We start from the raw sequence: 57,166 nt of genomic DNA on the forward strand, positions 1-57,166 counted from the left end.
GACAACATCGACAACATCAACAGCCTCGCCATGGTGTTCGGAGCGATTGAGAGCGCCAAGACGCGCCAGCGCGTCGCCATTGCAGCCTGAGGATACTGAATTGACCGACCCCGCAAAGGCCATCCGCATCGGCACCATGATCTCCGCTTCGGCGGGCCACGCCGCCAATCGCATCGCCGAGATCGCCGACCTCGGCTTCGAGAGTTTTGAGCCGTTCTTCTGGCAGACCACCAATGGCCAGGACCTGGCCGAACTGGGCAAGCGCAGCCTCGATGCCATCGGCAATCGCGACATCACCATCTCGACCCTCGGCATGTTCGGCAACCCGCTCGAAGACCAGGAGATGGATCGCCAGACGCTGCAGGGCTGGAAAGACTGCATCGACAACGCCCACCATTTCGGCGCCACCTGCGTTGCCGGCTTCACCGGCCGGGTGCGCGGCAAGCCGCTGACCGACAGCCTGCCGCGCTACAAGGAAGTTTGGTCGGACCTCGCCAAGCGTGCCGCCGACAAGGGCGTGAAGATCGCCTTCGAGAACTGCGCCATGGATGGCAACTGGCAGACCGGCGACTGGAACATCGCCCACACTCCCGATGCCTGGGAGCTGATGTTCAACGAGACCCCGGACGACAATATCGGGCTCGAGTGGGAGCCCTGCCACCAGCTGGTCTACCTGATCGACCCGCTGCCGCAGGTCCGCAAGTGGGCGAACAAGATCTTCCACGTGCACGGCAAGGACGCCACCGTCCGCTGGGAGGTGATCAAGGAGCACGGCATCTTCGGCAAGGAGAAGTTCGTGTTCATGCGGACGCCGGGGTTCGGCGACAGCAACTGGACCGACATCATCTCCGAGCTGCGGCTCGCCGGCTGGACCGGCTCGATCGACATCGAAGGCTGGCATGACCCGGTCTATCGCGACGCGCTCGAAATGACCGGACAGGTCAGGGCGCTCAACTATCTCAAGCATAGCCGCGGCGGCGATTTCGTCGACGTCACCGCCCAATACGAGGGCGGAGATCCCTCGCTCCGCGGAAACGATCCGCATCATGGGAGGATACTATGACGACTCGCAGACTAGCCCTTATCGGCGCGCTGGCCATGGCCGGTGTCTCCACCTTCGCCTTGCCGGCCATGGCCGAGACCGTGACGCTGAAGATCTGGGGCATCGATGGTGCCAACGGCCCCGGCATCGCTGATACCTTCAGCAAGGAATTCGACGAGGCCAACGACGACATCACCGTCGAATACCGCACGGTGCCGTTCGACGATCTGGTGAACGAGTCGCTGCGTGCCTTTGCCACCGGCCAGGCCCCCGACATCATCGCGGTCGACAATCCCGACTTCGCGCTGTTCTCCTCGCGTGGGGCGTTCCTCGACATCACCGATCGCGTCAAGGCATCGACGGTAATCAAGGACGAGAACTACTTCGCCGGTCCGCTCGCTTCGACCATGTGGGACGGCAAACAGTACGGCGTGCCCAAGGCCACCAACACGATTGCGCTGTTCTACAACCGCGACCTGTTCAAGAAGGCCGGCATTGCCGAGGCCCCCAAGACCTGGGACGAACTGCTCGAAGATGCGCGCAAGCTCAACGATCCCGCCAACAACGTCTACGGCATCAGCTGGTCCGCTCGTGCGGGCGAAGAGGGCACGTTCCAGTTCCTGCCGTGGATCCAGATGGCCGGCGGCAGCTTCACGCAGGTCAACGTCCCCGGCGCCGTGAAGGCACTCGAAATCTGGAAGACACTGCTCGACGAGAAGCTCGCGTCGCAGGACGTGCTGAGCCAGGGCCAGTGGGACTCCACGGGTACCTTCAACTCGGGCAACGCGGCCATGGCCATCTCTGGTCCGTGGGAAATCAACCGCATGTCGACCGACGCCAAGTTCGACTGGGGTGTGGCTCTACTGCCGACCGAGACCGATGGCGGCGCCCGCTCGTCAGCCATGGGCGATTTCAACTGGGCGATCTTCTCGACCACCAAGCACCCCGATGAAGCCTTCCGCGCCATCGAGTACTTCACCACACAGGAAGCGCGGCTCTTCCCCGAGTTCGCCAACATCCCGGCCCGCAGCGACATCCCGCTGCCGCCGACCGGCGACGCCAAGAAGGACGAGGCACTGGCCGTGTTCCTCGACCAGCTGAAATACGCGCAGCCGCGCGGTCCGCACCCCGAGTGGCAGAAGATCTCCAAGGCCATCTATGACGCGTTCCAGGCAGCAATGACTGGCCAGATGTCGGCCAAGGACGCGCTCGATCAGGCCCAGGCGACGATCACCGGCATCGTCGGCGGCTAAATCCCTCCTCCCAACTGGACTGCCCGGCTTTCGCGCTGGGCAGTCATTTTCCCGGGAGTCGAGCAAGATGAGGATTGGGCGATGAGTAGCGAGACGATCGCTGATGCGGGAGGCGCGCGGCGCCGGCAAGGGTGGGGCATCCTGAGCGGACTTCGCGACGGCGTGGGGTTCGATATTCTCCTCGTCGGCGCGGCAATGCTGTTTCTGCTTGTGCTCGCCGGCTTGCCGCTCGTCTACAACGTGCTGATGAGCTTCCAGCAGGTGGATATGTTCACCCTGGGGGCGCTGATCCGGCCCTTCGCCGGCTTCGACAACTACATCGCCGTGGTCTCGCAGCCCGAGTTCTGGCTGGTGACCCGCAACACACTGGTATTCGTCGTCGGCTCGATCACCGGACAGTTCCTGTTCGGCTTCGCCCTCGCCATCTTCTTCGCGCAGAAATTCCCTGGCGCCGCGACCATCCGCGGGCTGTTCCTTGTGTCCTGGGTGATGCCTGGCCTCGTCGTCGGTGCCATCTGGAGCTGGATTCTCGCCGGCGATTTCGGCGTGCTCAACGCCATCCTGAAGTCCATCGGCATCATCGATACGAACATCTTCTGGAAGTCGTCGCCCGACTGGTCGCTCTGGGCGGTGATCATCGCCAATATCTGGCTTGGCCTCGCCTTCAACATGCTGCTGCTCTCAGTGGGTCTCGCCGGCATTCCGCGCGACCTCTACGAAGCCGCCGAACTTGATGGCGCCAACGCCTTTCAGCGCTTCTGGACCATCACGCTGCCGATGATGCGCCCGACCATCGGCGCCGTGCTGTCGCTCGGCCTCATCGGCACCCTGCAGCAGTTCGACCTGTTCCCGGCCATCACCGAGGGGGGGCCGTCCAATTCTTCCACGGTGGCGCAATACTGGGCCTGGCAGATGAGCTTCAAGCTTTACGATTTCGCGCGTGGCGCAACGATCTCGGTGATGATGTTCCTGCTCGTGCTGGTCGCATCCATCGTCTACGTGCGCTCCACCCGTCATGAGGTGCGCGGATGACCAACGGTTGGACCAAATGGCTGCTGCTCGCACTCGCCCTTGCGATGGCCGCGATCTACCTGTTCCCCCTCTACTGGATGTATGTGACGAGCCTCAAGACCGGCTCCGAGATCTTCGCCAACCCACCGACGTTCTGGCCGACTGCCGCGGATTTCAGCGTCTACCCGGCGGTGTGGCAGCGTCGCACCATGGCGACGTTCCTGTGGAACTCGACGGTGATCGCGGCCGGCGTCACGGCTATCACGGTGATCCTTGGTACCGGCTGTGCCTATGTGCTGGCGCGCTACCGCAATATCTGGATCGACATCGGGCTGTTCTCCATCCTGATGCTGCAGGTGCTGCCCGCCTCGGTGATGATCACGCCGCTGTTCGTCGGCTTCAACCAGCTGGGGCTGCTGTCGCTGCCCCGCACCGCGGTGGTGCTCGCCTCCGCGGCCAAGGCGATGCCGTTCTTCGTCGTCCTCGTGCGTGCCACCTTCATGTCGGTGCCCCGTGAGCTCGAGGAGGCGGCGCTGGTCGATGGCAACTCGCGCTTCGGGGCATTCTTCACCATCGTCCTGCCGCTGGCGCGCAACGGCATCCTGGTCTGCGCCATCCTCACTTTCATGTCGGCGTTCGGCGAGTACATCTATTCGAAGTCGATCATCCAGGACACGGCCCTGCAGCCAGCTAGTGTCGGCCTCTCCGGCTTCGTCGGACCGAACGCCCGCGACTGGAATTCGATCATGGCCTTTGCCGCGATCTACGTGACGCCGATCCTCGCCGTGTTCGTTCTCCTCCAGCGGCGCATCGTCGCCGGCCTTACCTCGGGAGCCCTCAAATGACCGCCCAGATCGAGATGCAGGGCATCGACAAGCACTACGGTGCCTTCCACGCCCTTAGGGGTATCGACCTGACCATCGACAAGGGCGCGTTCGTCGCTCTGGTCGGACCCTCCGGCTGCGGCAAGTCGACCCTGTTGCGCTCGATCGCGGGGCTGGAAAGCATCAGCGGCGGCACGCTGAAGATCGCCGGCGAGACCATGAACGGCGTCCCGCCGCGCAAGCGCGACGTGGCGATGGTGTTCCAGTCCTACGCGCTCTACCCGCACATGAACGTCGAGGAAAACCTCACCTATTCGCTGCGCCTGCGCGGCGCCAGCAAGGCGGAGGGGCAGGCGAAGGCGGCCGAGGTGGCCACCACCACGGGGCTTTCGGCTCTGCTGGGACGTTTCCCGCGGCAGCTGTCGGGGGGGCAGCGTCAGCGCGTCGCGATGGGCCGCGCCATCATCCGGCACCCCAAGGCCTTCCTGTTCGACGAGCCGCTGAGCAATCTCGACGCGGCGCTGCGCGTCCAGATGCGCAAGGAAATCCGGGCGCTCCACGACCGGCTCGGCGCCACCTCGGTCTACGTCACGCACGACCAGATCGAGGCCATGACCATGGCCGACCATGTCGTGGTGATGCGCGACGGGGTGATCGAGCAGCAGGGCGCGCCGCTCGAGCTCTACGATCGCCCGGCCAACCGGTTCGTCGCTGGCTTCATCGGCTCGCCGGCGATGAACTTCGTCGATGCCGTGGTCGGGGCGGATGGCCGCTCCATCGAGCTCGTCAGCCTGGGGGGACAGCGTGTCGCCATCGCCTCGGCGATGGAACCCGGGCGCCAGGTCACTGCCGGGATGCGCCCCGAGCACCTGCACGCCTCCGCGAACCCCGCCGGCATCAAGATGACCGTCGGCACCATCGAGTCTACGGGGTCCATGACGTTCATTTCCTCGCCCAATGACGAACTGACGCTCGTCCAGACCAGCCGGGTGACGGAAAAGCCCGGCGACACCCTCACGCTCGAGATTTCGCCCGAGAACATCCACCTGTTCGATGCGGCGAGCGGTCGGCGCCTCTGACCCGCTGAGCGGCTGACGTCCGTACGGTTACCCCAACGCCGCCGGTGTGCGGCTGCCGGCGCCTATGGCGCCAGCGGCCGCTGGCGCGTCATAGGGTCAGGGCTGATCCACATCCTTACTGTATCTGTATCACCGATATACAACCGGACACGCGGACTGCGCGCGATCAGGATATCGTCATGCGTGATGAAACGCGGTATTAGAGAGGCAGCCTCTGCAGAACGAAGGGGTGAAGGCGCCCATTCGGCGTTTTTCCTCGGCGTTGTTTGCCTGCGACTGCATTTCCACAGGATGGAGCCGGCAGGCGGGCCGCGAAAGGAGGTGCGTACCGCACCTTTCTGGAAGCTCGTGCCGAGCATATCGCAAGTTCTGATCTACATCAGAAAAATGCGTTGACAACGTAGGTCTCCCGAATACGATGCCCCGCGAAAGTGCTGGAGGGCATTTTCGAACGGAGCGCGGGAGGCGTTTCCGACAAGGGAGGTATTCATGGATAGACGTAGTTTCATGCTGGGCACTGCAGCGGGTACGCTGATGGTGGCCGCTAACGGCCTTGCCCTTGGGCAGGAAGCCGCCGAAGGCACCGCACCCGATCTGGCGCAGTTTCCGCGCAACGAGACGGTGATCGTGCACAACCCGGAAGGCGTGATCCGCAATCCGAGCTGGTTCAATATCTGGGTGAATGGCGGCGGCGGCTGGTCCAACGGTCTGCATCAGCTGACGATGGATACGCTGTGGTTCATCGACCCCGATGCGGGCATCCCGGAAAAGAGCGAAAACGCCATCTACTATTCGCTCGCCGATGGTCCGTGGCAGTACAACGCCGACTTCTCGGAAATGACCGTCAAGCTCCGCCAGGGCATGATGTGGAGCGACGGCGTCGAGTTCACCGCTGACGACGTGGTGTTCACCGTTGAGAAGCAGGCCAGCACGCCTGGCCTCACCTGGAGCGGCGCATTCTCGACGCAGGTCGCCGAGGTCACCGCCCCCGACAAGTACACCGTCCATTTCAAGCTCAAGGCGCCGAACTCGCGCTTCCACGCCGTGTTCTCGGTCCGCTGGAACGCTGCCTGGATCATGCCCAAGCACGTGTTCGAGAAGGTCGATGACATCCTCACCTTCGACAACAATCCGCCGGTGAGCCTCGGGCCCTATACGCTGCACTCGTTCGATCCGAACGGCACCTGGTACATCTGGGAAAAGCGGGCGGACTGGGACAAGACCACTATCGCACTGGTCGGCGAGCCCAAGCCGAAGTTCATCATCTACCGGAACAACATTTCGACGGACAATCGCCTGATCGAGATGCGTAACGGCAATCTCGACATGATCCACGACCTGTCGCCGGAAGGCACGTTCTCGATCATCAAGGAAGACACGCAGACTCAGGGCTGGTTCCCGGGCTTCCCGTATGCCCATCCCGATCCGACCCTGCCGATGATGATCTTCAACCTGCAGAATCCGAAGTTCCAGGACAAGCGCGTGCGCTGGGCCCTGGCATTGATGCTCGATGCACGGGCGATGTCGATGGCGTCCTATCGTGGCGCGGCGACACTCTCGGCGATCTCGATCCCACCGACCGGCACGCACCCGCGCGACTATCACGGGCCGCTGCAGGACTACCTGATCAACTACGAGCTCGACACCGGCACGCGGAAGATCAAGCCGTACGACCCCACCATCGGCAAGCAGATCGCCGACATGGTCCGGCCGCAGTTCGGCGAGCAGGTGCCGACCGACGAGGAAGCGATCAAGAAGTCGTTCGGTTATGGCTGGTGGAAGCAGGATATTGCGGCGGCGGGCGAACTGCTCACCGCGGCCGGCTTCACCAAGAACGGCAACCAGTGGATTCAGCCGGACGGCCAGCCGTTCGCCTTCTCCGTGATGGTGCCGCAGGAAGGCGTGATCGGGCGTCTCGGCGTCATCGTCGCGCAGACCTGGGCGCAGAACGGGGTTCAGGCTTCGGCCGAAATCGCGACCGACAGCTGGGATCGCCAGGCTGCGGGCAACTACGAGTGCAATATCGCCTGGGCGGTGGAAACCTGGGGCGGTCACCCCGACCTCAGCTTCTTCCTCGACAGCTACCACTCGTCGTTCGTTGCCGAGCCGGGCAAACTGCAGCCGGCCCGCAACTGGATGCGTTGGAAGGATGAGCGGCTCGATGCGATCATCGAGAAGATCCGCGGCATCGACTTCAACGACGCCAAGGGCATCGAGTACGGCCATGAGTTCGTGAAGCTGCATCTCGACGAGATGCCGAACATTCCGATCATGTCCTACAACGTGTTCTCGATCCAATCGAACCGCTTCTGGACCGGTTGGCCGAACGCCGAGAAGCCGTATGCGAACCCGGTGACCAACTGGTCGAACGGCAAGTACATCTTCACGCAGATCTCGCCGGTGGCCGGCTGATCCCCTCCCGGGTGGCCCGGCGCAAGCCGGGTCGCTCCGAGGGGCGTACCAGTCTCGCGCCCCTCACGCTTCTCCGCCGGCCACCGGCCGGTGGGAGACGCCGCGCATGATTTCGGCGCACATCGTAGTTCGGCAGACCGGTTGAGGAGGCCGTATGCAAGGGTATCTCTGGTTTGTCGGCAAACGCGCGTTGCAACTGCTGGCAGTAGTATTCTTCGGCGTTTCCGCCACGTTCCTGGTGACGCACCTGTCACCGATCAGTCCGGTAGAAGCCGCCCTCGGCCGCATGACGGCCAGATCCAATTTCGCTCCTGACGCCATCGAAGCCATGCGCGCGGCGCTGACCGAGCTCTACGGCGTCAACGAGCCGATCATCACCCAGTACGTCAATTTCTGGCTGCGGCTGTTCCGGGGCGACCTCGGGCCGTCGCTGCTCGCCTTTCCGACGCCGGCGATGGAGCTGGTAATGCGGGCAATGCCGTGGACCGTCGGTCTGCTGGTGGTCGCGATATTGATCACCTTCGCGGTCGGCAACCTGTTGGGCGGGCTCGCCGGCTACATGCAGAACAACAAGTTCTTCAAGGCCTTCGGCATCATCGCCATGGGCTTCCAGCCGATCCCGTACTACATCGTCGCCTTCATCCTCCTCATCATCTTCGGCTTCATCTGGCCGGTGCTGCCGATCTCCGGCGGCTTCGCCATGGACGTGACGCCGGGCTGGAACTGGCGCTTCGTCGGCTCGGTCTTCCAGCATGCGATCCTGCCGGCCCTGTCGCTCGTGCTGGTCGGCTTCGGCGGTTGGTTCCTCGGGATGCGGGCGCTCGTCTCCAATGTCGTCACGGAGGACTACGTGACCTATGCCGAACTGGCCGGTGTCGATCGCCGGACCATCGTCGGCGGCTATGTCATCCGCAACGCGCTGGTGCCGCAGTTGACCGCCCTGGCGATGACGCTTGGTGGCGTGTTCTCGGGTACGGTGATCACCGAGCAGGTGTTCAACTACCCGGGGCTCGGCTCACTGCTGATCGATGCGGTGAATGCCGGTGACTACTCGCTGGTGCTGGCGGTTTCGACGGTGTCGGTCACTGCCGTGGCGCTCGCGATCTTCGTTGTCGATCTGCTTTATCCGCTGCTCGACCCACGCGTACGGGCGGAGTAATCAGCCATGTTTGCCGTTCTCCGCGATCTCATCCGCTACAATATCGAGTTCACTATCGGCATCATCCTCGTGGGGGTGGTGGTGATCTATGCGGCGTTGAGCTTCTTCTCGCCTGTCGATCCTTCGCTGATCTACATGACCATCCCGGACCAGCCGCCCTCGGCTCAGTTCTGGTTCGGCACGAATTCGCGTGGCCAGGACATGTTCTGGCAACTGAGCGCGGCGCTGAGGAACAGCCTCATCTTCGGCATCACCGTGGCGGTGCTGAGCCGCTTCATCTCGATCGCGGTCGGGCTGCTCGCGGGCTATGTCGGGGGTTGGGTCGATCGGGTGCTGATGTTCGTCAACGACATCTTCGTCGCCGTGCCGATCTTTCCGGTCCTCGTGCTGTTCTATTTCGTGCTGCGCAACAACCTCGACAGCTTCACGCTGGCGCTGATCATGGCCTGCTTCGGCTGGCCGTTCGACGCCCGCCTGATCCGCTCGGTGGCGCTGGGGCTGAAGCATCGCGAGTTCACCCGCCACGCGGTATTCGCGGGGATGAGCACGCCGAAGATCCTGCTCGAAGAGCATCTGCCCTATGTGATGCCGATCGTCTTTTCGACCTTCATGAACAACATGCTGTGGTCGATCGGCCTCGAGGTGACGCTCGCCGTGCTCGGCTTTACCAACATCAACAACCCCACCATCGGCACGGTGCTCTACTGGGCCAACAGCCACTCGGCGATGGTGGTGGGTGTCTGGTGGTGGATCGTCATCCCGGTCGTCCTGATCGTCATGACCTTCCTCGGCCTGTTCCTGCTGGCCGTCTCGATGAACGAATACATAGACCCGCGCAGCCGCCTGCGCCGCATGGGAGCCTAAGGCCATGGCAGAGGATATTCTCAAGGTCGACGGCCTCAAGGCCTACTACCAAATGAACTATTTCGGCGTGCAGCGCGAAGTGCGGGCCGTCGACGACATCACCATGACGGTCAAGAAGAACGAGGTCTACGGCATCGCCGGCGAGAGCTCGTCGGGCAAGACCAGCTTCATCAAGGTGCTCGCGGCGGCGATCCGGCCGCCGATGCGGATCGTCTCCGGCTCGGTCAAATACGACTTCAAGGGCAAGCCGGTGGACATCGCGACCGCCACCGATGCCGACATCGAGGCGATACGGTGGAGCCACCTGAGCTACATCATGCAGGGCTCGATGAGCGTGCTGAACCCGGTGCGCCGCATCGGCAAGACCTTCCACGATTTCGCCAGCCGGCCGCTGGGGCTGACCGGCGAGCCGTTCCGCCAGCGCGTCATCGGTCATCTCGAACGGCTGAAGCTGCCGGCTGACGTGCTCAATGCCTATCCGCACGAGCTATCGGGCGGCATGCGGCAGCGCGTCACCATCGGGCTTGCGACGGTGTGCCATCCCGAGTTCATCATCGCCGACGAGCCGACCACGGCGCTCGACGTGGTGGTGCAAAAGGAGGTGCTGAGCCTCATCCGCGACATCCAGAAGGAGATGGGCTCCTCGGTGGTGTTCGTCACCCACGACATGAGCGTCCACGCCAACATGGCCGACCGCGTCGGCATCATCTATGCCGGCCGCCTCGTCGAGGAAGGCCCGACGCGGCAGATGTTCTTTGCCCCCAAGCACCCCTATACGGCGCACCTGGTGGCGAGCCTGCCGCGCATCGGCGACACCACGCAGCGCCCGGCGCTGGAGGGGCGGCCGCCCAACCTCGCCGACCCGCCGAAGGGCTGCCGTTTCCACCCGCGCTGCCCGCTGGCCATCGACATCTGCAAGACCGAGGTGCCGCCGCTCGAGACGGTGGGGCCCGATCACCGGACGGCCTGCTGGCGCTCGGCCGACGTGGAGCCGCTGGTCAAACCGCACGTCGCGCACGAGGTGATGGCATGAGCACGCTGCTCGAAGTCAGCAATGTCAGCAAGCAGTTCACCATGGGTGGGCTGCTGTCGCGCAAGGTCGTCCGCGCCGTCGAGGATGCGAGCCTGTCGCTGAGCGCCGAAAAGCCGGAGATCTTCACCATCATCGGCGAGAGCGGCTCCGGCAAGACGACGCTCGCGCGCATGATCCTCGGGCTGGAACTGCCGTCAACCGGCGAGATCAGCTTTCGGGGCAAGACGGTGAGCCACCGGGTTGGCAGGCGCGAGCGGCTGGAATTCATGGCCAATGTGCAGCCGGTGTTCCAGAACCCGTTCGAGGCGTTCAATCCGCTGAAGCGGATCGACCGCTACCTCGAGTCGACCGCGCGGCGCTTCCTGAAACTCAGTGACCGCGCTGGGCTCGACCGGGCCATGGACGAGGCCTTGCAGAAGGTGGGGCTCAGCCTTGCCGAGGTGAAAGGCCGCTTCCCGCACGAGATGAGCGGGGGCCAGTTGCAGCGCGCCGCTATCGCCCGGGCGCTGATCCCAAATCCGCCGCTGCTGGTGGCGGACGAGCCGGTGTCGATGGTGGACGCCAGCCTTCGCATGAGCATCGTCAACCTGCTCAAGGCGCTGCGCGACGATTTCGGCGTCTCGGTCATCTACATCACCCACGACCTCGCAACCGCCTACTACATCTCCAACCGGCTGATCATCATGCAGCGGGGACGGATCGTGGAAATGGGCGATGCGCGGACTGTGCTGGACAATCCGGAGCATCCGTATTCGCGGCTGCTCAAGGCATCGGTGCTCTCGACCGAGGATGCCGGCGCCGGCAAGCTCGCGACCGATCCGGGCATGGTGAAGCTCGCCAACACGCTGGTGAGCAAGCCTGGGCACCTCCAGAGCCGGCCTGACGGGCGGCTGGTGCGGGTCTACGATGGGGCGTAGCGCGCCGCCACTACCAGCAGGGATTTGACTGTGTCAGGCAGGACCTGGACCGCCGACAACGGCGACGGCACGTTCACCAACCCGCTGTTCTACGAGGAGTTCTCGGATCCGGACATCATCCGGGTCGGCGAGGATTTCTACATGACCGGCACCACCATGCACGCCATGCCGGGACTGCCGATCCTCAAATCGGCGGACCTCGTCAACTGGGAGCTGGTGACTTACGTCTTCGACACGCTCGAGCTTGGGCCTGAATTCCGGCTCGAGGGTGGGGAGATCTACGGTCAGGGCATCTGGGCGCCGTGCTTTCGTTATCACGACGGCACGTTCTACATCTTCTCGAACGTCAACAAGCGCCGCACCCAGATATTCACCGCCACCGATCCGGCTGGCCCGTGGACGCGGCGGGAGATGCAGCAGTCGCTGCACGATCTCTCGGTGCTGTTCGACGGCCATGGACGAGCCTATGTCGTCTGGGGCTACCGCAACCTGCGGCTGGCGCAACTGACGCCGGACCTGACCGACCTGGTCCCCGGCACCGAGACCGAGATCACCGGCGCCGACTCCGACATGGGCGAGGGGGTGCATTTCTACAAAATCGACGGCAGGTACTTCCTCACCAGCGCCTGGTTCAGCGGCAGCATGCGGATGCCTGGAGCCCGCGCCGACCATGTCTTCGGGCCGTGGGAGATCAACCCATCGCTCAGCGAGCACGAGGATTTCGGGCTTGTCGAAGGCTATCGGCTGCGCGGTGGCGGCCTGCCGTTCACCGCCACACCGCCATTCGAGCTGATCCCGCCCAACCCCGCGTCGGAAGGGCGTATGTCGCTGCATCAGGGCGGCATTGTCGACACCGCTGCGGGCGAGTGGTGGGGTTGGTCGATGATGGACTACAACTCGCTGGGCCGCCTGACCTGCCTGTCGCCGGTGACCTGGCGCGACGGCTGGCCGTATTTCGGGCTGCCCGGCAATCTCGGCCGGACGCCGCGCACCTCGGTAAAGCCGAAGACCCGCCGCCCGCAGCAACCGAAAGCGCTGTTCGAGCGCAGCGACGATTTCGATGGTCCGGCGTTGCAGCCGATCTGGCAGTGGAACCATGTTCCGGTGGCGGAGAAATGGTCGCTGGCCGAGAGGCCCGGTCACCTGCGGCTCCACACGCTGGCGGCCAGTTCGCTCTGGGACGCGCGCAATTCGCTGACGCAGCGGGCTGTCGGACCGATTTCCGTAGCGACCACCAAGCTCGATGGCAGCGGTCTGGAGCAGGGGGACGTGGCGGGGTTGGCGCTGCTCGGCCTGCCGTATCGCTGGGTCGGGCTCAGGCGCAGTGACGAAGGCTGGCGGATCGGGATGTTCGATCAACAGACGGGCGGGACGATCGTAGCGGCGACCGACGGGCCGATAGTCTGGCTACGCGCCGAGTGCGATTTCCTGACTGAGACGGCGCGGCTCAGCTGGTCGCGGGATGGGGTGCGGTTCGAGGCGCTGGGCGAGCCGGTAGTGATGGTGTTCCAGCTCAAGACCTTCCAGGGCATCCGCTACGCGCTCTTTGCCTACAACGCCGAGCGGCCCGGCGGTTATGCCGATTTCGACAGCATCGAAATCGACGAACCGCACCCGAGAGGATTGATGCGGCCAATCCCGTTCGGCGAGACGATCATCGTTACGGGCCACGGCTCCGACCGGGGGATCGCAATCGAGGCCGGTGCGGTTCGTATGGGCGCTCCAAGCCCGCTGGTCGTGGTCGACCTGGGCCTCGGTCGTGCCGCGCTGGGCCACGGCGGCGGCCACCTGAGCGTCGATGCCGAGGGCAGCGTCCGTCTCGCTGACGGTCGGGCGGGACTTGCCGAGACTTTCCAATGGATGGAGACGCCGACAGGCGAACTCATCCTGATGTCGCTGGTGACCAATCGCTTCCTGCGCCTCACCGAGAGTGGAGAGGTCAGAGCCGACAGTCCCGGGCCGCGATCGGACGGAGGGGATCGTGTCAGGTTCACGTGGGTCGTCGCCTGACCATCCACGGGCTGCGACATCGCCGACACCAGGGACGCGAACTGAGCGCATTTCACCTTGTGCAAGCAGCCGATCACGTCGATCATACGTGGCACGATCGCAGGCAGGTGCCCCGCTATGTTGCGCACGTTTCGGTTGATCCCGAGGAGCCCATCGCCGGTCCTGCGATCCAGCGCTATCCGGGTGTGCCTGCGACCATGATGATCATCAAGCGCTGACCGCGATGACGGGCGACCCGGCCAATGGCGAGGCACCCTTAGCGGCATCGATGCCCCAGAGTATTCGCGCTCACCTTTCACGCCTGGGCCGTCGCATTTCGCTGTCCCAGCGTTTCTTTCTCATCGCGCTGTGCGTCGTGGTGGCCGCGATGCTGATCCTGGGGAATTGGACCAGCAACTATGTCAGCGAGAGCATCACCAAGGGAATCGGCGGCACGGCTGCCGCGAGCATCGAAGCGCTGATTTCTCGCAGTCTTGACGGAGTTACCCAGGCGCCAGACCGCCGTACTGCACTCGAGGCCGCGTTTGCCGTGGGCAACAGCGCCGATGCTACGCGGCTGATACAGATCCGGGTGCGCAACCCGGCAGGGGAGATCCTTTTCGAGTCATTGGGCGACCTTGATGACGTCCCCTCGACACAGGATTTGGCAGCGGCCGCGCTTGGGGTGCTGACTGTGCGGGTGATTGACGTGCCGCTGCAGTCGCTGGGTGCGCTCCCCCGTTCGACCCTGCCGGTGCTGAAGATCTATACCCCGTTGCGGCGGGACGAGACGGCTGAGGTGTTCGGCGTCGCCGAGCTCTACTTCAGCGCGCGAGCCGTTCGAGAACTGCAGGCGCAGGCGCGGTCGGACGTCTGGATCATTGTCGCGTCGATTGGTTTCGTTGCGGTGGGAACACTAGCGCTCCTCGTGCAGGTCACCGGCGACATCATCACCCAGCAACGCCAGCGGCTGGCGGCCAACCTCAGGCAGACACGGAGCCTGCTGGACGAGAACATGGTCCTGCAGGCCGCCTCCGAGAGGCTTCGCGTGGAGGCGAGCCTCGCCAACGAACATGTGCTTGCGCAGGTCGGGTCCGATATCCACGACGGACCGGTGCAGCTTCTGACGCTGCTGATCCTGCGGCTGACACGAGCTGATCCGAGTGCTCTTACGGGGGCCGCTGCCGAGTTGGCGCGGGAGGCGCTGGAGGAACTCCGCGGTATATCGGCGGGGCTGGTGTTGCCCGAGTTGGCGAAGCTGGGCGTGGCGGAAACCATTGCCCTCGCCGCGAAGCGTCACGAAGACCTGACCGGCACTGCGGTTGTCACTAGCGTCGATGTTCCCGATATCACGGCGTCGATCACAGCCAAGGTATGCGCCTATCGCGTCATACAGCAGGCGCTCAACAACGCGTACCGCCATGGTGGCGGTGTGGACCAGCAGGTTCGCGTCAGTTCGTCCAATGGCTGGTTGCGCATCGAGGTGACCAATCGATCCTCGGGGAAGGATCCTGCTGCCTCTTCGGTCGACCAACTGGGGCTTCGGGCGATGCGGTTTCGCGTCGAGTCCCAGGGCGGGAGTCTCGCGGCGGATTTCGAAGGGGAGCACGCCCGGATCGACGCCAGGATACCGATCGACGCGGGCAAGCCTCAGGCGTCGTCGTTCTGGAGCGGCATTTCCAGTTCATAGGGCGCCCGCAGTCGCTGCACGGCCAGGACGACTTCGAGGCGGCTCTTCACCTTCAGCTTGTACATCAGGTTGGTCATATAGTGTTTGACCGTCTTCTCGGTCAGGTTGAGCGTCCGGGCGATTTCCTTGTTGCTCTTGGCCTCCAGCAGGCACTGCACCAGTTGCTGCTCCCGCGGGCTGAGCTTGGCAGCGGAGCGCTCGTCCTCGCGCCGGGTGCGATTGCGAAATCCAGCAATCAGCTTGGGCGAGAAGTCGGGCGATACGAACAATCCCCCCTTGGTCACTGTTTCAATAGCCGCGAACAGATCCTCCGACGGACGGCCCTTGAGCACAAATGCATGAGCCCCGGCGTCGAGCGCCTGAAGCGCCAGATCGACGTCCGCGTAGGCGGTGAAGATGATCATCTTGGTCGCTGGTGACAGTTCGCCGATCGTGCGGATCGCCGCATAGACGTCGCCCGGCATGCTCAGATCGAGGGTCATGAGATCAGGCTGCATCAGCCGCGCGACCTCGACGGCACCGTCGGCAGACGACTCCGTACCCACAACGGAGAAGCCGCCATCTGCCGAAAACAGGGCCGCGATGCCCGTGAGCAGAGTGGGGTGATCGTCAACGAAGGCGATCCGCATCGGAGACGAGGTCGGTGCCTGAGGGGCGTCAACCGTCATTTGTTCTTGCCGTTTCCGTTTTCGTTTTCGTTGCCACCGCCATTGTCTCCCCCGTTGCCACCGCCGTTACCACCACCATTGCCGCCGCCATTGCTGTTTCCGCCACCGGCATTTCCGCCTCCGTTCGCGTTGCCACCGGCATTTCCACCTCCGTTGCCGCCGGCGTGGCTGTTTGCGCTGTTGCCCGCCGGCTTACCGACGACCTCGGTGAGCGTTACCTCATCGCCCGCCGCCACGGTCTGCCTGGCGCCGGTGGCGTTGTCCGAGACGATCGCAACGCCGATGGTGACCACAACTTCTCCCTCATCTCCGAAGACCGTCAGGCGCGACTGTCCCGGTCCCATTTCTATCGTCATGCTGGCGGTTTGCAGCAGCATCGTCTCACCAGGCCCGAGCCGGGCATCGACAGCAACCGTGCCGGCGAACTGAGTGACCCTCGTCAGGTGGCCTGTGGACTGCTCGATCTGTACGGCGGTGTCTGGCCCGAGGCTGAGCGTGACCTCCTCGCTGGTCAGTTCGACCCGTCCGCTCTGCAAGGTGCGTACTGGCGTATCGGCCAGGACATCGGAGCCAACCGGCAGCTCTGCCCATTGCCCCTGCTGGAACAGGATCACCGTGCCGGTGACCTTGGCAGTGATCCAGGCGGCCGCTGCGAAGGTGGGGCTGGCCAGCAACGACAAGGCAAGGGCGAGCCCAAGGCCGGCCGCTGCGCGGCGAACGCGCCCGGCAAAAAAGTCCTGACGATCCAATGAATTCAGCACGGCTTGTCAGATCCTGGCTAAGACCTCGGTCGACGATAACAGCCGCGCTTGTCTGAATAGCATAGCAGGCCCGATCCGGTCGTGTCACGACATGGCGCTGTGCTTTCTCTCGATTTGCCCGATGCGGATGGCTTCGCCGTCTCTCACCGGCCGGTGAGACCGGTCGCGAGCCGGGGACCTGCGTCAACACTGCAGCAATTGAGCGTTAGGGTGCGGCCGGATCGGACAAGGCGTGGTGCTGGCGCAACGAGGTGATCGTCGCCGACACCGATGCTTCGTCGGTCACCGTGAGCGTGAACTCGCGATCGGTGGCCGAGCGTCCCATGCTGACGCCCGGATTGCGGAAGCGCATGGAGCTGTCGACCACCCGTGGAGCCGCGAAGTGCAACTCATCGGCGCGGGTCCGCTGGTGAACCTCGGCGATGTTGGTGCGGTTCAGCCCGCCGCAGGCCATCACGAGGATGCGGCCACGTGCTGCCTTCACTGTGCGGGCCAGGGTTACGATGCCGTCGAGCGCGGACTTGTGCTGGCCGCTGGTGAGAACCCTGTCGACCCCGCAACGCACTAGGGCTTCGATCGCTTCCTCGCAATCGCGCGTCATGTCGAAAGCACGGTGGTGGGTGACCTGCATCGGTCGCGCCAGTTCGACCGCCTTACGGGTGCGGACCTCGTCGATGGTGCCCTCGGCGGTGAGGAAGCCGATGACGACGCCGGCGACGCCCATTTGCTTCAGTTCGGCTATGTCGGCGAGGATCGCCTCGAACTCGATCTCCGAATAGAGAAAGTCCCCGCCGCGCGGCCGGACCATCACGAAAAACGGGATCGTCGCCACCTGCTGGGCGGCCCGAACCATGCCCATGCTGGGCGTTAGCCCGCCTTCGATGAGGCTGGCACAGAGTTCAACCCGGTCGGCGCCGCCGTTCTGCGCCGCAACCAGCCCATCGGCCCCTTCGACCGCGATCTCGACCAGCACAGCCATCAAACGCTTCCTTTTCTTGCCGATGGAACCGCCAGCGGCGACCAGTCGAAATTGGTATCGAATGGGTAGGTCTTGCGGGCCTTGCGCAGCCGCGGCAGGCGCTCGACGAACTGGTCGACGACACCCGGCGACAGGGCCATCAGGCTTGGATTGGCGATGGGCGCCAGTTCCGGCGAGAGATAGCCCGACTTGACCACGACGATCTTCGCCGCGCGGGGATCGAGCCCGAGACGGGTGAAGTCGGCGATGTTGTGGAACGGACGGCGCCGAGCGGTGACTACCAGATCGACGCCGTCGATGCGGAGTACGGCCTCGCGCAAGCGCGGCTCGCGCGCGTCGAGCAGGAAGATCACGTCGGCTTGCAGCTGTACCGGGTGGCTGGCGGGGTCGAGGCTGCCTCCAATGCTGAGCGACAGGTGGGAGCCGACGCCCGCCGCATAGGCGAGTTCGGTAGCCATCCGGTCGGCGATGCCGGCGAAGATGGCGCCTTGGGCGCCCTGGTGCAGCAATTCGGCGAGCACGTCGGCCCGATCGCCGACGCCACCGCCGGTCGGGTTGTCGCCCGATTCTGCGATCATCGCCGGACTGGTCTCCGACGCGATGGCGAGGGTGACGCATTCCTGGATGGTGCCGGTGCGGGTTCCGAAGACGAACTTTTCGCGCGCGTTCCAGTACTCGCCCGCGAGCGCCTCGGCGGCCCGGCGAAGCGCCGGCAGGTCGGTGCCGGTCATGATCGCAGCTGCGGTGGCGCGCGGTTCGTCGGCCCAGACGTAGCCGACCATCAGCGAAGCGTCCCAGATGCCGGCCTCGGCTTCGATGGCGGGGAGCCCGGCGTAGAGGCTTCTCGCGGGCTCGTCCTCGGTGCTGGTCCGCTCGCCCGGGAGGACGACGGGCACGGGGGCCCAGACGATGAAGGGTCTTTCGCCGGTGGTGAGGCTGCGCACCAGCATGGCAACTGCACGGCGCATTGTCTCCTCGACGTCGATGTGCGGCGCCGTGCGGTAGGTGGAGAAGATGTCGAGTGCGTCGATGATGCGCTGGCTGACGTTGCCGTGGAGATCGTAGCTCGCGGCGATCGGGACATCGGGGCCAACCAGCGCGCGAACGGCGGTGATGAAGTCGCCCTCGGCGTCCTCCATGCCCTCGACGAACATCGCGCCATGCATGGCGAGATAGACGCCGTCGAGGGCGCCGGCCGCGGCGATGCCGGCGAGGATTTCCGCCTTGAACGCTTCGTAGGTCTGTCGCTCGACCGGGCCGCCGGCGATGGCCCGGGCGTGGAGCGTTGGGACAAAGTCGGCGTCATAGTCCTTGAGGAAGGCGAAGTATGCATCGTCGGTGAGGGCCTGTCCTCGGAGGATGCGGAACTCCGCCTCATGGACGAGCACCGGGTTGTAGGTGCTGCACTCGGTGTGGATCCCTCCAACGACGATGCGCATCAGGCCTCTCCCTGTGCGATGGCCGTGGGCGCGGTGGTGGTGCGGCTGAGGCGTCCGGAGAGCACGAGGCTCACTGCGAGGATCGGCAACAGCGCGGCGATGCCGACGCGCAGGTCGACATGCTGGCCGATGAAGCCGATCAGCGGCGGACCGACAAGGAAGCCGAGCAGCGCGATGAAGGAGAGCGTCGCCACGTTGGTGGATGAGCGGGCGGGGTCGAGGTCCGCGGCGGCGGTCACCGCCAAGGGGAACGCTACGGAGGCGCCGAGGCCGACGACGGCGAAGCCGAGAAGGGCGACCGGCAGGCCGGGCGCGAGGGTGAGGATGACGATCCCGAGCAAGGCGAGAACCACGCTGCCGCGGGCCAGGGTTGCGGCGCCAAGCCTCGACTTCGCCCAGTCGCCACCGAACCGGCCGGTCGCGACGAAGAGGGCGAAGACCGAGTAGCCGATACCGGCCTCGCCGCCGACACCCAGCACTTCGCGCAAGAACACGGCGGACCAGTCGGCCATGGCGCCCTCGGTCATGGTCACGCCGAAGACGAAGAAACACACGCCGAGCAAGGCCCAGCCCGGCAGGCGGGACCCGGTGAGCCGTCGCGTGCCGGGGGCTGATGGGGTGGCGGTCGCATCGGGGCCGAAATCTGGCACGAGCCGGCCGGCCAGCGGACCGACCACGAACGTTGCGACGGCGACCGACAGGATGGCCCAGCGCGCCTCGATACCCGCGGCGGCAAGCGCGGAGCCGATGACGCTGCCGGTCATGATGCCGAGCGACCAGAAGCCGTGCGCCTTGCTCATGATCAGGCGGCCCGTCGCCTTCTCGACCTTATCGGCTTCGACATTGAGCCCGAGTTCGACGAACGAGATGGTCGAGCCGCAGAGCATCAGCGTGACAAACAGCAGCACGGGGTTCGGCGCAAATCCGGGCAGGCTCACGGCAATGGCGTAGAGCGCAAAGCCGAACATGATCGCAGCCCTGGCCCCGATGCGGCCGACCAGCGGGCCGGCAAACGGCAGGGTCAGCAGAGTGCCGGCCGGCAGCCCAAGCAGCACCATTGCAAGGCCGGCGGGGCCGAGGCCCAGCGCCTGCTGCACATCGGGTATGCGCGGCAGCCAACTGCCGAAGGCAATCGGCTGCAGGAAGAACACGAGCATGGTCAGGCGCTGTGGGGTTAGGCGTGCCATTGGGCTCAGACGCTCCCGGAGGTCATCCGGGTGATCTGCCGGATGTCATTGATTTTCATCGGCGACTTGCTTGACGTCTGTCAATAGGCAAGTCCAACTGGATACCAATTCCCCAGGACCGGGTACGTACCGCAGGTAGCATGGAACAAACGTTCTGCCCAATTCCAAGGCAAAATAGGCCGAAATCGAGCAAATTGCAGCGAATCATGGAATATGTGCGCGGTCTAGATTGGTATTGAAATCGCTACGTCACCGTGTTGACATGTGGCCGCTGATCTGGTCACGATGTAAATAGTTTACAGCCGTTCAACGTTGAGCGGCCAACCTGGGGGCAGGGGCGGGTAATGAGGGTTGGAATTGTTGGCCTGGGCTATCGGCTGGCATACCTGGCGCGGGTGTTCTCCGCGCAGCATCCCGATTTTTCCGTGGTCGGCTATGTCGACCCCCAGCCGGCAGGGCTGCCCTACACCGAGGAGCACGGCGTTCCGGTCGGCAAGTCGTACGCCTCGCTCGAAGAGATGCTGGAGGGCGAGACGCTCGACCTGCTGATGGTCGGATCGCCCAACCACATGCATCTCGACCATATCCGCATCGGGCTCGAGCGCGGGCTGAAGATCTTCACCGAGAAGCCGGTCGTGGCGACTGTCGACGATACCCTGGCGCTGGCGCGCCTGATTGCCGCCCATGACAAGGACCAGGTGATGGTCGGGCTGGTGCTGCGCTATGCGCCACTCTATGTCGATCTGCGCAAGGCGCAGGCCGATGGGCTTCTGGGCGATATCGTCTCGATCGAGGCGTCGGAGCACATTCCGCCCTATCACGGCGCCTTCTTCATGCGCGACTGGCGCCGCTACGAGCACTATTCGGGTAGCTTCATGCTCGAGAAATGCTGCCACGACCTCGATCTCTACAATGGCGTGATGGGCTGCCGTCCGCGCTATGTCTCGAGCTTCGGCGGGCGCAAGACGTTCATCCCGAAGAACGCACCGCAGGCAACGGGGATCAACGACCTCGAGGTCTACTATCGCAAGCCGAGCGGCTGGATGGGCACCGACAAGGTGTTCGACAGCGACGGCGATATCATCGATTTCCAGACCGCCATCGTAGAATACGAGAACGGCTCGTCGCTCGCCTTCCACACAAATCTCAGCGTTCCCGACGACTTCCGCCGCTTTGCGGTGATGGGCGCCAAGGGCATGGCCGAGGGCGATTTCGTGCGCAACTTCTTCAAGGTCCACGACTCGCGGACGTCCAGCAAGCTGGTCGACAAGACGTACACCGGGACTGACCTGTCGGTGCATTACGGCGCCGACGAGCAGATGGCGACCGACATCACGACGCACATACTCGAGGGCACCCCGCTGCCGGTCTCGGTGGTCGACGCGCTGGAGGCGGGGCTGCTGGCGCTCACGATGGATGAGGCACGCCGAACCCGATCGGTGATCGACATGAACCCGATCTGGCAGCGTTTCGATGCCGCGCTCGCGGGCCGAGTGAGCTAGGAGGCAAGGGCGATGACCGCAAACCGAACTGCCGTCCTCTTCGCCCTCGCCCTTCTGGCACCCGCAGTCGCCTATATCCTCTTTATCGTCGCCTATCCGCTGGTCGACACGATCATCCTGTCGTTCACCAATGCGGCGCTGCGGCCGAAGCTGGATTGGGTCGGGTGGGCGAACTACCAGAAGATCTTCGCCAACTCGAAGTTCACCGAGATCATCATCCGGACGATCTTCTGGACGCTCTGCTCGGTGGGGCTGAAGATGATCATCGGCACCTGCGGCGCGGTGTTGCTCAACGCCGCGATCCCCGGCCAAACTATCTTCCGCATCCTGACCATGCCGCCATGGGTCGTGCCGATGGCCATCGGCATCTACATGTGGGGCTGGATGTACAATGGCCAGTTCGGGATGATCTCGGGCCTGTTGCAGAACTTCGGCATCCTCGACGGCCCCTTCGCCTTCCTCGGCTATCCGACGCCCGCCTTCTGGTCGACCATCGTCACCGACGTCTGGATCGGGGTGCCGATCGTCACGATCTACCTGCTCGCCGCCATTCAGTCGGTGCCCAAGGACCTCTACGAGGCCGCGTGGGCCGATGGGGCAGGGCGCTTCTACCGGTTCCGCCGCATTACGCTGCCGCTGATCCTGCCGGCGATGCTCACCATGTCGCTGCTGTCGCTGATCGCGACCTTCAACTCGTTCGACATCATCTGGATTTTGACCCAGGGCGGCCCGTCGGGGTCGACCACCACCATGATCATCGACACGTTCCAGACCGGTATCCGCTCATCCAAGTACGGCGAGGGCGCGGCGCGGGCGGTGATGATCTGCATCTTCGTGTCGATCTTCTGCCTCGTCTATTTCCGCGCTGTGCGGCGCCTGTCCCAGGGAGCGCTGAAATGAGCCATCTCGCCCGCACTGCCGCGTCGACCGGAGTCATCGCAGCTCCTGCTGCGCCCGCCGCCAGGACCCGCCGCGCCCGTGTCGTGACCGGCAAGCCGATGATCGACCGCTATCGCTGGTATGAAATGGTGGCGCTCTATGCCGGCATCGCGGTGTTCCTCGCGTTTGTCCTGGCGCCGTTCGTCGAGGGCTTCCTCGTCTCGCTGAAGCCGCTCGCCCAGCTGTTCTCGACGCCCTACAGCTTCATCCCCAAGAACGGTTCGTTCGACGCCTACATCAACATGTGGACGAGCGTGCCGAGCCTGGGCCGCTACATCTTCAATTCGCTGCTGATCTCGACCATCGAGACGGCGATCGTGGTGACAGTCGCGGTGCCGGCGGCCTATGCCTTTGCCCGCTTCAACTTCCCGGCCAGCGGCGTGCTGCTCGCGGCGTTCCTGGCGGTCAACATGTTCTCGGGCGCGGTGCTGCTGATCCCGCTGTTTCGCCTGATGCGCACGGTGGGCCTGCTCAACACCTACTGGGCCCAGATCATCCCCGGCGCGGCCTTCCTCATTCCATCGTCCATCTGGCTGCTCCGCACCTACCTGATGCGCATCCCGCGCGAGCTGGACGAGGCGGCCTGGGTGGACGGGGCCTCGCGGCTCTACACCATGCGCCGCGTCATCCTGCCGCTTGCCATGCCGGGCGTCGTGGTCGTCGCCATCATGACGTTCATCGGTGCCTATGCGCAGCAGTTCATCTTCGCGCTGACCTTCAACTCCAAGACCGAATACATGCCCCTGCCGATCGGCCTCTTCGCCTTTTTCGGCAAGCAGGAAGTGGTTTGGAACGAGCTGATGGCAGCCAGTTTCGTCGGAATCCTGCCGGTCATGATCATCATCGTGTTCCTGCAGCGCTACCTCGTCGCCGGCCTCACCGCCGGGGCGATCAAGCAGTAAGGCCGGGGTGTCGATCCCGGCCGGGGGTAAGCACGCGTTCCTGGGGGACGCGCTAGCAACAAGGGAGACTAACGTGAGTAGAACGACATCACTGCTGGCCGTGTCACTTCTGGCGCTCGCCGGTGCCGCTCCTGCCATCGCGCAGGACGTCAAGGAAATCACCTTCATCAACTGCGGCGACGAACTGACGGCCGGCTACGCGGATTACTTCGCCGCGTGGGAAGCCGACAATCCGGGCTTCAAGGTCGTCCCCGAGGTCGTGGGCTGGGGCCAGTGCCAGGACAAAGTGACGACGCTCGCCGCCGCCGGCACCCCGGTCGGGCTTGCCTATGTCGGCTCGCGTACGCTCAAGCAGTTCGCGCAGAACGACCTGATCGTCCCCATCCCGATGACGGACGAGGAGAAGGCCTCCTACTACAACTTCGTGCCCGAGACCGTGACCTTCGAAGGCACCCAGTGGGGCGTTCCGGTCGCTTTCTCGACCAAGGCGCTGTTCTGGAACAAGGACCTGTTCAAGGCCGCCGGGCTTGACCCCGAGGTTCCGCCCAAGACCTGGGCCGAAGAGATCGCCTTCGCCAAGCAGATCGCCGACAAGACCGACGCGGCAGGCTTCGGTGTCGTCGCCAAGACCTTCGACAACACCATGCACCAGTTCCTGCACTGGGTTTACACCAACAACGGTTCGGTGATCGACGCCGACGGCAACATCACCCTCGACAGCCCGCAGAACCTCGCCGCACTGACCGCGCTCAAGGACATCGTTCCTTACGCGGAAGAGGGCCCGACCGCCTATGAGCAGAACGAAGTTCGCTCGATCTGGCTCGACGGCAAGCTGGGCATGATCCAGGGTGGCGTCGGCGCGGCGCTGCGCGCTGACGAAGCCAAGATGAACTGGGGCGTCGCTCCGCTGCCGGTTGGCCCCGATGCCAAGGGCCCGGGTACGCTGCTGATCACGGACTCGCTGGCGGTGTTCAAGGGCACCGGCGTCGAGGATCAGGCGATCAGCCTCGCTAAGTACATCACCACCGGTGAGCGCCAGTGGGCCGCCGAGATGGCGCAGGGCCTGACCCCGCTCCGTCCGCTCGAGCCGCAGACCAGCGAACTCGTGGCCAAGACGCCGTACTGGAAGCCGTTCCTCGACGGCATCGCGTTCGGTGGTCCCGAGCCGCTGTTCACCGACTATATCGGCCTGCAGAACACTATGATCGAGATGGTGCAGTCCGTCGTGACCGGTGCAGCCGAGCCGCAGGCGGCGCTGACCAAGGCCGCCGCCGACCTCGAGCAATACAAGTAACGTTGCCTCCGCCGGTCGCCGCCTTGCGCGGCGGCCGGCCCATCCGTCCCGCCTAGCGGGCCCGTTGGAGACCTGCATGAGCCAGCTGACGCTCTCGCGCCTCAAGAAATCCTTCGCCGAAATCGAGATCATCAAGGGCATCGACCTCGAGGTGACCGAAGGCGAGTTCGTCGTCTTTGTCGGCCCGTCCGGCTGCGGCAAGTCCACCCTGTTGCGGATGATCGCCGGGCTCGAGGACGTCACCGAGGGTGAGATCGTCATCGGTGGCAAGCCGGTGAAGGACCTGCCGCCGGTCAAGCGCGGCATTGCCATGGTGTTCCAATCCTACGCGCTCTACCCGCACATGTCGGTGTTCGAGAACATCGCTTTTCCGCTGCGCGTCGAGAAACTGCCCAACAGCGAGGTTACGACCCGCGTCGAGAAGGCCGCCAAGGTGCTGCAGCTCGAAAGTCGGCTGCAGCAGCGGCCCGGAACGCTGTCCGGCGGCCAGCGCCAGCGCGTCGCCATCGGCCGCGCTATCGTGCGCGAACCCAAGATATTTCTGTTCGACGAGCCGCTCAGCAACCTCGATGCCGCGCTCCGCTCCGAGATGCGCATCGAGTTGATGGAACTGCACAAGCGGCTCGGCTCGACCATGATCTACGTCACCCACGACCAGGTCGAGGCCATGACCATGGCCGACAAGATCGTGGTGCTCAGTGCCGGCGAGATCGAGCAGGTGGGCTCGCCGCTGGAGCTCTATCACAAGCCCGACAACATGTTCGTCGCCGGCTTCATCGGTAGCCCGAAGATGAACTTCATCGCCGGCCGCTGTACCGCCGCCGACGGCAGCCAGGTCACCGTGGATCTGGGCGCTCTGGGTACGCTGGTGCTGCCGCGCCAGGCGACGCACCTGGTTGGCGAGGCGGTGACGATCGGCGTGCGCCCCGAGCACTTCTCGCTGGGCAAGAAGGATTTCACCCTCAACCTCGTGCCGCGGATCATCGAGCACCTGGGCATCCACACCGTGCTGTATGCCACGCTACCTGCCGGCGAGAGTTTCATTGCGCTGTTCGAAGGTGACCCGCGGGTTGCCGAGGGCGTGGCGGTGGAGGCCAGCTTCTCGCTCGATGCCGCGCATCTGTTCGACGCGGCGGGCAATGCCGTCTATTAGCACCACGACGCGCCCCCGAGCTGGGCGCCGGGGAGGGGCAATGGTCGATCTTGTTGGCCTGTTGCAGACAGAGAAGCACACCTTCACGCCGTCGGAGCGCGCGCTCACGGAAATCGTGCTGGCCGACGTCGATGCGGCGCTGACCCTATCCATCGTCGACCTGGCGGCGCAGGCCAAGGTCTCGCCGCCCACGGTGACGCGCTTCTGCCGGCGCCTTGGTTGCGCCAGCTACGGTGAGTTCCGGGTCCGCCTCGCCCAGAGCCGGTTCGTCGGGCAGCGCTACTTTACCACCGACGCAGGACCCAAGCACGTCCGAGAGATCGCGCAGGGAGTGGTCAACGGCATCCAGTCGACCATCTATCAGACCTTCGACCGGCTTGATTTCGACGCCATCGAGCGGGCGTCGGTGGCGATCGCGAAGGCGAACTATGTGCTCGCCTTCGGTTCGGGCGGCGCTTCGTCGATGGTTGCAGCCGAAACGGAAACCCGCCTGTTCCGGCTTGGGCTGGCGGTCTCATCGTCGCTCGACCATCAGGCGCAGATGATGCGCGCCGCGGGCGCGCCTGCCGGCACGGTAGTCATTGCGTTCTCGCTGAGCGGCAACAACCTGCCGCTGGTGAAGGCGCTCTCGGCGGCGGGCGACAACCAGCTGACGCGCATCGTCGTCACCCGCTCGGCCTCGCCTGTAGCGGGGCAGGCCGACATCCTGTTGCCGATCGACCGGGAGGAGAACACCGATATCCTGCGGCCCACTCCCGGCCGCTATGCCTTTCTCGCCACCGTCGACATTCTGGCACAGACGGTCGCCACCCGCCTCGGTGTTTCGGCCATCGACAGCATGCGTCGGATCAAACACCAACTCGTCGTCAACCGCGACGGGGACGACGCCCAGCCGCTTGGAGACTAGCGGCCGCCTTTCCTTCCATTGCCTCACCGCACCGGCCGGTGCGTCGCTTTCCAAGATTGGATCTTTGCCATGCCCATCAGTTTTTCGCTCGTCACCACCTGGACGCCGGCCAAGGACGGCGAGCCGCTCGGCTATGGCATCGAGCTCACCAATACGGGTGACACGCCCGTCAGCAATTTCCAGCTCGGTTTTTCCGGTCCCGCCCGTATCGACCCGCAGGCGACGCTGGAGAACGGCAAGCTCCTCAAGCGCCTCTCCAACCACACGCTGATTGCGCCGCCCGATGGCTATGTGCTCGCGCCCGGCGCCACCTGGGTCGCCACCGCTCGCGGCCTTTCATACGGCCTTCGCCACTGGAGCGATGGCGCCAATACCGGCTATGTCGTGCTTGCCGACGGTACGCTGGTGGCGTTGCCGACGCTGCCCACCAAGGGCAAGGGCAACAACGCTCCGCTGCTGAAGGGCGCGGCGCGCTTCCCGGTGCCGGCCAAGGCGGCGGTCGACGTCTCCATCATCCCGTGGCCGCAGTCGGTCGCCACGACCGGCGCGCGCATCGCTCCGGTCGGCTTCGATCTCAAGCCCGAGGGTGAAGCTGCCAACCGCGCTGCCACGGCGTTCGCCGACCTCGTGGACGATCTCTTCCCGGTCGAAGCGATCGTCCGTCCCGCTTCGGAAGCCGGCATGCCAGTGCACGTGGTCGAGACGGCCGGCATGGGCCCCGAGGCCTATGAGGTGCGCTTTGCCGAAAACAGCGCCACGGTTTCGGCGACCACGCGGCAGGGCATGTTCTATGGCCTCGTGACTCTCGGCCATATCCTCCGCGGCGCCCGCCAGCATCCGACGACGTTCGTCTTCCCGACCGGCGGTGCCATTACCGACGCTCCGGGCTTCGTCTATCGCGGCTGCCACCTCGACGTGGCGCGTCAGTTCTATACCGGCGCCGAGGTCAGCCGGCTGCTGAAACTCATGGCCTGGAACAAGATGAACAGGTTCCACTGGCACCTGTCGGAGGACGAAGCATGGCGCGTCCAGATCGATGCCTATCCGGCCCTCACCGAGGTCGGCGCCTGGCGCGGCCACGGCAAGGCCCTGCCGCCGCTGCTTGGCTCAGGTCCGCAGCCGACGGGTGGCTACTACACCAAGGCAACGATCCGGCAGATCGTGGCCTTGGCCGATAGCCTCGCCATCACGGTCATCCCCGAGATCGACATGCCGGGCCATTTCTATGCCGCGCTGCAATCGGTGCCTGAGCTGCGCGATCCGGCGGAGCAGGGCGAGTACCAGTCGGTGCAGGGGTTCCCCAACAACAGCCTCAACCCGGCGCATGAGCCCGTCTACCGCTTCGTCGAAACCGTGGTCGAGGAAGTACTCGACCTCTTCCCCGCCGGCATCTTTCATATTGGGGCCGATGAAGTGCCGCTGGCCGCATGGTCGGGTTCGCCACTGGCGCTCGACCTGCTCGAAAAGCTGGCAGGGCCCGAGATGCGCAAGAAGCATGAGAGCCAGTTCAACCAACTCGGCAACCATCATGGCGCCGACGAGATCGAAGGCTCTCCGACAGCGATCCTCCAGGCCCATTTCATCCGCCGGGTGCATGAGATCATCAAGCGGAAGGGCGCGATTACCGGCGGCTGGGAAGAGGCGGCGCATGGCGATGCGGTCGACCGGGACAAGGCCTACGTCATTGGCTGGCGCAACGTCGAGATCAACGCCGCGCTCGCCGAGCGCGGCTACGACATCGTCGTTTCGCCCGGCCAGCGCTACTATCTGGACATGGCCAATGGCGTGTCGTGGGCCGAACCCGGCGCCGGCTGGGCCGGCTGGTCCGGGCCGCAGGAAACCTACGAGTTCGATGCCCGCGCCGGCTTTTCCGAACAGGGGCTGGAACACCTGCTCGGTATCCAGTCCTGCATCTGGTCGGAGTCGATGACCGACCGGGCCATCTTCGATCGCCTGGTGTTCCCGCGCCTCTCGGCGGTCGCCGAGTCCGGCTGGACCATGCCGGAGCGCAAGTCCTGGAACCGCTTCAGCACCCTCGTCGGGCTGATGCCGATCATGTATGGCAACTGGGCCGAGTAAGGACGTCGCAGCAGTCGCAAATGAGGCCGCGCTCGTCTGCGCGGCCGCTGGATCCTAGGCGTTGTCGAGAGCCGGAGCGTTGGCGGCTAGCCAGACCTTGTAGCGTTCGACAGTCTCGGCATTGGGCGGATAGACGCCGAAGGTGGACTTGCCGGACTCGATTTCGGATTTCAGGAACTCTTCCTGCAGGTCCATCGCCAGCGCCTCGTCGGCGATTTCATCTGCCCATTTGCGCGGGATGACGATGACGGCCTCGCTGTCTCCGAACATGATGTCGTCGGGATAGACGGCGACGCCGCCGCAGGCGATCGGCTGGTTCATGTCGGAGGCGTGATGGGCAACGAGGTTTGCCGGCGCCGCAGGGCCCAGGCAGAAGGTCGGGAGCCCCAAGGCGGCGATATCGGCAGTGTCCCGCACCCCGCCATCCAGCACGATGCCGGCGCACTGCCGATAGATTAGGCGACGCGCGAGAACGGCGCCGATGCCGGCGATCTCGGGCATGTTGCGGCAATCGAGCACCAGCACGTGGCCCTCGGCGATGGTGTCGATGGCCTTGCGCTGGAAGTTGTCCGGGCTCGAGCTGTACTCCGAGCCGTCGATGTCCTCGCGCGCCGGAATGTAGCGCACCGTAAGCGCCGGGCCGACCATGGGATCCGACGCACTGCCAAGCGGCCGCACGCCGCGGATGGCGGTGTTCCTCAGGCCGCGTTTCAGCAGCAGCGAGCTGAGCGTCGCCGAGTTCGTCCGCTTCAGCTTGGCCTGGGTTTCGGCGCTCAATAGTGTCATGCAATCCTCCTTGGCTACATGGCACTTAGCAGACAGCGGTTCGAAAGTTCAATATAGAACCAGAAGTTTCTTATTTGACTTCAGGCGACGTGCCGCCGAGAAGGCGGGTCAAGGCATCGGCGACCTCGATGACTTCCTTGCGGATCGCACGCTTTCGCTCGGGGGTCGCATCGCCGATGAACGGCACGCTGACGGCGGCGACAAGTCGGCTCGAGGCATCGAAGATCGGGGCCGCGAGGGCGCGGATGCCGAGCCCCGATTCGAGATTGTCTTCGGCGAATCCATCTTCGCGGATGCGCCGCAGTTCCTCTTCCAGCGCCTCCGGGTCGGTGATGGTGTAGGGCGTGCGGGCCACCAGGCCGCGACCGCAATAGGCGGTGACGTCCGCGCTGCTCGCATAGGCGAGCGCGAGTTTGCCAGCGGCGCCGACATGCTTGGGCGAACGGCTGCCGACCCGCACGGAAAGGGCATATTCCGCAGGGCTTGCCGCCGCCAGGATGGTCAGCATCTCATCGCCCTCGGGGGCGGAGAGCTTCAGCGATTCGTGGATGCGGTCCGCCGCCGACTGCATGATCGGGCGTGCCGCCTCGACCAGCGTGACCCGGTCGGCGTTCGGCGAAATCCGGCGGGCGAGCTCGATGAAGCGCGGGCCAAGCTGATAGTTGGCTCCGCCGTTCACCCGCGCCACCAGCCCATGCGCGGCCAGCGAGTTGAGGATCCGGTAGACCGTCGAGCGGGCTGCTCCCAGCTTTTCTACCAGCTCGTTCAAGGAGATGCCGTCGCCAGCTTCGGCGACCGCGCCCAGCAGGTGCGCCGTCTTCTCGACGACTGGAGAGCCATGCTTGAGTTCATCCATGAAACATAAATGCCCTATTTGGAACCAAAGTTGACACATCGCTTCAGATGTGGTGTCACATAGCCACATCGATGTCCCATTTGGAACCTAGTCCATCGGGGCGCGTCGGTACAGGGAGGAATGACATGCTTCACAAGTCGACGCTCAACCTGAGCGCCACGCTGCTCGCCGCGCTCTTGATGGGCTCGGTTTTCGCCGGTCCCAGCTTCGCGCAATCGGACGCGCTGACGGTGGTCGTCACCGACGAGCCCAAGTCGCTCGATCCGTGCGACACGGACCTTTCGAACAATTCCCGCGTCTTGCGGAACAATATCACCGAGGCGCTGGTCAATCTCGACCCGGCCAACGGCAACGTGCTGCCGAGCCTCGCCGAGAGCTGGTCGCGGATCGACGACAAGACCTGGGAGTTCAAGCTGCGCTCGGGCGTGAGTTTCCACGATGGCACCCCATTCGATGCCAGTGCGGTCGCTGCGGCCCTGACCCGGGCGCAGAATGCCGATCTCGGCTGCGAGGTGGCCAATGCCGATCTCAAGGATGTCGTGTTCACGCCCGAAGTGGTGGACCCGCTGACGCTGCGCGTCACGACAGACGTCGTCGAGCCGATCCTGCCCAACAAGCTGGCGGCGCTCGATATCGGCTCGCCGGCAGCGACACCGAACGATGCCAAGACTCGCGCTCCGGTGGGCACCGGCCCGTACCAGCTCACGGCCTGGAACGAGGGGCAGTCGGTGGTGCTTTCGGCCTACCAGGGGTACTGGGGCGACAAGCCGGCCATCCCGAACGTGACGATCCTCTGGCGGTCGGAATCGGCGGTGCGCGCTGCGATGGTCGATACGGGGGAGGCGCAGATCGCCTTCGAGATTGCGCCGCAGGACGCGACGACCGAGAACGACGTGGCCTATCCCAACGCCGAAACGTCGCTGCTGCGTATCGACCAGGCCATTCCGCCGCTCGACGACAAGCGGGTGCGCGAGGCACTGAACCTTGCCATCGATCGCGACGGGCTGATCGGCACGGTGTTTCATCCGGATGCACAGAAGGCCATGCAGGTCGTGCTGCCGAGCGTGATCGGCTACAACCCGGATATCCCGGTCTGGCCCTACGATCCGGCAAAGGCCAAGGCCCTGCTCGATGAGGCCCGCGCCGCCGGCGTGCCGGTCGATACCGAGATCGTGCTCTATGGCCGCATCGGCATCTATCCGAATTCGTCCGAAAGTCTCGAGGCGATCCAGGCAATGCTGATCGACGCCGGCTTCAACATCCGGCTCGAGATGATGGAGACCAATCCCTGGATCGAGAAGCTGATCAAGCCGTTCGAGGACGGCCGGGTGCCGAGCATGATCCAGACGCAGATCGACAATACGCAGGGCGACGCCGTGTTCACGCTGCCCAACCGCTTCACGTCGGACGGCAACACCTCGACCATCGCCTCACCCGAGCTCGACAAGCTGATCGCCGATGCGTCGCAGGCGACCGGGGAGGAGCGCCAGAAGCTGTTCCAGCAGGCGTTCGCCTATATCGCGGTAGACGACATCAACATCGTGCCGCTGTTCCACATGGTCACCAGTGCCCGCATCGCGCCGAACGTCGACTACGTCCCAGACGTGCAGGCCGGTAACGAGATCAAGCTCAAGACCATCCGCTATCGCTAACGCGGTCGCATATGGCTCACCCGGTTGCGGCCGGGTGAGCCGCAACAGGATCCCACAATGTCGCCAGCCTATTTCCTGAGACGCGCCGGCTATGCCGTGCTGGCCCTTGCCGGTCTCATGGTGGCGGTGTTCTTCCTCGTCCGGCTGACCGGCGATCCGGTGAACCTTTACCTGCCGGTCGACGCCTCCGCCGCGGCACGCGATGCGATGCGCGTGCGCCTGGGGCTCGACCAGCCGGTCTGGTCCCAGTTCCTCGATTGGGGCGCGCAGATGCTGCGCTTCGATTTTGGCACCTCGCTCTGGCGCAACCGGCCGGCGCTCGAAGTCGTGCTGGAAGCGTTGCCGAATACGCTGGCGCTCGGTGCTATTGCGCTCGCCATCGCTTTTGTCCTCGCGGTGATCGCAGGTTCCCTCGCCGCGCTCCGTCCCGGCGCGGCGCTCGACCGAGTAGTCAATCTTGTCTCGCAGGCCGCGGCCAGCGTGCCGGACTTCTGGCTGGGCTTGATGGGCATCCTGGTGTTCGCCGTGACGCTCAGGCTGCTTCCCACGTCGGGCTTTGGCGGGCCGATCTATTGGGTGCTTCCGGTTGCCTGTCTCTTCGCGCGGCCCTTCGGCACGCTGGTGCAGATCGTGCGCGGTTCGATGATCGAGGCGCTGAATGCAAGCTTCGTGCGGACCGCGCGCGCCAAGGGCGCCCGTGAGGGACGCGTCACATTCGTCCATGCGCTCCGCACCGCGCTCCTCCCGGCCATCACCGTCACCGGCGATCTTGCTGCGCAGTTCGCTGGGGGCGGTGGCGTGGTCGAGGTGGTGTTCGGGTTTCCCGGCATCGGCAAGCTCCTGATCGACGGCATCCTGAAGCGCGACTTCGCGCTGGTGCAGGCGAGCATCTTCTGCGTCGCGATCGTCATCTTCCTCATCAACATCCTCGTCGACCTGCTCTATGCAGCCATCGACCCGCGCGTCAGGCTCGATCAATGACCGAGCTTGCCACTGCCGAAGGCCTGGCGCCGAAGACCTCAACCGCGAGCCGTGTCAAATGGATGGGTCGTGCCCTCACTGGCGACCCGATGGCGCTGGCGGCCGTGGCCTGGCTGGCCATCGTACTTTTCCTCGTCATCGCCGACGCAAGCGGGATGTTTACTGCCGCGGGGAAGGTCAATCTCAAGGCGCGGAACCTGCCGCCTTTTGACTTCAGCCGCGACTGGACGCTGTGGCTGGGCGGCGATGCACTCGGCCGCTCGCTGCTGGCGCGGCTCGCCGATGCAGCCGCCGCCTCGATCGGCATTGCCTTGTCCGCTGTGCTCAGCAGCCTCGTCGTCGGCACCGCGCTGGGGCTGGTAGCGGGATATTTCGGCGGACTCGTCAGCACGCTGATCATGCGCGTTTCCGACATCATCATGGGCTTTCCGACACTGCTTGTGGCGCTGGTCGCGCTCTACCTGTTCGGGCCTAGCGTCACCAACCTCGTCATCGTCCTCGCGGTAACGCGGCTGCCCGCCTATATCCGCGTCGCCCGCGCCGACGTGCTGGAAGTGCGTGAGCGGCTCTTCGTCGATGCGTCGCGCACCTTCGGGGCAGGGCCGGTTTGGATCATCTCGCAGCACATCCTGCCTGTCGTCGCACCCACCATGCTGACGCTCGCGTCGGTGAACATCGCGATGGTGATGCTGTTCGAGTCCGGCCTCAGCTATCTTGGTCTCGGCATCCAGCCGCCCGGCGTCAGCTGGGGGCTGATGGTGGCGCAGGGGCAGGGCTATCTCGGCACGGCTTGGTGGCTGGCCTGCTTCCCCGGCCTCGCCGTCATGCTGACCACCATGTCGTTCAACCTGCTCGCCAACTGGTTCCGGATCGTCAACGACCCGTCGCAACGCTGGCGCCTGACAACGCAGAGGCGCGGCAAATGAGCCTGCTCGAAGTGCGCGATCTGGCCGTTACCTTCGATACCGCAGCCGGCCGTATCCTCGCGCTTAATGGGGTGTCGTTTTCGCTCGAGCGCGGCGAGGTGCTGGCGCTGCTTGGAGAGAGCGGTTCGGGCAAGAGCGTCACGGCGTCGGCCATCATGGACCTGGTCCCGACACCGCCGGGCGCGATCGCCGGCGGCACCATCAAATTCGATGGGACGAACCTGCTTCAGCTGCCGCATGCGGAGCGCCGCAGTATCTGTGGCGATCGGATCGCGCTGATCTTCCAGGATGCGCTGGCAGCGCTGAACCCGGTCTATACAGTCGGCTGGCAGATCGCGGAGATGTTCCGCATCCACGGCAAGAAGCGCGGCGCTGACATCGACGCGGCGGTGATCGATCTCCTCGCGGCCGTCGGCATCCCCGATCCCGCGCAGCGCGCGAAGCAATACCCGCATCAGTTCTCGGGTGGCATGCGCCAGCGCATCATGATCGCCATGGCGGTGGCGCTCGAGCCGGACATCATCATCGCCGACGAGCCGACCACGGCGCTCGATGTCACCATCCAGGCGCAGATCGTCGATCTGCTCGATACGGTGCGGAAGCGCAGCGGGGCGGGGATGATCTTCATCACCCACGATCTCGGGGTCGTTGCCGAGATCGCCGACCGCGTGGCCGTGATGTATGCGGGGCGCATCGTCGAGACGGCGAGCGTGTTCGAGCTCTTCGCGACGGCGCAACATCCCTACAGCCAGGGCTTGCTTGCCTCGCAGCCGCGCATTGATGTGTCCGGTGACGAGCTGGTGCCTATTCCGGGTTCGGCGCCCAATCCTGCCGCGCTTCCGTCGGGCTGTGCCTTCCGGACGCGTTGCCCGAGGGCGCAAGCGGTTTGCGCTGCCGTGGTTCCGGTGCTCGAAGCGGCGGGCCCTGGCCGCGAGGTTGCCTGTCACTTCCCAGGGGATGCCCGATGACGGCGCCGTTGCTCGATGTTTCCTCACTGGCCAAGCATTTCGGCACACCGGCGGCGCCAGTGCGGGCGGTAGATGGTGTGAGCTTCGCCATCGCTCGGGGCGAGACGCTGGGGCTGGTCGGCGAGAGCGGCTGCGGCAAGACCAGCCTCGTTCGTACGCTGCTGCGGCTCAACGCGCCTACCAGCGGCACGGCGGTGCTCGACGGTGTCGATATCGCCGCAGCGAAAGGTCGGGAGTTGCGCGCCATCCGACGCAAGATGCAGGTGGTGTTCCAGGATCCATACCAGTCGCTGAACCCTCGCATGAGGGTCGACCGGATCATTTCCGAGCCATGGGCGCTGCATCGCGATGTGGTGCCAAGGGGGCAGTGGAGCACCGAGGTGGCGCGGCTGTTGGCGGATGTCGGTCTGAGGGCCGAGCATGCCGAGCGCTATCCGAACGAATTCTCCGGTGGCCAGCGCCAGCGGCTTGGTATCGCGCGGGCGCTCGCGCTCAAGCCGTCGCTGCTGGTTTGCGACGAGCCGGTTTCGGCGCTCGATGTGTCGGTGCAGGCGCAGGTGATCAACCTGCTGGCGAAGCTTCGGCGCGACCGCAATCTCGCCATGCTGTTCGTGGCGCATGACCTGGCTGTCGTCCGCCACGTGTCGGACCGGGTGATGGTGATGTATCTTGGCCGCATCATCGAGAGCGGTCCGACCCACTCGATATTCACCGCGCCGCGCCACCCGTACACGCAGGCGCTGCTTTCGGCAGTCCCGACGTCCGATCCGACGCTGCGGGGCAAGCGGAAGCGCATTGTACTCGCGGGCGACCTGCCGAGCCCGGCCAATCCGCCAAGCGGTTGCCGCTTCCGTACTCGCTGCTGGAAAGCTACGTCGAAATGCGCCGAAGTGGAACCAGAGTTGGCCGCCCAGCCCGGAGGGCTACTGACCGCCTGCCATTACCCTGAGGCGCCGAGCGATCGATAGCCTTGATCGGGCTGGCCGGAGTGGGAATACTCCAACCATCCTCGTCGTCGTGGCGATGGACTCTGGCTATCCTGCTCGCCTTCCGCACTTAATCATCAAGTAGGAGCCGGCGGATGAGCGACCTTGTGATCAGCGTCACCGACACGCCATCGGCCGAGGACCTCCAGGTTATCGGGGGGCGCCTCGCGGCGTTCAATGACGCCGATGTCGGGCCGGCTGATCGCAAGCCGCTAGTCGTCGTCGCGCGTGATGACGCGGGCGGGACAGCCGGTGGGATTTCGGGCTACACGGCTTGGGGTTGGCTCTACGTGCAGTGGCTCTGGGTCGGCGAGGCGGGCCGCGGGGAAGGGCTGGCGGGCCGAATGTTGGCGACGGCTGAAAGTGAGGCGCGGGCGCGGGGCTGCCATGGCGCCTACATCGACACCTTCAACCCCATCGCGCTGAAGGTCTATCAGCGTGCCGGCTATATGCCTTTCGGCGCGCTGGAGGATTTTCCCAAAGGCCGGACGCGGACGTTTCTGCAGAAGCGGCTCTAGGCCGCAAGGCGCCCGCCGAGCAGGGGATGCGGCGCACCGGTGGTCGTCGGGAAACTGATCGGCAGGCCGCGCAGCACGCGCACCGCGAGGAAGGCAAAGCACTCTGCCTCTATGGCGTCGCCGCGCCAGCCGACCGCCTCGGCGGGGACGGCTTCGACGTTGGCGCGGGTTTTCAGCATTTCCATGATCAGCGGGTTGTGCCTGCCGCCACCGCAGACCACGATCCTCTTTGGCCGGCTCGGCAGCAGGTCCAGGCCCTTGCCGACTGCGGCGGCGGTGAACGCCGTGAGCGTTGCTGCACCGGTCGCGGGATCAAGGCCGTCGGCCATCGCCGAGGTGAAGTCGAAGCGATCGAGCGACTTGGGCGGCAGCGCCGCGAGATAGGGGTGCTGCAGGAGCTTCATGAGTCGTGCCTCGTCCACCGTGCCGGTGCGGGCGAACGCACCATCCCGATCCATGTCGCCGAGGCCATGCGCTTTCATGAAGTCGTTGAGCGGGGCGTTGGCAGGGCCCGTGTCGAAGGCGACAAGCCGATCGGCACCATCCCAGTAGGTGACGTTGGCGACGCCGCCGAGGTTCAGCACGGCCGTCTCGCCATGGGCGCCGAGGCTGCGCAGCAGCGCCTGGTGATAGATCGCGGCGAGCGGCGCGCCCTGGCCGCCGGCCCGCACGTCGGCGGAGCGGAAATCGTAGGCGACCTTCACACCGAGCAGCTCATGCATCAGCTCGCCATTGCCGAGCTGGCGGGTGGCGCCAATGCGGCCCGGCTGTGGGGCGCGGTGCAGCACGGACTGGCCGTGGAAGCCGACGACGCCGATATCGGCCATGCTGAGGCCGGCGCTCTCCACCAGTTCCTTCACCGCCGCCGCCTGCGCGCGGGTCAGCATCTCCTCGGCCTTGGCGAAAATCGCCGGATCGGGCCCCTCGAAATTCCACTTGCGCGCTTGTGTCAGCGTCTCTTCGAGCGTGTCGCGGATCGATTGGGGGTAGGGGGCCAGCGTGTAGGCGCCGAAGCGTTCGATGCTCTCGCCGTCGGTTCTTAGCAGCGCCACGTCGATATTGCCGTCGAGCACGGTGCCGGTCATCAGTCCCACGGCCCAGATCGGTTGCATGGCAGTCTCCTAGTCCGAGTTCACGAGGTCACCCACCGCCCGGCGCAGCGCGATGATGCCGCTGTCGAAGTGCCGTGTGGGGTGCACGCGATTGGTGAGCAGCGTCCAGGCGCGCCCGCTGGCAAAGTCGATCCACAGGCCCACGCCGGTGAAGCCGGTATGGCCGATGGTTTCGGCCGAGCAGCGATCGCCGCCCGACCATCCTTCGTACGGTTGTTCCCAGCCGTGCGTGCGGCGGGGCGATAACGGCGTGCGCATTAATGTGATGCTGCTTGCCGCCGCGCCCTTGCCGCTCAGCAGCCCCTCCGCATAGCCGAGCACTGACGCGGCGGTACCGAACAGGCCGGCATGGCCGGAGCCCTGCAGCGCGTAGCAGTTCTCGTCATGAACTTCGCCCACGATGACGCGGCCGCGCCAGGCATCCCGCTCGGTGGCCGCCGCCTGCTGCGGATCGGCGGACCAGGCGAAGCCTGGACCGGGGTCCTGCTGGCGGATCAGCTTGCCGCTGAGCCGCTCGAGGGCGATGCCGAGGAGGATGAAGTTGATGTCGGAATAGACCGGGGGCCCGGCCTGCCACTCGTTCTGCAGCACCCACGCGCGCAAGAGGTTGGGGTCGGTGCCGTAGGTGTAGATCGGCACCACGCCAGGGAACGGCGTCTGGTGTCCGAGGCACTGGCGAAAAGTGAGCTTCCGCTCCCAGGCGTTGTCGGGGTTGTACTGGCGGAAATCGGGGATCACCGAGATCAGCGGCGCGTCGAGGTCGATCGTACCGGCCTCGGCCAGCGCCAGGATGCGCGGCGTGGTGAAGATCACCTTGGTCAGCGACGCGAGGTCGAACCAGGTATCGTCGGTCATCGGCCGCTGCGCTGGCACCAGCTGTGCCGAGCCGATCGAACGCACGGCCCGGTTGCCGTCACGGTCGACGACGCCGAGCACCCCGCCGGGAATGCGTTTTGCTTCCACGGCCGCCTGCAGCGGCGCGAAGGCGCGATCGAGCGTGGCGTCCAGGCTCATGCAACTTCCTCCACGCGCACGCGATGATCCTCGCCGGCTTCGCGCCACTTGGCCGGTGCAGGTTCGAACCCGACCGGTCGTACCAGCGACGGCACTTGCGTTGCGTCCACGGTGAAGTGCTGGCGCCGACGCTCGATCGCCGGCACCGCCGCGATCAGGCGCTTAGTGTAGCTGTGCTGCGGCGAACCGAGCACCGCGCCGGCATTGCCGATCTCGACGATCTGGCCGGCATACATCACGGCGACGCGGTGGGCGATGCGCTCGACCACCGCCATGTCGTGCGAGATGAACAGATAGGCGAGACCGAACTCGCGCTGCAGGTCGATCAAGAGGTCGAGGACGCGCGCCTGGACGCTGACATCGAGCGCCGACACCGCCTCGTCGAGCACCACCACGTCGGGGTTCAGCATCAGGGCCCGGGCGATGCAGAGCCGCTGGCGCTGACCGCCGGAGAACTGGTGCGGGTAGCGGGTGAGGGCATCCTTGGTGAGGCCGACGCGCTCTAGCAGGAACGCCATCCGCTCGCGCAGCTTGGCGTCGACGCGCTGGCCCGCGGCGATGGCAGGCTCGGCGAGCAGACCCTCGACATTGAGGCGCGGGTTGAGCGAGGCGTAGGGGTCCTGGAACACCATTTGCACGGGCCGGCCGCTGCGGCCGGACTTCGCCTCGATCCGCCCGCGCGTCGCCTTGACGAGCCCGAGGATGGCGCGGGCGGTGGTCGATTTGCCCGAGCCACTCTCGCCGACGATGGCGAGCGTCTCGCTGGGCACGAGGTCGAAATCGACGCCATCAACAGCATGCACTGCGCCGGCTTTGGTACGGAACAGCCCCTTCACCACCGGGAAGCGCACTGCGAGGTTGTCGACCGTGACGATTGGCGCAGCGCCAGTGCGAGCGCCGTCATGGCGCACCGTGTTGCCAAAGGTGAAATGCGGGACGGCCTTCAGCAGGTGCTTCGTGTAGTCATGCTGCGGGTTGTCGAGCACGGCATCGAGCGCGCCTTGCTCCACTGCGACGCCGTTCTGCATCACCATGATCTCGTCGGCGATGCCGGCGACGAGGCCGATGTCGTGGGTGATGAAGATCATCGCCATGCCGAGCTCTTCGCGGAGTTCGGCCAGCAGCGCCATGATCTGCGCCTGCACGGTCACGTCGAGTGCCGTGGTCGGCTCATCCGCGATCAGGAGGCGCGGGTTGCTGGCCAGCACCATGGCGATCATCACGCGCTGCCGCATGCCGCCCGACAGCTGGTGCGGGTAGTATTTCAGCCGCTGCGCCGCATCCGGAATGCGCACCCGGTCGAGCGCCTCGCGGGCGGCGCGTGTGGCATCGGCACCGGCGAGGCCGCGGTTGAGCCGGAAGGCCTCCTCGACCTGCGCGCCAACGGTGTGCACCGGGTTGAGCGAGGTCATCGGCTCCTGGAAGATCATGCCGATATCGCGACCGCGCACATGCGTCAGCGTCGGCTCGTCTGCCGTGGTCACGTCGAGCATCGAACCGTCTCTTCGCTGCAGCTCGATGCTGCCCCCGGTGATCCTGCCGCCACCGAAATCGACCAGCCGGTTGATCGACAGTGCCGTCACCGACTTGCCCGAGCCGCTCTCGCCGACGATGGCGAGCGTCTTGCCGGCGGGCAGCTCGAAGCTGACGCCCTTGACCACTTCGTTGGCCCTGGGATCGCGACCGAAGCCGACGCAGAGGTCGCGGACCGAGAGGAGGGCGCTCATGCGGCTCGCTCCTGCGTGCGCGGATCGAGGATGTCGCGCAGCGCATCGCCGAGCAGGTTGAAGCCGAGAATAGCGAGCATGATGGTGAGGCCGGGGAATACCATCAGCCAGGGTGCGCGCGTCATCATCGACTTGCTCTCGGCGAGCATCACCCCCAGCGACGGCGCCGGTGGCTGTGTGCCGAGGCCGAGGAAGCTCAGGCCGGATTCGGTCAGCAGCGCCCAGGCCAGCGCCAACGTGATCTGCACCGTCAGCGGCGCGACGAGGTTGAGCAGGAGGTGCCGCGTGAGGATGTAGCCCTGGGAGCTGCCGAAGGTGCGCGCCGCTTCGACGAACTCGCGCGCCTTGAGCGCCAGCGCCGGCGCCCGCACCACGCGGGCAAAGATCGGCGTGTAGACGATGCCGATCGCAACGATGCTGGTCACCATCCCGGCCCCCTCGATCGCGACGATCAGCAGCGCGAGCAGAATCGCCGGGAAGGCCAGCAGCACGTCCATCGTCCGCATCAAGACGCCATCCCACAGGTGGCCCCACCAGGCAGCAAACAGCCCGATCACCGCCCCGGCGGTCGACGCAACAGCGACTGACGCGAAAGCGACGATGAAGGACTCGCTGATCCCCAGCATCAGGCGGCTGAAGGTATCGCGGCCGAGGAGGTCCGTACCGAACCAGTAGGTGGAGCTTGGCGGCTTCAAGCGGTCGACGATGAACTGCTTCAGGGGATCGTGCGGCGTGAGGCCGACGGCGCCCAGCCCGGCGAGGACGAGGAAGACCAGGATGATCGTCGCGCCGATCCGGCCACTGGGGTGCCGTTGCACCGCCTTGAGCAACTCCATCACTTGCCCCCGAGCCGGATACGCGGATCGAGCGCCGCATAGGCGAGATCGACGAGGAGGTTCACGACGAGGAAGTTGAGGGCGATGAACAGCACCGCGCCCTGCACCAGCGGATAGTCGCGCTGGCTGATCGCATCGAGCGTCAGCCGGCCGAGCCCCGGCAGGGCGAAGATCTGCTCGACGATCACGGCGCCACCGAGCAGGTAGCCGAACTCTACGCCACTCAGCGTCACCACCGGAATCAGGGCATTGGGCAGCGCGTGGCCCCACACCACGTCGCGCTGCGAGGCGCCCTTGCTGCGCGCCGTGCGCACATAGTCGTCGCTCAGCACGTCGAGCATGGCGGAGCGCGAGATGCGCGTCACCGCCGCCGCGAAGCTGAGGCCCAGCGTGATCGACGGCAGGATCATCTGGCTCAGGTTGCCGATCGGATCGACGAACAGCGGGGTGAACGAGCCCATCGCCGGCAGCATGCGGAAGGTCACCGAGAGGAAATAGATCAGCACCAGCCCGACGACGAAGCTCGGCGTCGATTGCCCGAGCATAGCGAAGAGCCGCACCACCAGGTCGGACGGACGATCGACGCGCGTCGCCGCGAACACCCCGGCGGGGATGCCGACCGCCAGCGAGATCACCATCGAGAGGAGAGCCAGTTCGAGGGTGAGCGGGAAGCGCGCGATGATCACCTCGAGCACGGGCTTGCCATAGGTCACCGAGATACCGAGGTTGCCCTCGAACAGCCCCGCGAGCCAGCGGCCGTATTGTACGACAATCGGCTGGTCGAGGCCGAAATAGGCGGCCAGCGAAGCCCGCTGCGCCTCCGTCAGCAATCCCGCCTCGGTGCCCAGCATCGCGATGATCGCGTCGCCGGGCACCAGCCGGATGGCAAAGAACACCAGCAGCGAGACGCCCAGCAGAACCAGCGGGAACGTCAGCAGCCGTTGCGTGAGATAGTTCATGTCGGCCGCACCTGCTTCATGGTGAGGCGGGCCGGGGCCCGCCTCAAACAATCACTGACCCACGGTCACTTTGCTGAGCGAGAACAGCAACCCGCTCGGATTGACCTCGTAGCCCTTCACGCTGTCGAGGTTTGCCGTGTAGGTCACGGTGCTCGAAATCCACACCCACGGGGCCAGCTCGGCAAGGCGCGCCTCGAACTGCTGGAAGATCGGCTTGCGCTTGGCGACGTCGGTTTCGACCCGGCCTTCCTGCAGCAGCTTGTCGAGTTCGGGATCGGCGAAGTTCGACACCTTCACCAGGTTACCGTCCTTGGTGAAGTAGCGGTTGTACATCGGATACGGATCGGGGCGGCCACCGTTCTGGGCCACCGCCATGTCGAAATCACCCTTCAGCCAGGTGTCGACATAGACCTTGAGGTCCATGGTCTTGATGTTGAGCTTGACGCCGATCGCGGCGAGCTGGCTCTGCAGCACCTGCGCCTCGTTGGCGGCGTAGGGCGGCTCGCCGGTCGCGGCAATCACATCGACCGAGAAGCCGGCTTCCTGGCCTGCTTCCTTCATCAGCGCTTTGGCCTTCTCGACGTCCTGCGTATAGCAGAACAGCGTCGAGGGGTCGGAAGCATAGGCTTCCATGGTCAGGGGACCGGTGACCTTGCCCTCGCCGATCAGCGCGGTGTCGATGATTTCCTGCCGGTTGACGGCGCAGGAGATAGCCTGCCGGACCTTGAGGTTGTCCATCGGTGGCCGCGATGGGTTCATCTGCAACACATTGTAGGCGAGGCCCGGGATCCGGTTGAGCGTCATGCCCTGCTCACCCGGAATGAGCGTCGCGACCGTCGGATCGTTGAACAGCGCGAAGTCCGTCTGGTTGGCGCGCATCGAGTCGATGATGGCGCTCTCGGATGGCAGCACCGAGATGGTGATGCCGTCGACGCCGACCTTGCCGCCGGCCCAATTCGGGTTGGCGCTCAGCACGTCCTTCACGTTCGGATCCCACTCGTCGAGCACGAACGGGCCCGATCCGATGGCCTTGGTGCCGATGCTGCCGTCGGCCACCGCGCTCGCCGGAACGATCGAGGCGTTGGTGCCCGACATGGCGACGAGGATCGGCGCGTCGGGCTGGCTCAGGTGAAACACCACGGTCTGCGGGTCGGGCGTGTCGATCGATGCGATTGAGAGGAAGTTGGCACGCGCCGCGGCGGCTGTCGCCTCATCGAGCAGACGCTCGTAGGAGGCCTTCACATCGGCGGAGGTCACCGCATCGCCCGTCGAGAATTTCGCGTTCGGGTCGAGCTTGAAGGTCAGCGTTAGCCCGTCGGGCGAGAATTCCCAGCTTGTCGCGAGGGCGGGCGACACATTGTACTTGGCATCGAGGCGCACCAGCGGCTCGTAGATCAGCTCGAGCAGGCGCAGCGAGGAGAACGCTGTCTGCTTATGCGGGTCGAGCCCGGTCGCATCCTGCGACCAGGCCATGCGGAGGCTGGCGGCTTGCACGGGCAGGGCGAAGGCGGTGGTCAGCGTTGCGGCGACGGCGAGGCCGGCGAGCAATCGTTTGGTGTTGGTCAAGTGCATGGTATTTTCCCTCTCTGTTTCAGTCTCGGCCGGTGGCGGCGGAGCCGCTCCGAGCCAGTCGTCAGGACGTCGTCTAGTGGTCACGCGCCCGGTTCGAGCGCGCGTCTGAGAAACCCGCCGGCGCCGGCCATGGCGGCACGCGCCTCCTCGACATTCTGGCCGGTGAGGATAGTCAGGATCGCCAGCTTCACGTCATTGCCGGTGCGCTCCAGCGCATCTTCGGCGACCTGCTCGGGGCAGTCGGTCGCCTGCATGACGATGCGCACCGCCCGCGCCAGCAGCTTCTCGTTGCTGGTGCGCACGTCGACCATCAGGTTCTGGTAAGTCTTGCCGATGCGGATCATGCTCGCAGTGGAGAGCATGTTGAGCACCAGCTTCTGCGCCGTGCCCGATTTCAACCGCGTCGAGCCGGTGACCACTTCGGGACCGACCAGCGGCGCAATCGAGATATCGGCCATGCCGGCGATGACGGAAGCCGGGTTGCAGGTGAGCCCTACCGTCACCGCACCAAGCGATTTGGCATAGTTCAGCGCGCCGATGACGTAGGGGGTGCGGCCGCTCACCGCGATCCCCACCACCACGTCGCGATTGGTGAGGTCGATGGCGCGGAGGTCGGCGGCGCCACCCTCGGCGCTGTCCTCGGCGCCCTCTACAGCGCTGACCAGCGCTCCGAGGCCACCCGCGATCACGCCCACCACCATCGTCGGTGGCACGCCGAAGGTCGGTGGGCATTCCGACGCGTCGAGCACGCCCAGCCGTCCGCTGGTGCCGGCGCCGATGTAGACCAGCCGCCCGCCCTTGCCGAACGCCTCGACGATCCGGTCGACCGCCTGCGCCACCTGCGGCAGGGTCTTGCCCACCGCCTCGGGCACCAGCCGGTCCTCGCCATTGATGGTCGCGACGATCTCGGGCGTCGACATCAGATCGATGCCCATGGTGCGCGGGTTGCGCTCCTCGGAAACGAGCCGATCGAGCTCGCTCAGCAGCACCCTACGGTCCCTCACAACGGCGGTCATCGACGGGTGTCCCAACGGGATTCGGTGCGCGGCATCTGGGCTCCTGAGCGTCGCTGGAAGGTAGGAACTCCGCGCTTTCGCTGTCAATGGTTTTCAGTGTGGCCGAAGGCGTTGCACTTTTGTTTCGCGTGAGTATGAATGTCCGGATGGGGATTCAGTCGAACATCGAGGCGTCCGCCGCGACCTTCACGCCGACGATGCGGCGGGTCGCCAAGGCCATTCGCGACAACCCCGCGATCGTGCTCGAAAAGACCATCTCGCAGATCGCTGAAGCCTGCGGCACCTCGGTGGCCTCGGTGGTGCGCTTCTGCCGCGCCGTTGGGGTCAGCGGCTATGCCGAGCTTCGCATGTCGCTCGCCACCGAGCTCGGCAAGGAGGCGGCGCAGTTCGGCTCCGGCCTGACGCTCGGCGCCGAGATCGCCCGCACCGACACGCTCGAGGAGATGGCCGCCAAGGTCGCCTCGCTCGAAATGCTGGCCATCGAGGAGACGGTGTCGAGCCTCGATTTCAAGACACTGGAGCGGGTGGTCACGGCGCTCGACCAGGCCGAACGCATCCTGCTTTTCGGCATCGGCGCCAGCCACTTCGTCGCGCAGGACCTGCACCACAAGCTGTTCCGCGTCGGCCGCAACGTCTTCCTGATGGCCGATGCGCACGAGGCCTGGACCGCGGCGCTGATGTCGCCGACCCACACCGTCGCCATCGGCTTCTCGCATTCCGGCACCACCGCCGACACCGTGCAGTTCCTCAAGCTCGCCAAGGACAATGGCGCGCTGACCGTCGCCATCACCGGCTCACGCGAATCGCCGCTGGCGCGGGCCGCCGAGGAACGCCTCGTCACTCATGCCCGCGAAAGCACGCTGCGCGCCGGCGCCATGGTCAGCCGTATCGCGCAACTGGCGCTGGTCGACTGCCTGTTCATGGGCGTCGCCCGGCTGCGCTACGAGCAGACCATCGACGCCCTGAAGCGCACCCGCGACGTCACCCACCCCGAGCAGGCCGTATGACCTCCACACCCCTCGCCCTGTTCGTCGGCGTTGCCGGCTACGAACTCGCTGCCGACGAGATCGCATTCCTTCGCGACGCGAACCCCTATGGGCTGTTCCTGTTCCGCCGCAACCTCGACAATCGCGAGCAGACCCGCCGGCTCTGCGCCCACTTCCGCGAGGTCGTCGGCCGCCCCGACGCGCCCATCTTCATCGACCAGGAAGGCGGCCGCGTTCAGCGCCTCGACAACGGCCACTGGCCGAGCTTCCGCAGCCTGGGCTCATTCGGTGCCCTGGCGAAGAAGGACCTCGCGCTGGCGAAGCGCGCGCTGCGCCTCTCGACCCAGGCGATGGGCGCCATCATGACCGATCTCACCATCGACAGCGGCACGACGCCAGTGGTCGATCTCGCCCGCAAGGGCACCCACGACGTCATCGGCCAGCGCGCCTTCGGCGACGATCCGGAACTGGTGGTGACCCTCGCCCGCGAGGTCATCGACGGCATGCTCGAGGTTGGCGCGCTGCCGATCATGAAGCACATCCCGGGCTATGGCCGGGTGACGGTCGACCCACATTTCGATTGCCCTGTTGTCGATGCCGCGCTCGACGACCTGCGTGCCACCGACTTCCAGCCGTTCATCGCGCTGAAGACCACTCCCTGGGCCATGGTCGCCCACCTGGTCTTCACAAAGATCGACGCGCAGCGCGCGGCCTCGGTTTCGCCCGACGTCTACGCTCTGATCCGCAACGATATCGGCTATGACGGCGTGCTGATCACCGATTGCCTCAGCATGGAGGCGCTGAAAGGCACTCCGGCCCAGCGCGTCGCCGCCGCACTCGATGCCGGTTGCGACATCGCGCTGCTGACCCAGGGTGGCCTCGAGGCCAGTATTTCGGCAGCCAGCGGCGCGCGCCCGCTAACTGGGCAAACGATCGAACGAATCACTCGCGCGACGCGCAAACGCGGTAACCTTCGCGTGGATGCCACTGCACTCCACGCCGAAGTCGAAGGGATTTTTCGGGAGAACGGCCTCGCCTGAGGCGACGCCGACAAAGAGGAGACTGGAAGTGTTAAAGAGCAAGCTGATTGCGGCCACCGCCCTGGCGCTGGCTTTGACGGCGCCGGCAAGCGCGCAGACGGTGCTGACCATCAGCTCCGAGCAGACCACGACCTACGTGCGCAACTTCAACCCGTTCAACCAGACGTCGGCGCGCGCCACCACTAAGGATTTCATCTACGAGCCGCTGGCGATCTTCAACCGCCTCGCGGGCGCCAAGTGGGAGTACCGCCTGGCCGAGAGCTTCGAGCTGGCCGACGACCTCAAGTCGATCACCTTCGTGCTGCGCGACGGGCTGAAGTGGTCCGACGGCCAGCCGCTCACCGCCAACGACGTGGTGTTCACCTACGACTACCTGAAGAAGTTCCCGGCGCTCGATTTCAACTCGGTCTCCAAGCTGATGGAGTCGGTGGAAAAGGTCGATGAGCGCACCGTGCGCTTCAACCTGCTCCAGCCCAACTCGCTCGTCGCCACCACCATCGTCGCCATGCCGATCGTGCCCGAGCACATCTGGAAGGATGTCGCCGACCCGGCGACCTTCGCCAACGAGAATCCGGTCGGCTCCGGCCCGATGACCGAGATCAGCCGCTTCACCCCGCAGGTCTACGAGCAGTGCCGCAACCCCAACTACTGGGATGCCGCGAGCCTCCACGTCGATTGCATCCGCATGCCGCAGCTCGCCGACAATCCGCAGGTGCTTGCAGCGCTGGTGGACGGCACGCTCGACTGGGCGACCAGCTTCGTGCCCGACATCGACAATACCTTCGTCGCCAAGGACCCGGTGAACAACCACTACTGGTTCCTGCCCTCGAGCCTCGTGGCCTTCACGCTCAACCTCGAAACGCCTGACGCCAACAACAAGAAGGCGTTCAACGACGTCAACTTCCGCCGTGCCGTCTCCATGCTGATCGACCGCCAGTCGATCATCGACATCGCCGGCTACGGCTATCCGGTGATCAACGAGGACCCGGCCATGCTGGGCTCGTTCTACAAGGCCTTCGGCAACCCCGAGGTGGTCACCCAGTTCGGCCAGTACGGCAAGTTCGACCTCGAAGCCGGCAAGGCGCTGCTCGACAAGTCGGGCTACGTCGACAAGGACGGCGACGGCTTCCGCGACAACGCCGACGGCACCCCGATCGCCATCGACATCGAGATCCCCAACGGCTGGACCGACTGGATCGATGCCGTGCAGATCGCGCTCGAGTCGCTGAAGGCGGCCGGCCTCAACGTGAAGATGTCGACGCCCGAGGAATCGGTCTGGGCTTCCGATCTGATCGACGCCAAGTACTCGATGTCGCTCAACGCCATCGCCTCGGCGGCCAACCCCTACTTCCCCTACATCCGCTCGTTCAACCCGGCCGATTTCGGCAAGAGCCGCACCTCGGCGCAGCGCTGGACCGACCCGACTGTCGTCGAGATGCTGAACAAGTACACCCAGGTGAAGGACCCGGCCGAGCAAAAGTCGATCATGGACGCCATCCAGCTCAAGGTGGCCGAGGCCATGCCGGTGATCCCGGTCTACAACAGCCCGTCGTTCTACCAGTACAGCACCAAGCGCTTCAGCGGCTGGGCCAACGCGGAAAACCCGATCACCTCGCCGGTGGTCTCCAACGCCAACCCGGGCCGCTTGCTCCAGCTCCTGGCGCTGCGTCCGGTCGCGCAATAGTCCGACGTTAGGCGAGGGCGCGTTCGTCGCGCCCTCGCTCCTCACCTAGCGGAACCCCGAGATCCATGGCCTTTCTGCTCCGCCGAGTGGTGTTCTATCTGGCGGCCTTCATCGCTGCGGCAACCATCAACTTCTTCCTGCCGCGCCTGATGCCGGGCGACCCGATCCAGAAGATGTTTGCTGGCGCCGGCTCCGACCTGTCGCTCGAGAACCTCAATGCGCTGAAGCTCACCTTCGGCTTCATCGATGCGCCGATCGGCGAGCAGTATCTTGCGTACCTGAGGAGCGTCTTCACTGGCGACCTCGGCCGCTCGATCCGTTTTTACCCGCTGCCGGTCACCGAGCTGCTCGGCCGCGCCCTGATCTGGACTGTCGGCCTCGTCGGCACGGCGACGATCATCGGCTTCACCATCGGCACGCTGCTCGGGGTGATGGCCGCCTGGCGCCGCGGCACCCGGTTCGACACTGTCATTTCGCTGGCTTCGATCTTCTCGAGCTCGGTCCCCGCGGTGGTGGTCTCGCTGATCACCCTCTTCGCCTTCGGCTACACGCTCGGCTGGTTCCCCAACGGCTATGCCGCCGACCCGATGCTCGATCCGTCCTGGGGCTGGGACTACATCCTCAGCGTCCTCTACCACGGCACCCTGCCGATGCTGACCATGGTCATCGTACTCACCGGCGGCTTCGCCGTGACCATGCGCAACAACATGATCAACCTGCTCGGTGAGGACTACATCGTCATGGGCCGCGCCAAAGGCCTCAGCGACCGGGGCGTCATGCTGTGGTATGCCGCGCGAAACGCGCTGCTGCCCACGGTCTCGGCTCTAGCCATTTCGCTCGGCGCCGTACTCGGCGGCTCGCTGGTGACCGAGGTGGTGTTCAACTACCCCGGCATGGGCAACACGCTCTACCAGGCCATCCTCGCGCGCGACTATCCGGTGATCCAGGGCGCGCTGCTGATCATGACGGCCGCCATGCTGGTCGCCAATTTCGTCGTCGATTTGAGCTACGTGCTGCTCGACCCACGCCTGAAGCGGGCCTGACCGATGAGCGTCCTCACCCAGCTGCTGCGCAACCGCAAAGCCCTCGTCGGCGTGACCATCCTCGCGATCGTCATCCTCGTCGCCATCTTCGCCCCGCTGCTCACCGAGTATAGCCCGACCCAGCGCGTCGGCCGGCCGCACCAGCCGCCGTCCGCCGACCACCTGCTCGGCACCACCCGCCTCGGCTACGACGTCTTCACCCGGCTGCTCCACGGCGCCCGCATCTCGCTCGCTGTCGGCTTCGGCGCCGGGCTGCTGATCACCATCATCGGCACCGTCCTCGGCATCATCGCCGGCTACAAGGGTGGCGTGGTCGACGAGGTCATCACCTTCCTGACCAACATGGTGCTGGTCATCCCCAACCTGCCGCTGCTGCTGGTGCTGGCGGCGTTCATCGGCCAGGCGAGCCCGCTGGTCATCGCCATTATCCTCGGCTTCACCTCATGGGCCTGGGGCGTCCGCGTCACCCGCTCGGAGACCCTGTCGATCCGCCAGCGCGACTTCGTCAAATCCGCCGAGATGCTGGGTGAACCCGGCTGGCGCATCATGGCGTTCGAGATCTTCCCCAACCTGATCTCGATCGTCGGCATCAACTTCATCGGCAGCGTGCTGTTCGCCGTCATCACCGAAGCGACGCTCGAGTTCCTCGGGCTGGGGGATCCCAACACCGTCTCCTGGGGCATCATGCTCTACAACGCCCAGAACGCCTCGGCCCTTTCGGTCGGCGCCTGGTGGGACATTCTCACCCCCTGCGTCGCGCTCGCCGTGCTCGGCCTCGGCCTCGCGCTGATCAACTTCGCCATCGACGAAATCGCCAACCCGCGGCTCAGGACCGGCGGCATGCTGGCCCGCTGGACCGGCCTGATCCGCCGCGGGGAGGGCAAGCTGTGAGCGATCCCGTCCTCTCGATCCGCAACCTCACCATCGACTACATCGGCGCGACCACCGATTTCCACGCGGTCAAGAACGTCAGCTTCGACATCGCCAAGGGCGAGTTCTTCGGCCTCGCCGGCGAGTCCGGCTGCGGCAAGAGCACCATCGCCTTCGCCATCAGTCGGCTGCACCGCCCGCCGGCGCTGATCCGCTCCGGCAGCCAGATCCTCCTCAACGGCCGCGATGTCCTCGCCCTCGACGATGCGGCGCTCAAGGAGATGCGCTGGCGCGAGGTGGCGATGGTGTTCCAGAGTGCCATGAACTCGCTGAACCCGGTGCTATCAATCGAGCACCAGTTCTACGACGTGCTGAAGACCCATACCGGCATGTCGCGCCCCGCTGCCCGCGCCCGCGCCGCTGAACTGCTGGCGCTGGTCGACATTCCCGCCGACCGGCTCTCGGCCTATCCGCACCAGCTCTCAGGCGGCATGCGCCAGCGCGTCGTCATCGCCATCTGCCTCGCGCTCAACCCCAAGCTCTTGATCATGGATGAGCCGACCACGGCGCTCGACGTGGTGGTGCAGCGCGAAATCCTCGAGCGCATCCACAAGCTGCGCCAGGAGCTCGGCTTCTCGGTGCTGTTCATCACCCACGACCTCGCCCTGATGGTGCAGGTTTCCGACCGCATTGGCATCATGCTCGAAGGCGAACTGGTCGAGGTCAACGACGCGCAGGCGATCTATCGGTCGCCACAGCACGACTATACGCGAAAACTCTGGGCTTCGATCCCGCGCCTCACTGGTGCCCGCATCGCCGAGGCCACCACGCCATGACCGACACCGCGCCCATCCTCGCTCTCGACAATGTGTCGAAGGTCTTCCACCGCGGCGGCAGCACCGTCCACGCCGCGCGCGCCGTGTCGTTCGCGCTGCATCCGGGCCGCACCCTCGCGCTTGTCGGCGAATCCGGCTCCGGCAAGACCACCGCCGCCCGTCTGATCATGCGCGAGTACCGGCCCGACGACGGGCGCCTGCTGTTCCGGGGCGAGCCCATCGAGGGCAGCGCCGTCCGTGACATGAAGGCCTATCGCAGCGCCGTGCAGATGGTGTTCCAGGACCCGTTCTCGTCACTGAACCCGGTGCACACCATCCGCTATCACCTCGAGCGGCCGATGCGCCTGCACCAGCCCAACCTCAAGGGCGCCGCCCGCGATGCCGCTGTCGCCGAGGTTCTCACCCGGGTAAAACTCGACCCGGCGCTGATCCTGCCGAAATACCCGCATGAGCTGTCCGGCGGCCAGCGCCAGCGCATCAGTATCGCCCGCGCCCTCGCCGTGAACCCCGAGGTGATCATCGCCGACGAGCCCACTTCGATGCTCGACGTCTCGGTGCGGCTCGGCATCCTGAACCTGCTCAACGACATGAAGCGTCAGCTCGGTCTCGCGGTGCTCTACATCACCCACGACATCGCCACCGCCCGCTACGTCGCCGAGGACATCATGGTCATGTACGCCGGCCAGATCGTCGAATGGGGCGAGACCGAAAGCGTACTCGGCAACCCACAGCACCCCTACACCCGGCTGTTGCTGTCGGCCGTTCCGGACCCCGACCGCCGCTTCGGCGACACCCGCTTCGGCGACGAACTCGGCCGCATCGACGTGATCCGCCGCCAGTCGGCCATCGCCCAGCCCGAAGTGCGCGAGATCGCGGCCAACCACTTCATCCGCCCGATGCCGGCGTGAGCCACGATCAGATCCGCCGATAACCCGTCGGCTCGCCGCCACCGCGGCTGCTGATCCGCGCCACCGCCTCGGCCAGCGGTTCGATCACCACCGCCATGTGGAAGGCATTGGCATGGATGATGTCGGTTGCGCTGGTCATCATGGCCACGTGGCCGCGCCAGAATACCAGGTCGCCGCGCTGCAGCGCCTCGACCGGCTCGCCCATTGCCGCCTGCTGGTCGCTGTCGCGCGGGCAGATCCGACCGCCGGCGTAGAGCGACTGTTGCACCAGCCCGGAGCAGTCGAGCCCCAGGCTCTCTCGCCCACCCCACTGGTAGGGCGCGCCCACGAACCGCTCGGCCACCGCCACGTAGTCAGGCGCATCCTGGCCGACCGGAACAAGATGTTCCTCGACAAACCAGCCGCCCGCCGTTTTCACGAACCGTCCCTCACGATGCTCGGCCGTCAGCAGCGCGTTCATCGAATAGAGCCCGACCGGCGCCGCCTTGATGCTGGGGGCACTGAAACCGTATGTCCTCAGCGCCCGCACCGTATGCGTCGGCGCCGCAGCCGGCGCGCCGAGGGCGGCAGCTGCGACATAGCCGACGTAGCCATCTCGCTTCGCCTGCCCGAACGCCCATCCATCCGCCTCGTCCAGCACCTCGAACGGCTCGCCGAACAGCAACTGGTCGAGCTGTTCGGCGCCGGGTGACGGCGCGCGGCGCAAGGCTGCCGAGGGGACGATTGCCTGGCGCACTGTCGTATCGATGTAGCGCTCGGCCGGAACGATACCCTCCAGTGACCGGGCGGCGATGCCGTCGCGAGTGAGGGTCAGGCGGTGATCAAGCAAAGCGGTGCCTTCGGCATCGCACAGGTGGCGCAGGCACCTGGCGTTGCCAAACCCTGCCTGATGTCATCCCCGAACCGCTGACCATTTGCGAAGGCTAGCTCGACGATTGCGTCCTGTCACCACTTCGCGTGTGACCGAGAATAATCCATCATTGTCAATTGGTTATCGTCATTCATGCTAGCATGTTAGAATGATTTTCCGCGTCGATCCACAGATGCGGCTTGTCGCAACCATCTTAGATGATAACGTTTCAACTTACTTGATACGAAGGAACGGCCCGAACGGCCGGCGATCAAGGAGGAGGAGACCAATGACCATGAGTGCACTCACGCCCGGATTCCGCCGGCGCGCCGTCCTGGCTGGCGTCGGCATCGTCGCGCTGCTCGCAGCCGCGCCCACCCTCGCTCAGGATTTGAGCGGCGAGCTCGCCATCTTGCAGTGGCAGGGCGGCACAGACGCCGAGATGTGGAAGAAGCTCGAGGACGCCTTCGTTGCTAAGAACCCCGGCGTCACCATCCGCGAGCTCAGCATCACCGCGCAGGGCGACGCTCGCGGCGGCATCCGCACCGCTTTGCTCGGCGGGGAAGTGGTGGATGTGATCATCAACACCTGGCCCGCCTTCCGTAAGGAACTGGCCGACGCCGGCATCCTGCGCCCCATCGACGAGCAGTGGGGCAAATATGACTGGGACAGCAAGCTCAACCAGTCCTGGAAGGACCTCGGTTCGATCGACGGCGTCCCCTACGCCGTCACGTACACCTACGGCGATCGCTCAGGCATCTGGTACGCTGCCGACGCGCTGAAGAAGGCCGGCATCGAACCGCCCAAGACCTGGGACGAGTTCACCGCCAGCTTCGACAAGCTGAAGGCTGCCGGCTTCGCCACGCCGATCGCCGTCGGTGCCAAGTATTGGGCACATGCCGAGTGGTTCGAGACGCTGCTGCTCCGCACGGCCGGCGTCGAAACCGCTGCCAAGCTCGCCAAGCACGAGATCCCCTGGACCGATCCGGCAGTAAAGGGCGCGCTCAAGAAGTATGCCGAACTGCTGGCTGCCGGTTGCTGCGGCGATCCGGCGACGATGCTCGCCAACGAGTGGGATGCCGCTTCGGACTCTGTCTTCAAGGCCAAGACCTCGGCCTACACGATGATCGGCATGTGGAACAACGCACGTGCCAAGAACGACTACGCGCTTGAGGAAGGCGTCGACTACGGCCTGTTCCAGTTCCCGTCCCTCGGCGCTGGGCATGACGACACCTCGAGCGTCGACACCAAGGAATTGAATGTCACCGCCAACGGCACCAACCCCGCCGCGGCCGATGCGTTCATGGACTACATCGTCAGTGCCGACGCCGCCAAGATCCTCGCCGACTACGGCTATGCCTCGCCCTCCACCGCCGCCGACACCTCGTTGCTCGGCCCGGTCCAGAAGACGGCGACGGCGGCAGTCGCGGCATCCAAGGTGCAGTTCGTCCTCGGCGATCTGCTGCCGGGCGATCTGGTCGACGAATATCGCGTACAGCTGCAGAAGTTCCTGCAGGATCCGTCTGACGCCAATATCGACGCGGTCACCGCGGCGATCGAAGCCAAGGCGGCGGAATCCTACTGATGCAGCAGACCGTCGCCGATAGCGCCTCGGGCGCAACGGCCACGCAGGTCTCCTCCCCGGCGAGTGGTGAGCGGCGCAAGCTGCTTGCCACCCGCGGGTGGCGGATCGGCGACTGGCCAGCAGCCTGGCTGTTGATCGCTCCCGTGATCGTGCTGTTCGGTATCGCGGTCATCTTCCCGCTGTTCGAAACGATCCGGCTGAGCTTCTTCGACATCAAGGGGCTCGGCAAACCCAAATACGTCGCCGTGGGCAACTATGTGAAGCTGTTTGCCGATCCGGCCTTCCGCAACACGCTTTCGACGACGCTTATCTTCACGCTCGCGACCACCGCTGTTTCGGTATCGATGGGCTGGCTTCTGGCCATGCTGTGCTCCTTCGCGCCGCGCCAGACGCTGCCTTTCCGGGTCATGATCTTTGCCGCCTTCGGCATTTCCGAAGCTGTCGCCGGCTATATGTGGATCGGCATCTTTCGTCCCGATGCAGGCGGGCTACTCAACACCGTCATCGGCCTCTTCTCGCCCGGCTTCTCCCATCCGTGGCTGGGCGATCCCAACACGGCGCTCTGGTCGCTGATCGTCGCCGCCTCGTGGGGCGGGGTAGGGCTGCCGCTCATGCTCTGCTTCGCCTCGGTGCAGGCGATCCCGCGTACTGTGCTCGAAGCCGCCTATCTCGATGGTGCGACACCCGGCCAGATCATGCGCTCGATCATGATGCCGCTTTCGCTGCCCGGCGTGCGGGTCGCGATCTTCATCAACCTGCTCGGAGCGCTGCGTGCCTTCGACATCATCTACATCATCACCGGCGGCGGACCGGTGCGCGCTACCGAGACGGTTGGATACTTCATGTACCGGGAGTCGATGACCCAGTTCAAACTGGGCTACGGCGCCGCCGCGACCGTGGTGTTGCTCGTCGCGGTGCTCATCATCTCGATCCCTGCCATCGTCCAACGTACGGCTGGTGCAAGATGATCGGCCGCGTTCCCCAATGGACAGTCTGGGCCGTCGGCGTCATCGCCTGTATCTGGGTGATCCCCATCATCGGCATCGTCGTTACCTCCATTCGCCCGCCCAGCGAGGTGGCGCTCGGATGGTGGCGGCTGGACCAGTTGAGCTTCACGCTCGACGCCTGGTTCAAGGTCTGGGACGAGTATCCGCTCGCCAAGGCCTTCTGGACCACGATGCAGCTCGCCGCCATTGCCACCGTCGCAACGATGCTGCTGACTCCAGCCGCCGCCTACGCCTTCCACTTCCTGAAGTTCCCGTTCCGGCGGCTGTTGCTGATCGTCATCATCAACGCGTTCGTCCTGCCCCAGCAGGTGGTGATCATCCCGCTGTTCCAGCTGTGGCGGGAACTGGGGCTGATCGACAACATCGCCTCGGTGCTCATCCCCTATGTCGGCTTGAGCTTTGCGTGGTCGATCTTCCTCGTGAAGAACTTCCTCGAAGATTTCCCGCGAGAACTGGTCGAGGCGGCCAAGATCGACGGCTGCGGCCCGATCCAGATCTTCTGGCACATCGTGCTGCCCAATTCGCTGTCGTCGGTCTTCGCGGTCGGCATCCTGCAGTTCCTCTGGACCTGGAACGCGCTGCTGCTGCCGATGCTCTACCTCAGGACCAACATTCCGCTGCCGGTGATGCTGACCCGCGTTTCCGGCACCTATGAAGTCAACTGGGACCTGCGCTCGGTGGCAGCTATCGTCACCACCATCGTTCCGCTGATCGTCTTCCTCATCTTCCAACGCCAATTCGCCGCCGGGGCCGAAACCCGGTCCGGCGCCAAGGAATAGTCATGCCCTCGACCAACAAGCCGCTCCGCTATCGCCAGATTCATCTCGATTTCCACACTTCGGAGCACATTCCGGGCGTTGGGTCGGCGTTCGATCCCGATGACTTCGTTGCCACGCTCAAGGCCGCGCACGTCAACTCGATCACCATCTTCGCCAAGTGCCACCACGGCTGGTCGTACTATCCCACCAAGGTCGGCGCCCCGCATCCCAACCTCGTTCGTCCGGACCTGATGGGCGACATGGTCACTGCACTGACCGCCGCCGATATCGAGTGCCCCATCTACATTTCGGTGCAGTGGGATGAGCGCAACGCTCGCATCCACCCCGAATGGCGGGTGCGCAGCGCCACCGAGAACCGCTTCGATCCCGACCAACTGACCGCCGGCTGGCACACGCTCTGCCTCAACCACAAGGCGTATCGGGACGAACTGCTCGAGCACGCCCGCGAGGTCGCCCGCAACTACGAGACGCAGGGCATCTTCTTCGACATCATCCTGACGCCGGATTGCGTCTGCGCCGAGTGCCTTGCCACGATGGCCGAGCGCGGGCTCGACCCGACCAACCCGGCCGATCGCTTAGAGAACGA

51 protein-coding genes (1 of these 51 cut by a window edge) are annotated in these 57,166 nt (G+C 65.2%); 36 read left to right on the forward strand and 15 right to left on the reverse strand.

Annotation, left to right across the window (positions count from 1 at the left end):
* Positions 1 to 100: 100 nt before the first annotated feature.
* From AC1DWU_RS21705 to AC1DWU_RS21760, 12 genes are all read left to right on the forward strand, one after another.
* A complete protein-coding gene (locus tag AC1DWU_RS21705; RefSeq protein ID WP_477152098.1) occupies positions 101 to 1,063 on the forward strand; it encodes a sugar phosphate isomerase/epimerase family protein in 963 nt (320 codons plus the stop codon).
* Complete coding sequence (locus AC1DWU_RS21710; protein ID WP_477152099.1) at positions 1,060 to 2,295, forward strand: ABC transporter substrate-binding protein; 1,236 nt, start codon at positions 1,060 to 1,062, stop codon at positions 2,293 to 2,295. The genes AC1DWU_RS21705 and AC1DWU_RS21710 overlap by 4 nt, the downstream gene beginning before the upstream one ends.
* A gap of 81 nt (positions 2,296 to 2,376) precedes the next feature.
* Positions 2,377 to 3,327 (forward strand): carbohydrate ABC transporter permease, encoded by a 951-nt coding sequence (locus tag AC1DWU_RS21715; protein ID WP_477152100.1) that lies wholly within the window; start codon positions 2,377 to 2,379, stop codon positions 3,325 to 3,327.
* Positions 3,324 to 4,151 carry a carbohydrate ABC transporter permease gene (locus tag AC1DWU_RS21720; RefSeq protein ID WP_477152101.1) on the forward strand — a complete coding sequence of 276 codons (828 nt, stop codon included), beginning with the start codon at positions 3,324 to 3,326 and terminating at the stop codon, positions 4,149 to 4,151. The genes AC1DWU_RS21715 and AC1DWU_RS21720 overlap by 4 nt, the downstream gene beginning before the upstream one ends.
* Positions 4,148 to 5,209, forward strand: coding sequence for an ABC transporter ATP-binding protein (locus AC1DWU_RS21725; protein ID WP_477152102.1), 1,062 nt, complete (start codon positions 4,148 to 4,150; stop codon positions 5,207 to 5,209). Before AC1DWU_RS21720 ends, AC1DWU_RS21725 begins: the two co-directional genes overlap by 4 nt.
* 534 nt (positions 5,210 to 5,743) lie before the next feature.
* A complete protein-coding gene (locus AC1DWU_RS21730; RefSeq protein ID WP_477152148.1) occupies positions 5,744 to 7,621 on the forward strand; it encodes an ABC transporter substrate-binding protein in 1,878 nt (625 codons plus the stop codon).
* 154 nt (positions 7,622 to 7,775) lie between these two features.
* The gene (locus AC1DWU_RS21735; RefSeq protein WP_477152103.1) at positions 7,776 to 8,780 is read left to right on the forward strand and encodes an ABC transporter permease; all 1,005 of its coding nucleotides are present in this window, start codon (positions 7,776 to 7,778) and stop codon (positions 8,778 to 8,780) included.
* Positions 8,781 to 8,786: 6 nt separating this feature from the next.
* Entirely contained in the window at positions 8,787 to 9,644 is an 858-nt protein-coding gene (locus tag AC1DWU_RS21740; protein WP_477152104.1) for an ABC transporter permease, read from the forward strand.
* Positions 9,645 to 9,648: 4 nt separating this feature from the next.
* Positions 9,649 to 10,677, forward strand: coding sequence for an ABC transporter ATP-binding protein (locus AC1DWU_RS21745; protein WP_477152105.1), 1,029 nt, complete (start codon positions 9,649 to 9,651; stop codon positions 10,675 to 10,677).
* Positions 10,674 to 11,594: an ABC transporter ATP-binding protein gene (locus tag AC1DWU_RS21750; RefSeq protein WP_477152106.1), complete on the forward strand. Its 921-nt coding sequence runs from the start codon at positions 10,674 to 10,676 to the stop codon at positions 11,592 to 11,594. Before AC1DWU_RS21745 ends, AC1DWU_RS21750 begins: the two co-directional genes overlap by 4 nt.
* Before the next feature lie 30 nt (positions 11,595 to 11,624).
* Positions 11,625 to 13,604, forward strand: a complete 1,980-nt coding sequence (locus AC1DWU_RS21755; RefSeq protein WP_477152107.1) for a glycoside hydrolase family 43 protein — start codon at positions 11,625 to 11,627, stop codon at positions 13,602 to 13,604.
* 223 nt (positions 13,605 to 13,827) lie between these two features.
* Complete coding sequence (locus AC1DWU_RS21760; RefSeq protein WP_477152108.1) at positions 13,828 to 15,273, forward strand: sensor histidine kinase; 1,446 nt, start codon at positions 13,828 to 13,830, stop codon at positions 15,271 to 15,273.
* Here AC1DWU_RS21760 and AC1DWU_RS21765 read toward each other — a convergent pair.
* The 5 genes from AC1DWU_RS21765 to AC1DWU_RS21785 all read right to left on the reverse strand — a co-directional run bounded on the left by AC1DWU_RS21765 (position 15,234) and on the right by AC1DWU_RS21785 (position 20,307).
* The gene (locus tag AC1DWU_RS21765) at positions 15,234 to 15,941 is read right to left on the reverse strand and encodes a response regulator (RefSeq protein WP_477152109.1); all 708 of its coding nucleotides are present in this window, start codon (positions 15,939 to 15,941) and stop codon (positions 15,234 to 15,236) included. The two genes, AC1DWU_RS21760 and AC1DWU_RS21765, sit on opposite strands and share 40 nt — an antisense overlap.
* The gene (locus AC1DWU_RS21770) at positions 15,938 to 16,702 is read right to left on the reverse strand and encodes a FecR family protein (protein WP_477152110.1); all 765 of its coding nucleotides are present in this window, start codon (positions 16,700 to 16,702) and stop codon (positions 15,938 to 15,940) included. Before AC1DWU_RS21770 ends, AC1DWU_RS21765 begins: the two co-directional genes overlap by 4 nt.
* A gap of 205 nt (positions 16,703 to 16,907) precedes the next feature.
* Positions 16,908 to 17,681 carry a copper homeostasis protein CutC gene (locus AC1DWU_RS21775; protein WP_477152111.1) on the reverse strand — a complete coding sequence of 258 codons (774 nt, stop codon included), beginning with the start codon at positions 17,679 to 17,681 and terminating at the stop codon, positions 16,908 to 16,910.
* Entirely contained in the window at positions 17,681 to 19,120 is a 1,440-nt protein-coding gene (locus tag AC1DWU_RS21780) for a M81 family metallopeptidase (RefSeq protein WP_477152112.1), read from the reverse strand. Before AC1DWU_RS21780 ends, AC1DWU_RS21775 begins: the two co-directional genes overlap by 1 nt.
* Complete coding sequence (locus AC1DWU_RS21785) at positions 19,120 to 20,307, reverse strand: MFS transporter (RefSeq protein WP_477152113.1); 1,188 nt, start codon at positions 20,305 to 20,307, stop codon at positions 19,120 to 19,122. Before AC1DWU_RS21785 ends, AC1DWU_RS21780 begins: the two co-directional genes overlap by 1 nt.
* A 344-nt stretch (positions 20,308 to 20,651) precedes the next feature.
* On the opposite strand from AC1DWU_RS21785, the gene AC1DWU_RS21790 reads away from it, so the two are divergent.
* The 7 genes from AC1DWU_RS21790 (at position 20,652) to AC1DWU_RS21820 (ending at position 29,083) form a co-directional block, all read left to right on the forward strand.
* Positions 20,652 to 21,809, forward strand: coding sequence for a Gfo/Idh/MocA family protein (locus AC1DWU_RS21790; RefSeq protein WP_477152114.1), 1,158 nt, complete (start codon positions 20,652 to 20,654; stop codon positions 21,807 to 21,809).
* Positions 21,810 to 21,821: 12 nt separating this feature from the next.
* Entirely contained in the window at positions 21,822 to 22,709 is an 888-nt protein-coding gene (locus tag AC1DWU_RS21795) for a carbohydrate ABC transporter permease (RefSeq protein WP_477152115.1), read from the forward strand.
* A gap of 98 nt (positions 22,710 to 22,807) precedes the next feature.
* Positions 22,808 to 23,650, forward strand: a complete 843-nt coding sequence (locus AC1DWU_RS21800; protein ID WP_477152149.1) for a carbohydrate ABC transporter permease — start codon at positions 22,808 to 22,810, stop codon at positions 23,648 to 23,650.
* 94 nt (positions 23,651 to 23,744) lie between these two features.
* On the forward strand, positions 23,745 to 24,944 hold the full coding sequence (locus tag AC1DWU_RS21805) for an extracellular solute-binding protein (protein ID WP_477152150.1): 1,200 nt from the start codon (positions 23,745 to 23,747) through the stop codon (positions 24,942 to 24,944).
* Between the two features lie 76 nt (positions 24,945 to 25,020).
* Entirely contained in the window at positions 25,021 to 26,097 is a 1,077-nt protein-coding gene (locus AC1DWU_RS21810; protein WP_477152116.1) for an ABC transporter ATP-binding protein, read from the forward strand.
* A 40-nt stretch (positions 26,098 to 26,137) separates the two neighbouring features.
* Positions 26,138 to 27,004: a MurR/RpiR family transcriptional regulator gene (locus AC1DWU_RS21815; protein ID WP_477152117.1), complete on the forward strand. Its 867-nt coding sequence runs from the start codon at positions 26,138 to 26,140 to the stop codon at positions 27,002 to 27,004.
* A gap of 69 nt (positions 27,005 to 27,073) precedes the next feature.
* Positions 27,074 to 29,083, forward strand: a complete 2,010-nt coding sequence (locus AC1DWU_RS21820; RefSeq protein WP_477152118.1) for a family 20 glycosylhydrolase — start codon at positions 27,074 to 27,076, stop codon at positions 29,081 to 29,083.
* Between the two features lie 54 nt (positions 29,084 to 29,137).
* Here the strand turns inward: AC1DWU_RS21820 and AC1DWU_RS21825 are convergent, their stop codons facing one another.
* Both AC1DWU_RS21825 and AC1DWU_RS21830 read right to left on the reverse strand, forming a co-directional pair.
* A complete protein-coding gene (locus AC1DWU_RS21825; RefSeq protein WP_477152119.1) occupies positions 29,138 to 29,869 on the reverse strand; it encodes a ribonuclease activity regulator RraA in 732 nt (243 codons plus the stop codon).
* Between the two features lie 70 nt (positions 29,870 to 29,939).
* Positions 29,940 to 30,725, reverse strand: a complete 786-nt coding sequence (locus AC1DWU_RS21830) for an IclR family transcriptional regulator (protein ID WP_477152120.1) — start codon at positions 30,723 to 30,725, stop codon at positions 29,940 to 29,942.
* A gap of 179 nt (positions 30,726 to 30,904) precedes the next feature.
* Between AC1DWU_RS21830 and AC1DWU_RS21835 the strand changes: the two genes are divergently transcribed.
* From AC1DWU_RS21835 to AC1DWU_RS21860, 6 genes are all read left to right on the forward strand, one after another.
* Positions 30,905 to 32,377 (forward strand): ABC transporter substrate-binding protein, encoded by a 1,473-nt coding sequence (locus AC1DWU_RS21835; protein ID WP_477152151.1) that lies wholly within the window; start codon positions 30,905 to 30,907, stop codon positions 32,375 to 32,377.
* Positions 32,378 to 32,434: 57 nt separating this feature from the next.
* Positions 32,435 to 33,358 (forward strand): ABC transporter permease, encoded by a 924-nt coding sequence (locus tag AC1DWU_RS21840; RefSeq protein WP_477152121.1) that lies wholly within the window; start codon positions 32,435 to 32,437, stop codon positions 33,356 to 33,358.
* The gene (locus tag AC1DWU_RS21845) at positions 33,355 to 34,284 is read left to right on the forward strand and encodes an ABC transporter permease (RefSeq protein WP_477152122.1); all 930 of its coding nucleotides are present in this window, start codon (positions 33,355 to 33,357) and stop codon (positions 34,282 to 34,284) included. The genes AC1DWU_RS21840 and AC1DWU_RS21845 overlap by 4 nt, the downstream gene beginning before the upstream one ends.
* Positions 34,281 to 35,252 (forward strand): ABC transporter ATP-binding protein, encoded by a 972-nt coding sequence (locus AC1DWU_RS21850; RefSeq protein WP_477152123.1) that lies wholly within the window; start codon positions 34,281 to 34,283, stop codon positions 35,250 to 35,252. The genes AC1DWU_RS21845 and AC1DWU_RS21850 overlap by 4 nt, the downstream gene beginning before the upstream one ends.
* Positions 35,249 to 36,220 carry an ABC transporter ATP-binding protein gene (locus AC1DWU_RS21855; RefSeq protein WP_477152124.1) on the forward strand — a complete coding sequence of 324 codons (972 nt, stop codon included), beginning with the start codon at positions 35,249 to 35,251 and terminating at the stop codon, positions 36,218 to 36,220. Before AC1DWU_RS21850 ends, AC1DWU_RS21855 begins: the two co-directional genes overlap by 4 nt.
* A 113-nt stretch (positions 36,221 to 36,333) precedes the next feature.
* Positions 36,334 to 36,756 (forward strand): GNAT family N-acetyltransferase, encoded by a 423-nt coding sequence (locus AC1DWU_RS21860; protein WP_477152125.1) that lies wholly within the window; start codon positions 36,334 to 36,336, stop codon positions 36,754 to 36,756.
* Here the strand turns inward: AC1DWU_RS21860 and AC1DWU_RS21865 are convergent.
* From AC1DWU_RS21865 to murQ, 7 genes are all read right to left on the reverse strand, one after another.
* On the reverse strand, positions 36,753 to 37,868 hold the full coding sequence (locus AC1DWU_RS21865) for an anhydro-N-acetylmuramic acid kinase (protein WP_477152126.1): 1,116 nt from the start codon (positions 37,866 to 37,868) through the stop codon (positions 36,753 to 36,755). The genes AC1DWU_RS21860 and AC1DWU_RS21865 overlap by 4 nt on opposite strands.
* A gap of 9 nt (positions 37,869 to 37,877) precedes the next feature.
* Positions 37,878 to 38,882 carry a serine hydrolase domain-containing protein gene (locus tag AC1DWU_RS21870; protein ID WP_477152127.1) on the reverse strand — a complete coding sequence of 335 codons (1,005 nt, stop codon included), beginning with the start codon at positions 38,880 to 38,882 and terminating at the stop codon, positions 37,878 to 37,880.
* Positions 38,879 to 40,609 carry an ABC transporter ATP-binding protein gene (locus tag AC1DWU_RS21875; RefSeq protein ID WP_477152128.1) on the reverse strand — a complete coding sequence of 577 codons (1,731 nt, stop codon included), beginning with the start codon at positions 40,607 to 40,609 and terminating at the stop codon, positions 38,879 to 38,881. The genes AC1DWU_RS21870 and AC1DWU_RS21875 overlap by 4 nt, the downstream gene beginning before the upstream one ends.
* Complete coding sequence (locus tag AC1DWU_RS21880) at positions 40,606 to 41,445, reverse strand: ABC transporter permease (RefSeq protein ID WP_477152129.1); 840 nt, start codon at positions 41,443 to 41,445, stop codon at positions 40,606 to 40,608. The genes AC1DWU_RS21875 and AC1DWU_RS21880 overlap by 4 nt, the downstream gene beginning before the upstream one ends.
* A complete protein-coding gene (locus AC1DWU_RS21885; protein WP_477152130.1) occupies positions 41,445 to 42,404 on the reverse strand; it encodes an ABC transporter permease in 960 nt (319 codons plus the stop codon). The genes AC1DWU_RS21880 and AC1DWU_RS21885 overlap by 1 nt, the downstream gene beginning before the upstream one ends.
* 51 nt (positions 42,405 to 42,455) lie before the next feature.
* On the reverse strand, positions 42,456 to 43,976 hold the full coding sequence (locus tag AC1DWU_RS21890) for an ABC transporter substrate-binding protein (RefSeq protein ID WP_477152131.1): 1,521 nt from the start codon (positions 43,974 to 43,976) through the stop codon (positions 42,456 to 42,458).
* Between the two features lie 80 nt (positions 43,977 to 44,056).
* Positions 44,057 to 44,992, reverse strand: a complete 936-nt coding sequence (gene murQ, locus AC1DWU_RS21895) for an N-acetylmuramic acid 6-phosphate etherase (RefSeq protein ID WP_477152132.1) — start codon at positions 44,990 to 44,992, stop codon at positions 44,057 to 44,059.
* A gap of 146 nt (positions 44,993 to 45,138) precedes the next feature.
* On the opposite strand from murQ, the gene AC1DWU_RS21900 reads away from it, so the two are divergent.
* From AC1DWU_RS21900 to AC1DWU_RS21930, 7 genes are all read left to right on the forward strand, one after another.
* Positions 45,139 to 45,999, forward strand: coding sequence for a MurR/RpiR family transcriptional regulator (locus AC1DWU_RS21900; RefSeq protein WP_477152133.1), 861 nt, complete (start codon positions 45,139 to 45,141; stop codon positions 45,997 to 45,999).
* Positions 45,996 to 47,018, forward strand: coding sequence for a beta-N-acetylhexosaminidase (gene nagZ / locus AC1DWU_RS21905; protein ID WP_477152134.1), 1,023 nt, complete (start codon positions 45,996 to 45,998; stop codon positions 47,016 to 47,018). Before AC1DWU_RS21900 ends, nagZ begins: the two co-directional genes overlap by 4 nt.
* 28 nt (positions 47,019 to 47,046) lie before the next feature.
* Positions 47,047 to 48,702 (forward strand): ABC transporter substrate-binding protein, encoded by a 1,656-nt coding sequence (locus tag AC1DWU_RS21910; protein WP_477152135.1) that lies wholly within the window; start codon positions 47,047 to 47,049, stop codon positions 48,700 to 48,702.
* A 65-nt stretch (positions 48,703 to 48,767) separates the two neighbouring features.
* A complete protein-coding gene (locus tag AC1DWU_RS21915; protein ID WP_477152136.1) occupies positions 48,768 to 49,745 on the forward strand; it encodes an ABC transporter permease in 978 nt (325 codons plus the stop codon).
* Positions 49,746 to 49,748: 3 nt separating this feature from the next.
* Entirely contained in the window at positions 49,749 to 50,636 is an 888-nt protein-coding gene (locus AC1DWU_RS21920) for an ABC transporter permease (protein WP_477152137.1), read from the forward strand.
* Complete coding sequence (locus AC1DWU_RS21925; RefSeq protein ID WP_477152138.1) at positions 50,633 to 51,451, forward strand: ABC transporter ATP-binding protein; 819 nt, start codon at positions 50,633 to 50,635, stop codon at positions 51,449 to 51,451. Before AC1DWU_RS21920 ends, AC1DWU_RS21925 begins: the two co-directional genes overlap by 4 nt.
* Positions 51,448 to 52,359 (forward strand): ABC transporter ATP-binding protein, encoded by a 912-nt coding sequence (locus AC1DWU_RS21930; protein WP_477152139.1) that lies wholly within the window; start codon positions 51,448 to 51,450, stop codon positions 52,357 to 52,359. The genes AC1DWU_RS21925 and AC1DWU_RS21930 overlap by 4 nt, the downstream gene beginning before the upstream one ends.
* 7 nt (positions 52,360 to 52,366) lie before the next feature.
* Here the strand turns inward: AC1DWU_RS21930 and AC1DWU_RS21935 are convergent, their stop codons facing one another.
* The gene (locus AC1DWU_RS21935; protein ID WP_477152140.1) at positions 52,367 to 53,188 is read right to left on the reverse strand and encodes a C40 family peptidase; all 822 of its coding nucleotides are present in this window, start codon (positions 53,186 to 53,188) and stop codon (positions 52,367 to 52,369) included.
* Between the two features lie 310 nt (positions 53,189 to 53,498).
* Between AC1DWU_RS21935 and AC1DWU_RS21940 the strand changes: the two genes are divergently transcribed.
* The 4 genes in view from AC1DWU_RS21940 to AC1DWU_RS21955 are tightly spaced (at most 2 nt apart) and all read left to right on the forward strand, a layout consistent with a single transcriptional unit that may run on beyond the window.
* Positions 53,499 to 54,794, forward strand: a complete 1,296-nt coding sequence (locus tag AC1DWU_RS21940; RefSeq protein ID WP_477152141.1) for an ABC transporter substrate-binding protein — start codon at positions 53,499 to 53,501, stop codon at positions 54,792 to 54,794.
* Positions 54,794 to 55,762, forward strand: coding sequence for a carbohydrate ABC transporter permease (locus tag AC1DWU_RS21945; protein WP_477152142.1), 969 nt, complete (start codon positions 54,794 to 54,796; stop codon positions 55,760 to 55,762). The genes AC1DWU_RS21940 and AC1DWU_RS21945 overlap by 1 nt, the downstream gene beginning before the upstream one ends.
* Positions 55,759 to 56,580, forward strand: coding sequence for a carbohydrate ABC transporter permease (locus AC1DWU_RS21950; protein WP_477152143.1), 822 nt, complete (start codon positions 55,759 to 55,761; stop codon positions 56,578 to 56,580). Before AC1DWU_RS21945 ends, AC1DWU_RS21950 begins: the two co-directional genes overlap by 4 nt.
* Before the next feature lie 2 nt (positions 56,581 to 56,582).
* Positions 56,583 to 57,166: the start of a beta-galactosidase trimerization domain-containing protein gene (locus AC1DWU_RS21955; protein WP_477152144.1), read on the forward strand. The gene runs 1,438 nt beyond the window's last position; the window shows 584 of its 2,022 coding nt (coding positions 1-584); its start codon is at positions 56,583 to 56,585; its stop codon lies off the right edge, out of view.

This window comes from Devosia sp. P2_G7, assembly GCF_056403495.1.

Excerpts from the sequence above, each read along its gene's own strand:
- AC1DWU_RS21765 (WP_477152109.1), bottom strand. The coding sequence starts at position 15,941 with ATGACGGTTGACGCCCCTCAGGCACCGACCTCGTCTCCGATGCGGATC.
- AC1DWU_RS21780 (WP_477152112.1), bottom strand. The coding sequence starts at position 19,120 with ATGCGCATCGTCGTTGGAGGGATCCACACCGAGTGCAGCACCTACAAC.
- AC1DWU_RS21945 (WP_477152142.1), top strand. The coding sequence starts at position 54,794 with ATGCAGCAGACCGTCGCCGATAGCGCCTCGGGCGCAACGGCCACGCAG.
- AC1DWU_RS21795 (WP_477152115.1), top strand. The coding sequence starts at position 21,822 with ATGACCGCAAACCGAACTGCCGTCCTCTTCGCCCTCGCCCTTCTGGCA.
- AC1DWU_RS21900 (WP_477152133.1), top strand. The coding sequence starts at position 45,139 with ATGGGGATTCAGTCGAACATCGAGGCGTCCGCCGCGACCTTCACGCCG.
- AC1DWU_RS21785 (WP_477152113.1), bottom strand. The coding sequence starts at position 20,307 with ATGGCACGCCTAACCCCACAGCGCCTGACCATGCTCGTGTTCTTCCTG.
- murQ (WP_477152132.1), bottom strand. The coding sequence starts at position 44,992 with ATGACCGCCGTTGTGAGGGACCGTAGGGTGCTGCTGAGCGAGCTCGAT.
- AC1DWU_RS21730 (WP_477152148.1), top strand. The coding sequence starts at position 5,744 with ATGGTGGCCGCTAACGGCCTTGCCCTTGGGCAGGAAGCCGCCGAAGGC.
- AC1DWU_RS21760 (WP_477152108.1), top strand. The coding sequence starts at position 13,828 with ATGACGGGCGACCCGGCCAATGGCGAGGCACCCTTAGCGGCATCGATG.
- AC1DWU_RS21740 (WP_477152104.1), top strand. The coding sequence starts at position 8,787 with ATGTTTGCCGTTCTCCGCGATCTCATCCGCTACAATATCGAGTTCACT.
- AC1DWU_RS21710 (WP_477152099.1), top strand. The coding sequence starts at position 1,060 with ATGACGACTCGCAGACTAGCCCTTATCGGCGCGCTGGCCATGGCCGGT.
- AC1DWU_RS21845 (WP_477152122.1), top strand. The coding sequence starts at position 33,355 with ATGACCGAGCTTGCCACTGCCGAAGGCCTGGCGCCGAAGACCTCAACC.
- AC1DWU_RS21735 (WP_477152103.1), top strand. The coding sequence starts at position 7,776 with ATGCAAGGGTATCTCTGGTTTGTCGGCAAACGCGCGTTGCAACTGCTG.
- AC1DWU_RS21880 (WP_477152129.1), bottom strand. The coding sequence starts at position 41,445 with ATGGAGTTGCTCAAGGCGGTGCAACGGCACCCCAGTGGCCGGATCGGC.
- AC1DWU_RS21815 (WP_477152117.1), top strand. The coding sequence starts at position 26,138 with ATGGTCGATCTTGTTGGCCTGTTGCAGACAGAGAAGCACACCTTCACG.
- AC1DWU_RS21835 (WP_477152151.1), top strand. The coding sequence starts at position 30,905 with ATGGGCTCGGTTTTCGCCGGTCCCAGCTTCGCGCAATCGGACGCGCTG.
- AC1DWU_RS21840 (WP_477152121.1), top strand. The coding sequence starts at position 32,435 with ATGTCGCCAGCCTATTTCCTGAGACGCGCCGGCTATGCCGTGCTGGCC.
- AC1DWU_RS21885 (WP_477152130.1), bottom strand. The coding sequence starts at position 42,404 with ATGAACTATCTCACGCAACGGCTGCTGACGTTCCCGCTGGTTCTGCTG.
- AC1DWU_RS21850 (WP_477152123.1), top strand. The coding sequence starts at position 34,281 with ATGAGCCTGCTCGAAGTGCGCGATCTGGCCGTTACCTTCGATACCGCA.
- AC1DWU_RS21915 (WP_477152136.1), top strand. The coding sequence starts at position 48,768 with ATGGCCTTTCTGCTCCGCCGAGTGGTGTTCTATCTGGCGGCCTTCATC.
- AC1DWU_RS21825 (WP_477152119.1), bottom strand. The coding sequence starts at position 29,869 with ATGACACTATTGAGCGCCGAAACCCAGGCCAAGCTGAAGCGGACGAAC.
- AC1DWU_RS21820 (WP_477152118.1), top strand. The coding sequence starts at position 27,074 with ATGCCCATCAGTTTTTCGCTCGTCACCACCTGGACGCCGGCCAAGGAC.
- AC1DWU_RS21800 (WP_477152149.1), top strand. The coding sequence starts at position 22,808 with ATGATCGACCGCTATCGCTGGTATGAAATGGTGGCGCTCTATGCCGGC.
- AC1DWU_RS21940 (WP_477152141.1), top strand. The coding sequence starts at position 53,499 with ATGACCATGAGTGCACTCACGCCCGGATTCCGCCGGCGCGCCGTCCTG.
- AC1DWU_RS21920 (WP_477152137.1), top strand. The coding sequence starts at position 49,749 with ATGAGCGTCCTCACCCAGCTGCTGCGCAACCGCAAAGCCCTCGTCGGC.
- AC1DWU_RS21870 (WP_477152127.1), bottom strand. The coding sequence starts at position 38,882 with ATGAGCCTGGACGCCACGCTCGATCGCGCCTTCGCGCCGCTGCAGGCG.
- AC1DWU_RS21810 (WP_477152116.1), top strand. The coding sequence starts at position 25,021 with ATGAGCCAGCTGACGCTCTCGCGCCTCAAGAAATCCTTCGCCGAAATC.
- AC1DWU_RS21950 (WP_477152143.1), top strand. The coding sequence starts at position 55,759 with ATGATCGGCCGCGTTCCCCAATGGACAGTCTGGGCCGTCGGCGTCATC.
- AC1DWU_RS21720 (WP_477152101.1), top strand. The coding sequence starts at position 3,324 with ATGACCAACGGTTGGACCAAATGGCTGCTGCTCGCACTCGCCCTTGCG.
- AC1DWU_RS21715 (WP_477152100.1), top strand. The coding sequence starts at position 2,377 with ATGAGTAGCGAGACGATCGCTGATGCGGGAGGCGCGCGGCGCCGGCAA.
- AC1DWU_RS21930 (WP_477152139.1), top strand. The coding sequence starts at position 51,448 with ATGACCGACACCGCGCCCATCCTCGCTCTCGACAATGTGTCGAAGGTC.
- AC1DWU_RS21790 (WP_477152114.1), top strand. The coding sequence starts at position 20,652 with ATGAGGGTTGGAATTGTTGGCCTGGGCTATCGGCTGGCATACCTGGCG.
- AC1DWU_RS21775 (WP_477152111.1), bottom strand. The coding sequence starts at position 17,681 with ATGGCTGTGCTGGTCGAGATCGCGGTCGAAGGGGCCGATGGGCTGGTT.
- nagZ (WP_477152134.1), top strand. The coding sequence starts at position 45,996 with ATGACCTCCACACCCCTCGCCCTGTTCGTCGGCGTTGCCGGCTACGAA.
- AC1DWU_RS21860 (WP_477152125.1), top strand. The coding sequence starts at position 36,334 with ATGAGCGACCTTGTGATCAGCGTCACCGACACGCCATCGGCCGAGGAC.
- AC1DWU_RS21745 (WP_477152105.1), top strand. The coding sequence starts at position 9,649 with ATGGCAGAGGATATTCTCAAGGTCGACGGCCTCAAGGCCTACTACCAA.
- AC1DWU_RS21750 (WP_477152106.1), top strand. The coding sequence starts at position 10,674 with ATGAGCACGCTGCTCGAAGTCAGCAATGTCAGCAAGCAGTTCACCATG.
- AC1DWU_RS21830 (WP_477152120.1), bottom strand. The coding sequence starts at position 30,725 with ATGGATGAACTCAAGCATGGCTCTCCAGTCGTCGAGAAGACGGCGCAC.
- AC1DWU_RS21855 (WP_477152124.1), top strand. The coding sequence starts at position 35,249 with ATGACGGCGCCGTTGCTCGATGTTTCCTCACTGGCCAAGCATTTCGGC.
- AC1DWU_RS21725 (WP_477152102.1), top strand. The coding sequence starts at position 4,148 with ATGACCGCCCAGATCGAGATGCAGGGCATCGACAAGCACTACGGTGCC.
- AC1DWU_RS21875 (WP_477152128.1), bottom strand. The coding sequence starts at position 40,609 with ATGAGCGCCCTCCTCTCGGTCCGCGACCTCTGCGTCGGCTTCGGTCGC.
- AC1DWU_RS21865 (WP_477152126.1), bottom strand. The coding sequence starts at position 37,868 with ATGCAACCGATCTGGGCCGTGGGACTGATGACCGGCACCGTGCTCGAC.
- AC1DWU_RS21890 (WP_477152131.1), bottom strand. The coding sequence starts at position 43,976 with ATGCACTTGACCAACACCAAACGATTGCTCGCCGGCCTCGCCGTCGCC.